The organism is Alphaproteobacteria bacterium, from assembly GCA_024244705.1.
Lineage (GTDB): Bacteria > Pseudomonadota > Alphaproteobacteria > JAAEOK01 > JAAEOK01 > JAAEOK01.
This window is the reverse complement of the sequence record JAAEOK010000073.1, coordinates 57,143-114,813: the sequence shown is the minus strand read 5'-3', so window position 1 is coordinate 114,813 and position 57,671 is coordinate 57,143. Positions and strand designations below refer to the sequence as shown.

At 64.9% G+C, this 57,671-nt stretch carries 50 protein-coding genes (2 of these 50 running past the window's edge); 28 read left to right on the top strand and 22 right to left on the bottom strand.

What is annotated here, in order from left to right:
- The 3 genes from GY791_12510 to GY791_12500 form a co-directional block, all read right to left on the bottom strand.
- On the bottom strand, positions 1-1,557 hold the 5' portion of the coding sequence (locus tag GY791_12510) for an ATP-binding cassette domain-containing protein (protein MCP4329248.1). The gene continues 984 nt to the left of window position 1, outside the view; only the first 1,557 of its 2,541 coding nucleotides appear in the window; it begins with the start codon at positions 1,555-1,557; its stop codon lies off the left edge, out of view.
- The gene (locus GY791_12505) at positions 1,554-2,429 is read right to left on the bottom strand and encodes a branched-chain amino acid ABC transporter permease (protein ID MCP4329247.1); all 876 of its coding nucleotides are present in this window, start codon (positions 2,427-2,429) and stop codon (positions 1,554-1,556) included. Before GY791_12505 ends, GY791_12510 begins: the two co-directional genes overlap by 4 nt.
- A gap of 125 nt (positions 2,430-2,554) precedes the next feature.
- On the bottom strand, positions 2,555-3,751 hold the full coding sequence (locus GY791_12500) for an ABC transporter substrate-binding protein (protein MCP4329246.1): 1,197 nt from the start codon (positions 3,749-3,751) through the stop codon (positions 2,555-2,557).
- A gap of 117 nt (positions 3,752-3,868) precedes the next feature.
- Between GY791_12500 and GY791_12495 the strand changes: the two genes are divergently transcribed.
- The 4 genes from GY791_12495 (at position 3,869) to GY791_12480 (ending at position 8,719) form a co-directional block, all read left to right on the top strand.
- On the top strand, positions 3,869-4,603 hold the full coding sequence (locus tag GY791_12495; GenBank protein MCP4329245.1) for a TetR/AcrR family transcriptional regulator: 735 nt from the start codon (positions 3,869-3,871) through the stop codon (positions 4,601-4,603).
- A gap of 166 nt (positions 4,604-4,769) precedes the next feature.
- The gene (locus tag GY791_12490; protein ID MCP4329244.1) at positions 4,770-5,876 is read left to right on the top strand and encodes a mandelate racemase/muconate lactonizing enzyme family protein; all 1,107 of its coding nucleotides are present in this window, start codon (positions 4,770-4,772) and stop codon (positions 5,874-5,876) included.
- A gap of 172 nt (positions 5,877-6,048) precedes the next feature.
- Positions 6,049-7,413 (top strand): hypothetical protein, encoded by a 1,365-nt coding sequence (locus tag GY791_12485; protein MCP4329243.1) that lies wholly within the window; start codon positions 6,049-6,051, stop codon positions 7,411-7,413.
- Between the two features lie 46 nt (positions 7,414-7,459).
- Entirely contained in the window at positions 7,460-8,719 is a 1,260-nt protein-coding gene (locus GY791_12480; GenBank protein MCP4329242.1) for a DUF1116 domain-containing protein, read from the top strand.
- Here the strand turns inward: GY791_12480 and GY791_12475 are convergent.
- A complete protein-coding gene (locus GY791_12475) occupies positions 8,713-8,985 on the bottom strand; it encodes a hypothetical protein (GenBank protein MCP4329241.1) in 273 nt (90 codons plus the stop codon). The genes GY791_12480 and GY791_12475 overlap by 7 nt on opposite strands.
- Between GY791_12475 and GY791_12470 the strand changes: the two genes are divergently transcribed.
- Both GY791_12470 and ansA read left to right on the top strand, forming a co-directional pair.
- Positions 8,978-9,172: a hypothetical protein gene (locus GY791_12470; protein MCP4329240.1), complete on the top strand. Its 195-nt coding sequence runs from the start codon at positions 8,978-8,980 to the stop codon at positions 9,170-9,172. The two genes, GY791_12475 and GY791_12470, sit on opposite strands and share 8 nt — an antisense overlap.
- An 81-nt stretch (positions 9,173-9,253) precedes the next feature.
- Entirely contained in the window at positions 9,254-10,312 is a 1,059-nt protein-coding gene (gene ansA, locus GY791_12465) for an asparaginase (protein ID MCP4329239.1), read from the top strand.
- A 26-nt stretch (positions 10,313-10,338) separates the two neighbouring features.
- Here the strand turns inward: ansA and GY791_12460 are convergent, their stop codons facing one another.
- From GY791_12460 to GY791_12445, 4 genes are all read right to left on the bottom strand, one after another.
- Positions 10,339-12,471 carry an ABC transporter ATP-binding protein gene (locus tag GY791_12460; GenBank protein MCP4329238.1) on the bottom strand — a complete coding sequence of 711 codons (2,133 nt, stop codon included), beginning with the start codon at positions 12,469-12,471 and terminating at the stop codon, positions 10,339-10,341.
- A gap of 9 nt (positions 12,472-12,480) precedes the next feature.
- A complete protein-coding gene (locus GY791_12455) occupies positions 12,481-13,368 on the bottom strand; it encodes an ABC transporter permease (protein ID MCP4329237.1) in 888 nt (295 codons plus the stop codon).
- Positions 13,369-13,379: 11 nt separating this feature from the next.
- On the bottom strand, positions 13,380-14,312 hold the full coding sequence (locus GY791_12450; protein ID MCP4329236.1) for an ABC transporter permease: 933 nt from the start codon (positions 14,310-14,312) through the stop codon (positions 13,380-13,382).
- A 99-nt stretch (positions 14,313-14,411) separates the two neighbouring features.
- A complete protein-coding gene (locus tag GY791_12445) occupies positions 14,412-16,100 on the bottom strand; it encodes an ABC transporter substrate-binding protein (GenBank protein ID MCP4329235.1) in 1,689 nt (562 codons plus the stop codon).
- A gap of 419 nt (positions 16,101-16,519) precedes the next feature.
- Between GY791_12445 and GY791_12440 the strand changes: the two genes are divergently transcribed.
- Positions 16,520-17,404: a VOC family protein gene (locus GY791_12440; GenBank protein ID MCP4329234.1), complete on the top strand. Its 885-nt coding sequence runs from the start codon at positions 16,520-16,522 to the stop codon at positions 17,402-17,404.
- Here GY791_12440 and GY791_12435 read toward each other — a convergent pair.
- The 4 genes from GY791_12435 to GY791_12420 all read right to left on the bottom strand — a co-directional run bounded on the left by GY791_12435 (position 17,401) and on the right by GY791_12420 (position 22,405).
- Complete coding sequence (locus tag GY791_12435) at positions 17,401-18,552, bottom strand: DUF2235 domain-containing protein (GenBank protein MCP4329233.1); 1,152 nt, start codon at positions 18,550-18,552, stop codon at positions 17,401-17,403. The two genes, GY791_12440 and GY791_12435, sit on opposite strands and share 4 nt — an antisense overlap.
- Positions 18,553-18,702: 150 nt before the next feature.
- Entirely contained in the window at positions 18,703-20,388 is a 1,686-nt protein-coding gene (locus tag GY791_12430; GenBank protein MCP4329232.1) for a urocanate hydratase, read from the bottom strand.
- A gap of 29 nt (positions 20,389-20,417) precedes the next feature.
- A complete protein-coding gene (hutC, locus tag GY791_12425; protein ID MCP4329231.1) occupies positions 20,418-21,179 on the bottom strand; it encodes a histidine utilization repressor in 762 nt (253 codons plus the stop codon).
- The gene (locus GY791_12420) at positions 21,170-22,405 is read right to left on the bottom strand and encodes an imidazolonepropionase (protein MCP4329230.1); all 1,236 of its coding nucleotides are present in this window, start codon (positions 22,403-22,405) and stop codon (positions 21,170-21,172) included. The genes hutC and GY791_12420 overlap by 10 nt, the downstream gene beginning before the upstream one ends.
- A 155-nt stretch (positions 22,406-22,560) precedes the next feature.
- Between GY791_12420 and GY791_12415 the strand changes: the two genes are divergently transcribed.
- The 3 genes from GY791_12415 (at position 22,561) to GY791_12405 (ending at position 26,709) form a co-directional block, all read left to right on the top strand.
- Positions 22,561-23,925 (top strand): formimidoylglutamate deiminase, encoded by a 1,365-nt coding sequence (locus GY791_12415; GenBank protein MCP4329229.1) that lies wholly within the window; start codon positions 22,561-22,563, stop codon positions 23,923-23,925.
- Between the two features lie 4 nt (positions 23,926-23,929).
- On the top strand, positions 23,930-25,465 hold the full coding sequence (gene hutH / locus GY791_12410; protein MCP4329228.1) for a histidine ammonia-lyase: 1,536 nt from the start codon (positions 23,930-23,932) through the stop codon (positions 25,463-25,465).
- A gap of 89 nt (positions 25,466-25,554) precedes the next feature.
- The gene (locus tag GY791_12405; protein ID MCP4329227.1) at positions 25,555-26,709 is read left to right on the top strand and encodes a 2Fe-2S iron-sulfur cluster binding domain-containing protein; all 1,155 of its coding nucleotides are present in this window, start codon (positions 25,555-25,557) and stop codon (positions 26,707-26,709) included.
- A gap of 40 nt (positions 26,710-26,749) precedes the next feature.
- On the opposite strand, the gene GY791_12400 is transcribed toward GY791_12405, so the two are convergent.
- The gene (locus tag GY791_12400; GenBank protein ID MCP4329226.1) at positions 26,750-27,013 is read right to left on the bottom strand and encodes a Usg family protein; all 264 of its coding nucleotides are present in this window, start codon (positions 27,011-27,013) and stop codon (positions 26,750-26,752) included.
- A 264-nt stretch (positions 27,014-27,277) separates the two neighbouring features.
- Here GY791_12400 and GY791_12395 point away from each other — a divergent pair, with 264 nt between their 5' ends.
- Positions 27,278-27,598 (top strand): co-chaperone GroES, encoded by a 321-nt coding sequence (locus GY791_12395; protein MCP4329225.1) that lies wholly within the window; start codon positions 27,278-27,280, stop codon positions 27,596-27,598.
- 17 nt (positions 27,599-27,615) lie between these two features.
- The gene (gene groL, locus GY791_12390) at positions 27,616-29,274 is read left to right on the top strand and encodes a chaperonin GroEL (GenBank protein ID MCP4329224.1); all 1,659 of its coding nucleotides are present in this window, start codon (positions 27,616-27,618) and stop codon (positions 29,272-29,274) included.
- Between the two features lie 102 nt (positions 29,275-29,376).
- Here groL and GY791_12385 read toward each other — a convergent pair whose 3' ends face one another.
- Both GY791_12385 and GY791_12380 read right to left on the bottom strand, forming a co-directional pair.
- Positions 29,377-29,874, bottom strand: coding sequence for a class I SAM-dependent methyltransferase (locus tag GY791_12385; GenBank protein ID MCP4329223.1), 498 nt, complete (start codon positions 29,872-29,874; stop codon positions 29,377-29,379).
- A gap of 3 nt (positions 29,875-29,877) precedes the next feature.
- Positions 29,878-30,963 carry a metal-dependent hydrolase gene (locus tag GY791_12380; protein ID MCP4329222.1) on the bottom strand — a complete coding sequence of 362 codons (1,086 nt, stop codon included), beginning with the start codon at positions 30,961-30,963 and terminating at the stop codon, positions 29,878-29,880.
- 100 nt (positions 30,964-31,063) lie between these two features.
- Between GY791_12380 and GY791_12375 the strand changes: the two genes are divergently transcribed.
- Positions 31,064-32,896 (top strand): bifunctional isocitrate dehydrogenase kinase/phosphatase, encoded by a 1,833-nt coding sequence (locus GY791_12375; protein ID MCP4329221.1) that lies wholly within the window; start codon positions 31,064-31,066, stop codon positions 32,894-32,896.
- A 57-nt stretch (positions 32,897-32,953) separates the two neighbouring features.
- Here the strand turns inward: GY791_12375 and GY791_12370 are convergent, their stop codons facing one another.
- From GY791_12370 to GY791_12360, 3 genes are all read right to left on the bottom strand, one after another.
- The gene (locus GY791_12370) at positions 32,954-33,145 is read right to left on the bottom strand and encodes a hypothetical protein (GenBank protein ID MCP4329220.1); all 192 of its coding nucleotides are present in this window, start codon (positions 33,143-33,145) and stop codon (positions 32,954-32,956) included.
- A 115-nt stretch (positions 33,146-33,260) separates the two neighbouring features.
- Positions 33,261-34,142, bottom strand: coding sequence for an NAD(P)-dependent oxidoreductase (locus GY791_12365; protein ID MCP4329219.1), 882 nt, complete (start codon positions 34,140-34,142; stop codon positions 33,261-33,263).
- 17 nt (positions 34,143-34,159) lie between these two features.
- Positions 34,160-34,567, bottom strand: a complete 408-nt coding sequence (locus GY791_12360; GenBank protein MCP4329218.1) for a tellurite resistance TerB family protein — start codon at positions 34,565-34,567, stop codon at positions 34,160-34,162.
- Positions 34,568-34,651: 84 nt separating this feature from the next.
- Here GY791_12360 and GY791_12355 point away from each other — a divergent pair, with 84 nt between their 5' ends.
- Positions 34,652-35,584 carry an AEC family transporter gene (locus GY791_12355; GenBank protein ID MCP4329217.1) on the top strand — a complete coding sequence of 311 codons (933 nt, stop codon included), beginning with the start codon at positions 34,652-34,654 and terminating at the stop codon, positions 35,582-35,584.
- On the opposite strand, the gene GY791_12350 is transcribed toward GY791_12355, so the two are convergent.
- Together GY791_12350 and GY791_12345 are read right to left on the bottom strand one after the other, a co-directional pair.
- The gene (locus tag GY791_12350; GenBank protein MCP4329216.1) at positions 35,574-38,327 is read right to left on the bottom strand and encodes an ATP-dependent DNA helicase; all 2,754 of its coding nucleotides are present in this window, start codon (positions 38,325-38,327) and stop codon (positions 35,574-35,576) included. The genes GY791_12355 and GY791_12350 overlap by 11 nt on opposite strands.
- A 45-nt stretch (positions 38,328-38,372) precedes the next feature.
- The gene (locus tag GY791_12345; GenBank protein MCP4329215.1) at positions 38,373-38,606 is read right to left on the bottom strand and encodes a hypothetical protein; all 234 of its coding nucleotides are present in this window, start codon (positions 38,604-38,606) and stop codon (positions 38,373-38,375) included.
- 488 nt (positions 38,607-39,094) lie between these two features.
- Here GY791_12345 and GY791_12340 point away from each other — a divergent pair, with 488 nt between their 5' ends.
- Complete coding sequence (locus tag GY791_12340) at positions 39,095-40,681, top strand: lysine--tRNA ligase (GenBank protein ID MCP4329214.1); 1,587 nt, start codon at positions 39,095-39,097, stop codon at positions 40,679-40,681.
- Positions 40,682-40,688: 7 nt separating this feature from the next.
- On the opposite strand, the gene GY791_12335 is transcribed toward GY791_12340, so the two are convergent.
- The gene (locus tag GY791_12335; protein MCP4329213.1) at positions 40,689-41,822 is read right to left on the bottom strand and encodes a multicopper oxidase domain-containing protein; all 1,134 of its coding nucleotides are present in this window, start codon (positions 41,820-41,822) and stop codon (positions 40,689-40,691) included.
- 297 nt (positions 41,823-42,119) lie between these two features.
- On the opposite strand from GY791_12335, the gene GY791_12330 reads away from it, so the two are divergent.
- Positions 42,120-42,650: a phasin family protein gene (locus GY791_12330; protein ID MCP4329212.1), complete on the top strand. Its 531-nt coding sequence runs from the start codon at positions 42,120-42,122 to the stop codon at positions 42,648-42,650.
- Positions 42,651-42,724: 74 nt separating this feature from the next.
- Here the strand turns inward: GY791_12330 and GY791_12325 are convergent, their stop codons facing one another.
- Positions 42,725-43,570 carry a branched-chain amino acid aminotransferase gene (locus tag GY791_12325; GenBank protein ID MCP4329211.1) on the bottom strand — a complete coding sequence of 282 codons (846 nt, stop codon included), beginning with the start codon at positions 43,568-43,570 and terminating at the stop codon, positions 42,725-42,727.
- A 236-nt stretch (positions 43,571-43,806) separates the two neighbouring features.
- Between GY791_12325 and GY791_12320 the strand changes: the two genes are divergently transcribed.
- The 12 genes from GY791_12320 to meaB form a co-directional block, all read left to right on the top strand.
- Positions 43,807-44,172 carry a DUF952 domain-containing protein gene (locus GY791_12320; protein ID MCP4329210.1) on the top strand — a complete coding sequence of 122 codons (366 nt, stop codon included), beginning with the start codon at positions 43,807-43,809 and terminating at the stop codon, positions 44,170-44,172.
- A complete protein-coding gene (locus GY791_12315; GenBank protein MCP4329209.1) occupies positions 44,169-45,218 on the top strand; it encodes a quinone-dependent dihydroorotate dehydrogenase in 1,050 nt (349 codons plus the stop codon). Before GY791_12320 ends, GY791_12315 begins: the two co-directional genes overlap by 4 nt.
- Before the next feature lie 19 nt (positions 45,219-45,237).
- Positions 45,238-46,119: a TIGR01459 family HAD-type hydrolase gene (locus tag GY791_12310; protein ID MCP4329208.1), complete on the top strand. Its 882-nt coding sequence runs from the start codon at positions 45,238-45,240 to the stop codon at positions 46,117-46,119.
- Between the two features lie 32 nt (positions 46,120-46,151).
- The gene (locus GY791_12305) at positions 46,152-47,951 is read left to right on the top strand and encodes a hypothetical protein (protein MCP4329207.1); all 1,800 of its coding nucleotides are present in this window, start codon (positions 46,152-46,154) and stop codon (positions 47,949-47,951) included.
- Positions 47,952-48,153: 202 nt separating this feature from the next.
- Entirely contained in the window at positions 48,154-50,304 is a 2,151-nt protein-coding gene (gene scpA / locus GY791_12300) for a methylmalonyl-CoA mutase (protein ID MCP4329206.1), read from the top strand.
- 35 nt (positions 50,305-50,339) lie between these two features.
- Positions 50,340-51,986: a hypothetical protein gene (locus GY791_12295; GenBank protein ID MCP4329205.1), complete on the top strand. Its 1,647-nt coding sequence runs from the start codon at positions 50,340-50,342 to the stop codon at positions 51,984-51,986.
- Between the two features lie 105 nt (positions 51,987-52,091).
- Positions 52,092-52,736 carry a GNAT family N-acetyltransferase gene (locus GY791_12290; GenBank protein MCP4329204.1) on the top strand — a complete coding sequence of 215 codons (645 nt, stop codon included), beginning with the start codon at positions 52,092-52,094 and terminating at the stop codon, positions 52,734-52,736.
- A gap of 140 nt (positions 52,737-52,876) precedes the next feature.
- Positions 52,877-54,712, top strand: a complete 1,836-nt coding sequence (locus GY791_12285; GenBank protein ID MCP4329203.1) for an ABC transporter ATP-binding protein/permease — start codon at positions 52,877-52,879, stop codon at positions 54,710-54,712.
- A 125-nt stretch (positions 54,713-54,837) separates the two neighbouring features.
- Positions 54,838-56,265, top strand: a complete 1,428-nt coding sequence (locus tag GY791_12280) for a tetratricopeptide repeat protein (protein MCP4329202.1) — start codon at positions 54,838-54,840, stop codon at positions 56,263-56,265.
- Between the two features lie 127 nt (positions 56,266-56,392).
- A complete protein-coding gene (locus GY791_12275; GenBank protein ID MCP4329201.1) occupies positions 56,393-56,812 on the top strand; it encodes a VOC family protein in 420 nt (139 codons plus the stop codon).
- Positions 56,809-57,417 (top strand): hypothetical protein, encoded by a 609-nt coding sequence (locus GY791_12270; GenBank protein ID MCP4329200.1) that lies wholly within the window; start codon positions 56,809-56,811, stop codon positions 57,415-57,417. Before GY791_12275 ends, GY791_12270 begins: the two co-directional genes overlap by 4 nt.
- A 78-nt stretch (positions 57,418-57,495) precedes the next feature.
- Positions 57,496-57,671, top strand: the start of a protein-coding gene (gene meaB / locus GY791_12265) for a methylmalonyl Co-A mutase-associated GTPase MeaB (protein ID MCP4329199.1). 817 nt of this gene lie beyond the right edge of the window; 176 of the gene's 993 nt are visible here — the first part of the coding sequence; it begins with the start codon at positions 57,496-57,498; its stop codon lies beyond the right edge, outside the window.

Genomic DNA, 57,671 nt, shown 5'->3' with positions numbered 1-57,671 from the left:
TAGGTGACCCAGACCCTCCGTGTCGTTGCGGCCGAGGCCGGCCGCCGGCTCGTCGAGCAGCAGGACCTGGGGGCGGATGGCAAGCGCGCGGGCGATTTCGACCAATCGCTTGTCGATATGGGGCAACGCGCCGGCGGTCTGCTCGACCGGCCCCGTATAGCCGACGAAGACCAGCAACGCTTCGGCCAATCCGCGTCCGCTGTCGTCGCCGCCGACGCCGCCGAAGAGTGCCCTGGTTATCGATCCGAGGTTGCCCCTACGGAGCGCGATCTCGAGATTTTCGAGGACGGAAATGTTCTCGAACAATTGCGTCGTCTGATAGGTGCGCGCGATACCGGCCCGGGCGATGATGTGCGACGCCTGCCCGGCGACGTTTCGGTCGCCGAGCCTGACAATTCCCGAATCGGGCTTGTAGAAGCCGCCGATCAGGTTGAGGACGGTGGTCTTGCCGGCACCGTTGGGTCCGATGATGCTGGTCACCTGTCCGGACCGAGCGGCGAAACTGACATCGTCGACGGCGGCGACACCGCCGAACGAAATGCACAGGTCGTCGACCAGGAGCGCATCGTCGCTGCGACCCTCGGACAGGAATGCGGCGATATCGATGTCACCGGCTTCGGCCGGCCTCGGATCGGTGCGCCTCAGGCGTCGCTCGATCTCGCCGACGATGCCACGCGGCGCGGCCAAAAGGACGACCAGCAGCAGGATGCCGACGAACAGCAAGCGGTACTCCGCCAGGAACGACAGGAACTCGGGCACCAGAACGACAACGAGCGCCCCGGCGACCGGCCCGAGAACGGTCCCGATGCCGCCGATGATGGCGACCAGCAGGAACAGGATCGATTGCAGGAAGGGAAACGATTCGGGGCTGATGAAGGCGGTGATCGACGCGAACACGGCGCCCGCGACGCCGGCGATGACCGCCGACAGGGTAAAGGCAACGGTGCGGATCGCGACCGGATTCAGGCCGAGTGACTGTCCCGCGGTCTCGGAATCGCGGACCGCCCGCATCGCCATTCCCCATGTGCTGGGGCGCAGGCGGGCAAACAGAAACACGCTGACGACCGTGAGCGCCAGCACCAGCAGCGCGATATCCCGTTCGACGAATTCGTGGCCGAAGGCGTCGGGCATGGGGATGAACATGATACCGTTCCAGCCGCCGGTGACGTCCTTCCATTCGGCCGCACCCTGTTCGACGACAAAGGCGAAGGCGATGGTGATCATCGCCAGATAAGGCCCCCGCACACGGAGCGCGGGGATCGCCAGCAATGTCCCGGCGGCGCCGGCGACGATACCGGCGAGCGGCAGAGCGAGCCAGAAGCTCCACGCGTAGGTGGTGGTCAGGATGGCGCCGGTATAGGCCCCGATCGCGTAAAAACCGACGTGGCCGAGGGAAATCTGTCCGGTCAGGCCGAGCAGGATATTGAGGCCGACGCCGACCATCGCGGTCAGGCCGACGAGCACGATGATGTAGACCTGGTAACCGTCGGCAGCGAATATCGCGGCCGCCGTGGCGGCGATCGCGACCAGCAGGCAAAGGCGGTAGAGCGCTTTCATACCTTCTTCACCGCGGCGCGGCCAAACAGGCCATGGGGGCGTAGCGCCAGCGCCACAATGATCAGCGCGAAGGTGACGATCTGGGTATAGGTTGAACCCAGCACGGCGGTGATCAACGCCTCGACCATGCCGTAGACGAGGCCGGCGACCATGACCCCCCAGGCGTTGGTGATGCCGCCCAGGATCGCCACTGCGAACGCCTTGATCCCGAACAGCGTGCCCATGGTCGAAGAAATGATGAACAGCGGCGCGATCAAGACTCCGGCGATGCCCGCGAACAGGCCGGAGAGCGCGAATGTCGTGATGACGGCGGCGGTGACATTGATGCCCATGAGGCGCGCCGCATCCGGATTCTGTACAACCGCGAGCAGTGCCTTGCCGTGCTTGGTCCGGTGCGAGAAAAAGTGAAGCGCGACCGCGATGCCAAGACCGACCACCGGGATCATGACTTGCAGCGGCTGTACCTTGAGGTCCGCGATGTAAAAATATTCCGTCGTCAGCGGCGACGGCGGCATGCCCCTCGGGTCCTTGCCGAAGGTAAACAGGACGACGTTCTCGAGGATAATGCCGATGGCGACCGTGGCCATCAACCAAGCGTCGGAGCCGCGCTTCACGAACGGGCGGACGCCGACCCGCTCGACGACAATGCCCCACATGGCGCACAGGATGAGCGCGAAGATGACGGCCAGCCACATCGGCCAGCCGAAGGTCACGGCGAAGCTGAAGGTCAGCACGGCGCCGAGCATCATCGCGCTGCCCTGGGCGAAATTCACCGTGTTGGAAACCGCGTAGGTGACGTAGAAACCGAGCGCCAGCAGCCCATACATGCTGCCGAGGCCGAATCCAGTGATGATGGCGGATGGTATCAGCATCGTTCGGGATCGCACGGCGCCATGGAACCGTGCCGCATTAGGCCGCTATCCGGCGCCGGCCGCAGCCGGCGACCGGGCGGCCCAAATCCCCTTTCAGGGGCCGAGCCGCCCGCTTCACCGCGGTACTACTCGACCGGCGTGATCGTGGTGCCCTCGAAACGAACCATGATGTAGTCGTTCTCGTTCAACGCATCATGATTGTCCTTGGAAAACGGCGGGTCGTACACTTTGATCAGACCGGCATACGAATCCATGTTTTCCAACGCCTCGCGGATGGCATCGCCGTCCGTGCTTCCGGCCTGGTTGATCGCCCGGGCGAGGATGTGCATGGCGTCGTAGGCGTTCGCGGTACCGACCGGCGAAAAAATATCGTCCGCTCCCTTGATCTCGGGAAACTTGTCGATCAAGGCCTGCAGCACGCGTTTGCCGGTGTCGCCCTGGTCACCGTAAAAGCTGTAGGTCTGGACGAAATGGGCATCGCCCGCGGTCGGGCCGGCAAGCTCGGGGAACCGACCGCCCGAGATGCCCCAGTGGGAGACCACCGGTACGTTCCAGCCCATGCGCTCGCGCGACTTCATCATTTGTGCGCCGGGCGGGGCATTGGTGACGAGAATGATCGCCTCGGCGCCCGCGTCCTTGAGGCGGGTCAGTTGGGGCACCATGTCGACGTCGTTGTTCTCGAACTTCTCGACGCCGACAATCTCGACGCTGTTGTTGCTCGCATCGGCGGCCTTCAGGCCTTTCTCGTTCGATTCGCCCCACGGATTGTTGATCAGCATGAGGCCGACCTTCTTGGCGCCGAATGTGGCGTCGGCATATTGCAGGAGCTTGATGTCGACGATGGCGTCGACGGCCGACACGCGGAAGACGTAGTTGGGGTCGGCGCCATTGCGGGTGATCGGTGTGGCGGCAGCCCAGTCGCCCATGAACGGCACCTTCGACTTATTGGCCAGCGGAACGATGGCCAGCGAAACCGGCGAATCGATGCCGCCGAAGAAGGCCGCGACCTTCTCCTTGAAGATCAGCTCGCGGGCGGCGATGACGCCCTTGGGCGGATTGGACTCGTCGTCGCGGCGGATCAGCTCGATCATGCGACCGCCCAAGATTCCGCCGGCGCCATTGATCTCGTCCATCGCGACCGTGAGGCCGCGGGTGATCGCTTCGCCCGATTGCGCCGATGGCCCGGACAAGGCGGCGACGAGTCCGATCTTGACCGGGTCGGCGGCAGTGGCCGGGTGGACGACGAATGCGCCCAATGCAAGACTTGCGGCGGCCAACATCAGGCGACGCCGTGATTCTCCTAAGACTTTTCGATACGGCATGATGTTCTCTCCCTGTGTGGAAATTTATTGTTCCTTGCGACCATGAAATTCGCTAAGTAATAATATTTTTACAAAAGGCGGCGAGTGTCAAGCGAACAGCACCGAGGCGAGGACAGTATGGCATCAAAGAGCGGCAATCCGGCGATGAAAACATCCAAGATGGTCGCGGCCAAACCCGCGGCGCACACCGTCCCGACCGGACGCCGCGTGTCCAAGTGCCGCATCGCCCCCAAGCGGAACGCGGCGGCGACGCGGGAGAATATCCTCGCTGCCGGTATCGCCGAGTTTTGCGCTCATGGCTACAACGGGGCACGTACCGAGCGTATCGCCAAACAGGCGGGCGCCAATATCCGCATGATCTATCACTACTTCGGCAACAAGGAGGATCTCTATCTCGCCGTCCTCGAGCGCGTCTATCAGCGTGTCCGCAGCCAGGAAGAGAAGCTCAGCCTGCGCGACCAGGCCCCGGTCGAGGGCATGGTTCGGCTGATCGATTTCACCTTTTGGCACCTCGCCGAGAACCCCGAGTTCATCGGATTGGTGTCGAACGAGAATTTGCTCGAGGGGCGATACTTGAAGAGATCGCAGGCGGTGCCGCAGATGACGCCGCCGCTGGTCGAGGCGATTCGCGATCTTCTCGTGCGCGGCGAGCATGCCGGCGTCTTCCGCGCCGGGGTCGACCCGGTACAGCTGTATATCACCGTGCTGTCCCTCTGCTACATCCACATCTCGAACCGGTTCACCCTGTCGGTCATGTTCCAGACCGATCTCACCGATACGGCCTGGCTCGACCGGCGGCGGCGCCACGCCCAGGATGTGATCATTGCCTATTTGCGACCCGTTTCCGAGTGATAGGCGGGCCGTCGAGCGGTTCTTGGCGCGGTGATTCACCTGAGTAGCTTTGCCATCTACTGTCCTCGTTTCGCCCGACGGCAGTTGGCATCCTACGTCGGGGCACCTAGGCTGCATTGCCGTGCGTTGCTCTCTCGGGGCGACGGAGCTTGAAGAAGGGGCTGCCATGAAGATTGCCGCGATCCGCGTCTATCGTGTCGAATTGCCGCTGAAGGAAGGGCGCTATTCCTGGGCCGACGGCAAGTATGTCGAGGTCTTCGACAGCACCGTGGTCGAAATCGAGACCAGCGACGGCCGCCGCGGCTACGGCGAGGTTTGTCCGCTCGGCCCGTTCTATCTGCCGGCCTTTGGACCCGGCGCGCGGGCGGCGATCGGCGAGATTGCTCCCCACCTCCTCGATCACGATCCGACCGAAATCGGACGCATCAACGGCATCATGGACACAGCGTTGCTCGGCCATCCCTATGCCAAGTCGCCGCTCGACATGGCGTGCTGGGACCTGCTCGGCCAGGATACGGGCAAGCCGATCTGCACCCTTCTCGGCGGGCGCTATGGCGAAGCGGTCGCGCTCTACCGGGCGATCAGCCAGGAATCGTCCGAGGACATGGCGCGCAAGGTGGCCGGCTACCGGGACGAAGGTTATCGCAAGTTCCAACTCAAGGTGGGCGCCGACCCGCTCGACGACATCGCGCGGATCCGCGCCGTGGCCGAAGTGCTCGCCGCCGGCGACACCTTGATCGCCGACGCCAATACCGGCTGGTTGGCGCCCGACGCCGTCCGCGTCGCCAATGCGGTGGCCGGGCTCGACGTCTATATCGAGCAGCCCTGCCGGTCCTATGAGAAGTGTCTCTCGGTGCGCGAACGTACGTCGTTGCCCTTCATCCTCGACGAATCGATCGACGGCCTCGACATCCTCCTGCGCGCCCACGCCGACCGGGCGATGGACGTGATCAACCTCAAGATCTCGAAAGTCGGCGGGCTGACCAAGGCCCGTCAAATTCGTGATCTCTGCGTCTCGCTCGGCATACCGATGACCATCGAGGACAGCTGGGGCGGCGACATCGTCACCGCGGCGATCGCCCATCTCGCCCATTCGACGCCCGAGCCGTTCCGGTTTTCCGCCACTGATTTCAACAGCTATGTGACGGTGCGCAATGCCCGCAACGCGCCGGAACGCGAAAACGGCCGCATGTCTGCCGGGTCTCTGCCGGGTCTCGGTATCGAACCCGAAATGGAGGTCCTGGGCGAGCCGGTCGCGGTTTACGGCGGATAACGGCAATTCACCGGTCGCGCTTGTCAGATCGGTGATAGCACAAAGAGGACAATCGACGATCATCGGCCGCCCGGCTTCGCTCTTGCGTAGCGCAATGGCCGCGTCGATGATCCACTACTATCGGCTACGGCGCGCCATCGATGGGACGCCTGTATTTGGGGGATAAGCGGGTATGACGGATATTCGGGAGCTTGAGCAAAAGCTGCGCACCGACGGCGTGCGGTACTTCTTTGGTGCCTATGTCGACGGACTAGGCGTGCCGAAGTCGAAATGCGTCCCACTCGCCCATTTCGCCGATGCCGCCGAAGGATCCGAGCTCTATACAGTGGGCGCGCTCGAGGCGATGGGCGAGCTCGGTCCGAACGAAGACGAGTGCGTCGGCGTTCCCGATCTCGATACGACGGTCATACTGCCCTGGGATCGCCGGTATGCGCTGGCGTTCGCCGACCTTCAGCTTCATGGCGAGCCCTATAGCCACTGCTCGCGTACCGTCCTCAAACGGCAGGTCGCCGCCGCCGCCGAGATGGGGTTCGACGTCAATCTCGGCGTCGAGCCGGAAGTCTATGTCTTGCGCGCCGACGAAGAGCGCGGCTGGCGCCCGTTCGTCGCCGAGGACGAGGTCAACCTGCCGACCCGCGGCTACGACCTCGAAACGACGATGATGGCGGACCCGTTCCTGGAGCCGATGATCGATCACATGACCAAGCTCGGCTGGGACGTCTATTCCTTCGATCATGAAGGCGGCGACGGCCAGTACGAGTTCGATTTCGACTACACCGATGTCGTGACCATGGCCGACCGTATGGTCCTGTTTCGCCTGATGGCCAAGCATGTCGCGCGCGAACTCGGCTGTATCGCGACCTTCATGCCGAAGCCGTGGTCCGAAGCCTTCGGCTCCGGCGCCCACTTCAATATGAGCCTGTTCGACCGCTCGGCCGGACGCAACGCGTTCGAGGCGCTCGACGCAGCCGGCAGCCCGGGCGGGCGCGGCTACAGCGACATCGCCTATCAATTCACCGCCGGCGTACTTCGCCACGTGCGAGCGATCACCGCGGTCGTCTGTCCGACGGTCAATTCCTACAAGCGTCTCAATCCGCGCGGGTTGATGAACGAGATGTCTTGGGCTCCGGTCTACGAGGCCTATGGCCACAACAACCGTACCTTGGTCTGCCGCCTGCCGATGAACCGTCGCTGCCTGGAACTGCGCCATGCCGACAGTGCGGTGAATTTCCATCTCGGTGCCGCGCTCACCCTCGCCGCCGGGCTCGAAGGGATTCGCGACGGGCTCGATGCCGGCGAGCCGGTCGACTACAACACCTACGCGTTCGGCGAAGACGAACTGGCCGACAAGGGTGTCCGGCGTTTGCCGCGTACGTTGGGTCAGGCGATCGAGGCTTTCGCCGCCGACGACTTGGCCCGCGCTGTACTTGGCGACGCCTTCCACAAGACCTTTGCCGCCTACAAGCGGGCGGAGTGGGAGGAATATTGCCTCATCGTCGGTGAGTGGGAACGCAAGCGCTACATGCAGATCTGGTAAGTCGACGGGAGTCGCCCTACGCGACGGAATGACGGGGAGGTGATCGATGGCGAACGCGGCGCAACGCCGAGACGATGCCAACGCCGAGAGCCTGCGCCGGATGAACGCATGCGATCCGGTACTGGTCGACGTCCGTCCGGCGGGCGAAGTCGTGCCGGACATGACGCCCAATCTGGTGCTGACCAGCGGCCGGCCGATGCCGTGGCGGCAATATCTCGGTGGCCAGCGGCGTTCGCTGATTTATGGCGCTATCTACGAAGGTCTCGCCAACAGCGATGAGGACGCCGCGGCCAAGTTCGAAAGCGGAGAGATCCGCGTCGGCGCGTGCCATGACCACGGCTGCGTCGGTTCCGTGGCGGGGATCTATACCGCATCGATGCCCGTCTTCGTGGTCGAGGATCCCGTCTTCGGCACCAAGGGATTCTGCAATTTCTACGAGGGCGCCTCGCCGCGGCGGCTCAATTACGGGGCCTACGACGATGAGGTTCGCAACGGCCTCAAATTGATCGAGGAGGTGATCGCGCCGGTGATCGGCGAAGCGGTGCGGTGCGCCGGCGGCGTTCCCCTGAAACCGATGATGCGGCGCGCCATCCACATGGGCGACGAGCTCCATAGCCGCAACACCGCTGCCACCGTGCTCTTCGCCCGCGCCCTTGTGCCCTCTCTGATGGAGCAATACGGCGCGGCGCCGGAGCGGGTGCGGCAGACCCACGAATTCCTGACCGAAAACGAATATTCGTTCCTGCGCCTGTCGATGGCCGCCGCCAAGGCCATCGCCGATGCCGCCCACGGCGTCGAGGGGTCGAGCGTGGTAACCGCAATGACGATCAGCTGCCGCGGCTTCGCCTTGCGCATCAGCGGCCTCGATGGAAGCTGGTTCGACGGCCCCCATGCGGTGGTCGAGGCCAAGCTGTTCGACGGCTACAGCGCGGACGATATTGAGTGGATCGGCGGCGAGAGCCTGATCGCCGAAACCGTCGGGCTTGGCGGGTTCGCGCAGGCCGCGGCTTTTGCGCTCCAGGCCTACCAGGGCGGCTCCGCCGAGGCTATGGTCGCCAACAATCTGCAGATGTACGACATCACCGTCGGCGAAAACGACTGCTTCCAGATCCCGTTTCTCGGCTATCGTGGCACGCCGACCGGCATCGACATCTTCAAGGTCGTCGACACCGGCATCACGCCGATGATCGACGGCGGCCTGGCGGGCAAGGACGGCGGCCAGATCGGGGCCGGGATCCTGCGCGCGCCGATCGCCTGTTTCGAGGCTGCCTGCGCTGCCTGGACGGATCGCTACGGCGATCAGTGATGGGCGGCGATCGTGCCGTAAGTTAGACCGAGATCCGCCAGCCATTTGCGGTACTGCAGCGACGTGCGGTCACAGCGCAAGTGGAATTCGGCGTCCGAGTCCAGGGGCAGGCTCTTGGGTCGCTGGGATTCGACGATACGGATGTCCTGGCCGATGATCAGTTCGGTGAACTCGGCCACTTCGGCCGCGCTGTAGACCTCGTCGTAGTTGGAGGCCAACAATATCCAGCCGATGCTCTGCTCTGGTTCGACCGGTGTGATGGTCAAGACGATCGCCTCCATTCGCGCCGCCCCGGCTTCGTTGCGCAAGCCGATGTCGATGGTCGTCGGCGTGATCGGCTACAGCGCCATCATCCTGCTGCTCGGCGCCGCCCTGATCGGCATCGGCAAGGTGATCGACCATGGCGCCGCGATCCGCGAGGCCTTGGCCGACGCCAAGACCAACACCGAATAGCGACCGGGCCCACTGTCCACGCTATGATCCTGAGCTAAGGCGTCTCGACGCTGGCGGCCGCCAAAATACCGGGAGTTGCCGATGGCAGAGATCGAAGACCAAGGATCGTCCACCGCGCGGCGCCGCGCGGCGTCGGTCTATGTCGCCCACACCGGCGGTACCATCGGCATGAAACGAACGCCGCAGGGATACGCGCCGGCACCCGGCTATCTCGAAGAGCTGATGGGCGAATTGCCGCAATTGCGCAGCGACGACGTTCCTGATTTTGTCATCCACGAATACGAGACCCTGCTCGACAGTTCCAATATGACGCCGTCGAGTTGGAATCTGATTGCCGGTGATATCGCGGCCAACTACGACCGCTATGACGGTTTTGTCGTGCTCCACGGCACCGACACCATGGCCTATACGGCCTCGGCGCTCAGTTTCATGATCGAAGGCTTGACCAAGCCCGTCGTCGTGACCGGTTCACAGATCCCGCTGTGCGAGGTGCGCAGCGATGCGCTCGACAACCTGATCACCTCGCTGATCATCGCGGGGACCTACGACATCGCCGAGGTTTGCCTCTATTTCCACGGCAAGCTGCTGCGCGGCAACCGCGCGATCAAGATGGATTCCGCCGGCTTCGGCGCCTTCGATTCGCCGAACCATCCGCCGCTGGGTGTGGTCGGGGTCGATATCGCCGTCGCCCGGGAATACTTGCGGACACCCGACGGACGGCCCTTCCGCGTGCAGGATTGCGGCGACGCCTCGGTCGCCGCCATGCGCCTCTTTCCGGGTATCACCGGCGATGTCGTGGCCAACATATTGCGGCCGCCGCTGAAGGGGTTGGTGCTGGGGTCCTACGGCAGGGGTACCGCGCCGTCGCTCGACGGCGGATTCCTCGACGCCCTTCGCGAGGCCTGCGCGCGCGGGGTCGTCGTCGTCGCCGTCACCCAATGCGTCAAGGGACGGGTCGACCTCGGCGGCTATGAGGCCGGTTCCGTTCTTGGCTCGACGGGTGTGGTCGGCGGCCATGATCTGACGGTGGAGGCCGCGCTGGCCAAGCTCTGCTACCTGTTCGCGCTTGGCCTCGATCCGCCCCGCATTCGAGCGGAGATACAGCGCGATCTCAGGGGCGAAATCACGCCGCCCCGATAACCACCAGCCATCGATGAGCCCGGGGACTACTCCGCGGGCGCCGGCGCTGGCGCCGCCGCGACCGGGATATCACGGTCCGGCACCTTGATCACCGGCTCGGCCTTGGCCAACTCCTCGATCGGGATATGGCAGGCGATGCTGTGGCCGGTCGCGGTCTTGTGCACCGGCGGCCGCTCGTTGTCGCAGATCTCGCCGATACGGTGCTGGCAGCGGGTGGTGAACGGGCAGCCCTTGGGCGGATTGAGCACGCTGGGTAGGGCGCCTTCGAGAACGATTTCACGCTTGGTCACCTCGGGGTCGGCGATCGGGACCGCCGACAACAGCGCCTCCGTATATGGGTGATAGGGCGGCGAGAAAATTTCATCGGTGGTGCCGCTCTCCATGATCTGGCCGAGATACATGACGACGACGCGGTCGGAAAGGTAGCGGACCACGGACAAGTCATGGCTGATGAACAGCAGCGTGGTCTGGTTGTCGCGTTGGATGTCCATCAGCAATTCGGTCACCGCGGCGGCCACCGAGACGTCGAGCGCGGAGACCGGTTCGTCGGCGATCACCATGTCGGGGTTGCCGGCGAAGGCGCGCGCGATGCCGATGCGCTGCTTCTGCCCGCCGGAAAGCTGGCGCGGACGGCGGATCGCGAAATCACGCGGCAGCTTCACCGTGTCGAGCAGCTTGAGCATGATGTTGTTGGCCTCGCCGCGGTCCTTGGTAACACCGAATTTGCGGATCACGCGGGTGATCTGGCCGCCGATGGTGTGGCTCGGATTGAGCGTGTCGTTGGGGTTCTGGAACACCATCTGCAGCGAGCCGAGCTGGTCCGGCGTTCGCTTTTCGACGCCGAGGTCGCCAATATCGTCGCCTTCGTATTTGATGTGGCCCTCGGTCACCTTTTCGAGCCCCATCAGGACCTTGGCAAAGGTCGATTTGCCGCATCCCGATTCGCCGACGATGGCGACGATCTCGCCGCGCTTGGCGGAAAAACTCAACGTCTCGTTGGCCTTCACGTATTTCACGCCTTGGCCCGAGATCATGGCACCGATCGAGCGGTCGTGGATCTCGTAGTATTTTTTCATGTCGTCGACTTCGAGAACCGTCTCGCCGACTTCCATCTTTTCGCGCACGATGCCGTGGGGGATCGCCGCCGTATGGTCGATGTCGCGATAGCGCATACAGCGGATGTTATGCGTGTGGTCGGCGGAATCGCTTTCGACGGCCTCGAACGGGACTTGTCCGACATCGCAGGTTCCGGCCTCGAAGAAGTCGCACCTCGGGCCGTAATTGCACCCCTTGGGGCGGAGATGGGGCAGCGGCAATTGACCCCGGATCGGCACCAGGGGCGACGCGTTCTTGTCGGCGTGGGGCAGCGGGATGCACCCGAACAAGCCATGGGTGTAGGGGTGCTTGGGCCAGGTGAAGACCGAATTGATGGTCCCTTCCTCGACCACCTCGCCGGAATACATGACGCAGACGCGGTCGCAGGTCTCGAGGATCAATCCGAGATTGTGCGAGATATAGAGCAGCGCGGTATTGAACTCGCTGGCCAATTCGGCGATCAGTTTGACGATCCCGGCTTCGACGGTGACATCGAGTGCCGTAGTCGGCTCGTCGAGCAGCAGCAGCGCGGGGCTGGACAGCAGCGCCATCGCGATAACCACACGCTGTTGCTGGCCGCCCGAGATCTGGTGCGGATAGGCCGCCATCACGCGTTCGGCGTCGGGCAGGCGCACGCTGCTCAGCATGTCGACCGCGCGCTGGTAGGCTTCCTGCCTGGATACGCCCTCGTGGACGATCGGGACTTCCATCAGCTGATTGCCGAGGGTCAGGCTCGGGTTCAGCGCCGCCATCGGCTCCTGGTAGACCATGGCGATCTCGGAGCCACGCAGCTTGCGCAGCTCTTCACCGCTGATGTCGGTCAACTCGCGGCCCTTGAAGTTCATGGTGCCGCCGACGATGCCGCCGTTCGATCCCATGTACTGCATGATCGCCATGGCCACGGTCGACTTGCCGCAACCCGATTCGCCGACCAGGCCGACGCTTTCGCCGGGCCACATCTTGAGTGAGAAATCGACGACGGCGGGGATTTCGCCGGCGCGCGTGTAGTAGGAGATACACAGGTCTTCGATATCGAGAATCGGGGGTCCGCTGCGATCGACCATGGAGTCCTCCTAGTCCCGGATCGAGATCTCGCGCAGGCCGTCGGCGAGCAGATTGAAGCCGAGAACCAGCGAAGAGATCGCGATGCATGGGAAAATGGTCATGAACGGAAAGGCCATCGCCATTTGCCGCGTTTCGTTGATCATGCCGCCCCAATCGGGCTGGGGTGGCGGCAGGCCGAGACCAAGAAAACCGAGCACGCCGATGGTAATGATCACGTAGCCCAGGCGCAGGCAGGCATCGACGATGAGCGGTCCGCGCGCATTGGGCAGGATCTCGATCAGCATGATATGCCACGGCGTCTCACCCCGCGTTTGCGCCGCCGCGACATATTCGCGGTTGCGCAAATCGAGGACCAGCCCGCGCACGATACGCATGATGCCGGGTCCGCTGGCGAAGGTGATGGCGATGATGATGTTGATTCCGGAGGCGCCGATGGTGGCGATGATGACGACGTAGAGCACCAGCACCGGGAACGACAGGATAATATCGGCGATGCGCGACAGCACGTCGTCGACCCATCCCCGCCGGTAACCCGCCATAAGGCCCATCAGGATGCCGACGACATAGGCGCAGATCGTCGCCAACGGACCATAGAACAGGACCGTGCGGGAGCCGTAGATCAGACGCGACAGAATGTCCCGCCCGAGCTGGTCGGTGCCGAGCCAGAACGTGCCCTCGCCCTTGGTGTATTCCGTCCCCGGCCAGGCGAAGGGCTGCAGGGTCGCGAGCGGATCGAAGGGCGCCAAAAGAGGTGCGAAAATGGCGACCAGGACCCAAAAGGCGACGATGCCGGCGCCGATCATGCCGACCCAGCTTTCGCGCAGCAGGGCGAAGGATTTGAGCGCCCGCAGCAGGGCGCCGCCGATTGTGGGGGTGGGGAGCGTGGTATCGGTCATCGCTAGCTCCCCTATTTGAACCGGATGCGCGGGTTCAGGTAGGTGTACCCGATATCCGCGATCAACTGGGTGGTGACGGCGACAAAGACGGCGACCATGGCGCAGGCTTCGATGACGAAGATGTCGGAATTCAGCGAGGCCTCGAGAAGCAGGGCGCCGAACCCCTTATAGGCGAAGAAGAATTCGACCACGATGACGCCCGACAGCAGCCAATTGATCTGCAGCATGATGACCGTGAACGGCGCGATCAGCGCGTTGCGCAAGGCGTGCTTCATGATCACTTCGCGATTGGGCAGGCCCTTGAGGCGCGCGGTACGGATGTAATGGGTCTGCATGACCTCGGCCATCGATGCCCGGGTCATGCGCGCGACATAGCCGAACCCATAGACCGTGAGCACGAGCACCGGCAGGACCATCTGCTTCCAATCCCATCCGCCGACCATGCCGCTGGTTCCCGGCAGCCAGCCGAGGTAGAACACGAACAGCGCGGAAAACAGCACCGCACTGGCGAATTCGGGGACCGAGGTGGTGACGATACTGGCGACCGAGATCGTCCGGTCGAGTGCCGAGCCTTCTTTCATGCCGGCCAGGATGCCGAGGATGAGCGCCAACGGGATCATGAACAAATAGGTTAGGCCGCCGAGCACCGCCGTGTTACGCAGCCGCGGCCACATCACTTCGGCGACCGGAACCTTGAAGCGGATCGATTCGCCGAAATCGCCCGACAGGAAATCACCCAACCAGGTGAAATAACGGACGTAGAAGGGTTCGAGGAATCCGTTCTTCTCAAGCCAGAGATTGAGCTGTTCCGGCGCCGTATAGGGTCCCAGGACCTTCCGGGCAATGCTCGTGACGTCGACCTCGAGGAGCAAGAAAACCAGGATCGACACGACGATCATGGTCAGGATCATCAGGGCGATGCGCTTGGCTATGAATATCAACATGGTTCAATCGCCGTATGGTGGTGGGGCGGCTCGGCACCAATCCTATCGAAGGCGGGACGGGCGGCGCGGCCGGTGAAGGCCGCGCCGGTCCCTTCGGCGCTAGGCGCCTTCGATCCACACGTCGTTGAACTGATGGTACAGGGTCGGATGGGTCTGGTAGTTCTTGACCTTGTCCGACGCCGCCGTGAGCACCGCTCGGAAGAACGGCTGCACCATGATGGCGTCGTCCTGGAGTGTCTTTTCGACAGCTTCCATCGCCGCCCGCCGCTCCTCGACGTCGAGCTTGGACTCGGCATTGGCGAGCGCCGCGTCGAACGCCGGACTGCTGTAGCTGCATTCGTTCCACGGCACGCCCGAACGGTATGCCAGCGCCAGCACCATCGTGCCCAACGGGCGATGGGTCCACGAGGTCAGGCTGAAAGGTGCGCTGTCCCATTGCTCCCAATACTGGGCCGACGGCATGACGTTGATGTTCACGGTGATGCCGGCGTCGGCGAGGTTCTGCTTCAAGACCGCAACCGAATCCTGTTCCCAGGTGCCCTGGGTGTTGCCGACATTGCAATCGACCTCGAGACCTTCCTTGCCCGCTTCCTTCAGCAGTTTCTTGGATTCTTCGACGTTGCGTTCGAATGCGCCGAGGTTGAAGTACTCGGGATGGATGTCGGCGACATGGAAGTTGGCCGCGACGGAACCCAGCCCACGGTGCGCTTGCTCGAAGTTTTGCTGATTGTCGGAAGCAAGCTGGATGGCGCGACGCACGCGAACGTCGTCGAACGGCGGCTCGGTGACCTTCATGCGGATGACGCCGGTCTGGGCCGTCTTCGCCGGGTACACGTTGACCCCCGGAAGCGTCTCGGCCACTTCGATGGTGGTCAGGTCGAGGCGGTAGACCGCGTCGACTTGTTGCGCCGCCAAGGCCGCGATCGATGCGCCCGGGTCCTCGCCGACATCGATGTATTGAAGCTGATCGATATAAGGCGTTTCGCCCGGCACGTCGGCAAACCAATAGGGTTCCTCTCGGCGGCGCAGGACGGCGATCTCGCCGACCTTGTGCTCGACCAAATCGTAGGGACCGGTTCCGACCGGGTTTTTCGTGAGGTTGCCGCCGTCCTTGGTGAAGTTGCGGTTCACGATCGCGGTCGGATAGTTGTAGAGGTTCTCCGGGATCGACAGTACCGGCGCGCCAAGATTCACCTGCACCGTATGATCGTCGATTTTTTTGACGCCGTCGGGGCGCAGCCGTTTGATCGGGTTGCCCTTGTCGTCCTTTTCGCCGCTGTCTTCGAGCAAGGCATCGAACAACCCATAATTCGACGATCCAACCGCCGGATCCATCCACCGGGTGACGTTGAACACCACGTCGTCGGCGTTGAAGTCGTCGCCGTTCGACCATTTGACGCCCTGACGCAGCTTGAAGGTCCACGAGGTCAGGTCGTCCGACGCGGTCCAGCTATCGGCCAAATAGGGCCGGGTGATATTGTCGGGGCCGGTGATCGTCAGATGCTCGACCACATGGCGCGCGATATTCGACTTTTCGACCCAGTCGAAGGTCGCCGGATCGGTCATTTCCTGCACCTGCATGGCGATGCGGAATGTCCCACCCTTTTTGCCCTGGGCGAGGGCGGGCTTGGGTTCGACCAGCCCGGCCAAGCCGTAGGCGGTCGATGAGGCCAAGCCGAGCATGGTGGCCGTCCAAATGAATTCGCGGCGGCTGCAAACGCCGTCCTGCAACTGTTCGAGAAGCTTTGGCAGGTACGAATGGACCCTGCCGAGGTCTTTGCTGTCCATGAAAATCTCCCTGTTTTAGGTCCCACGCATGTTCGAAGCCGTCATGCGCGTTATTCTGGTCACATGATGAGTGAGCCACCGCAGGCTGTCAAACTAATCGGGCCGAAATAAGACCATTCGGAAAGCCGGCACGGTCAATCGCAACATCGATGTTTCGCGACCGAATATGGCGTGCCCGTGACCGTTGAAATTGTCCGTAACGGCCCCATTCTTGTTCTCATAGGACAGAATCTGGTCAAAATGCGTCAGCCGCCTCATCGGGTCCTGAAACGAAGGACCGAGGGTCCGATCCGGCGGCGAGCGCTCTATCGCGCTTGATGGCGGGGTCGCTCCACGATGGCTTAAGTTCGAAATCTCGGGCCAACGGTTGACCGACACCCACTGCCCGGCCCTATCCTTGGCGAATAAAGGAGTCCGCGATGACCGAGCAACGGGGCCGAGGTATCGACCACATCGTCCTTGCCGTACGTGACCTGGAAACGGCGCGGGCGCGATTCGCCTCGTTTGGTTTCACGGTAACGCCGCCGGCCGTCCATCCCTTCGGTACCGGTAACAGCCTGGTCCAACTGTCGAGCTCGTTCGTCGAGCTGTTGACCGTCGTCGCGCCGGAGAACATCGTTCCGATGGCCGCCGATCACTTCAGTTTCAGCCGCTACAGCGCCGATTTCCTCGAGCGGCGGGAAGGCATGGTCATGCTCGTGCTGATCAGCGGTGACGCGCGTGCCGACAACGATGCCTGGCGCGAGCGCGGCCTGCGGACCTACGAGCCGGTCGATTTTTCCAGGCTGGCGACCCGCGCCGACGGCACCAAGGCCGAGGTCGCGTTCACCCTCGCCTTCGCGATCGACCCCACCATGCCCGAGGCCGGGTTCTTCGTCTGCCAGCAACACCGGCCGGAAAACTTCTGGCAGCCTGTCTACCAAGACCACCGCAACGGCGCCAACCAGATCGTCGGCGTCACCATGACCGCGCCGGAGCCCGCCCGGCATGCCGACTTTTTCCGCGCCTTCGTGCCCGAGGCCGAGCTGTCGCAAACCGCAGGGCGGCTCATCGTGGAATTGCCACGCGGCCGGATCGAAGTTTTGGATCGACCGCGTCTTGCGGAGCGATTTCCGGCCGCTATCGTGCCGCGCGAATCGGCGACGCCGTCCTTCGTGGCATCGACCATCGCGGTCGCCGATCCGGCCGCCGTCGCGACCTGCCTGGCGGCGGCGGGCGTTCCCTACCAGGATTGGGGCGACGGCATCGTGATTGCGGCCAGCCATTGTTTCGAAATGGCGCTGGAATTCGTCCCGCTGGGCTAGAGCGCTCCGGGGACCGACACGATCTCGCCATCCGCGTCGACCACCGGCAAGCCGGCCTTGGCCGCGGCCAGGTTCGCCGGCTGGTAGATTTGGTCCGATTTCGATTTACCGTCGTCGACTGTCGCGGACCGACCGAAGCGGTCTATCGCGCTGTGGTGGATGCTCTCGTTGACCGCCGCTCCCGGTATCTTGGTATCGACGATCCGGTCGAGGATGCCGCGCGGCCAGTCGCGGATCCCGCCGACGATTCGATGTTTTGGGCTCAGCCGATTGATACGAAACAGGCCATTGCGCGATTCATGCATGATACCGAGCGCGTCACCGGCGACGTCGTCACCGATCCGTGGCGCGTCGAAGGCGAGGTCGGTCAGCGCATCGACCCGTTTGATCATCCAGTCCAGGGCGAGGTCGGACAGGTCCTTCGCCGGGTAGCCGCCGCCGACATCGGAATGGACGCCGGGGAACCAAACCTGCTCGACCGTCTGGTCGCTCTCCGCCGGTTTCCGGGTCCACAGGGTGGGCGCGAAGGGCCCCCGCTTCTCGTCGATGGAGACGGCATGGAGCGCGACGTCGACATTGCCGCCCAACTCGGCGTCATGAAACTCGAACTCGCTGCGGCGGATGCGATTGAGGCCGCGGACCGGGATGCCGAGCGCGCCCACCGTGTCCCAGACCCCGACGCAACGGATTTGCGCCGTCCGCCGATCCTCGGCAGGCATGTCGCTCAGCGCCGCCGGGTCGCGCTCCCGCGGGGGCGTGCGGTAATGGTTCCAGGCATCGCTGATTCGGCCCATCGAGCGCTTTGACAACAGCCCGCAGGCGCCGATGAACCCGGCCAGGCTGCGCGCGGTGAAGGCGCCGCGGGAGAAGCCGAAAATATAGATCTCGTCTCTGGGCTCGTAATTGTTGGCCAGGAAGCGGTAGCCGTCGCGCACGTTCTCGCCGAGGCCGCGGCCGAAGGCGCCGCCGCGGATCCGGTCGAGCGGACCGCCGGTGCCGACGCCCTTGTCGTAGAACGTGATCTGGCGGGTACCGGCGTCATCGGCGTGGCGGATGGCGCGCATGATGCGGACGACGTTGGTCGACCGCTGGTGGTCGTCGGCATTGTTCCAGGTGCCGTCGAGGCAGATCACGAGTCGTTTGGTCATGGCGTTTTCCTTCGCGGTTCACGCTCTCGCGCGGCGAAGTCGAACACCCGTCGACAACCGGCAATCGCCGGGGAACACCCACGCCAATAGTGCGTAGGTTGCGCGCCGTTGACAAGCGGCGTCGGCCGCAACGCCGGCCGCTGTAACGAGCTATAGGGCAATACCCGGCAAATCGAGCCCCTGCTCGCGGGCGCACTCCTTGGCGATGTCGTAACCGGCGTCGGCGTGGCGCATGACCCCCGTCGCCGGGTCGTTCCACAACACGCGTTCGAGGCGGCGGTCGGCATCCTCGCTGCCGTCGCAGACGATGACCACGCCGGCGTGTATCGAATAGCCCATGCCGACGCCGCCGCCATGATGGATCGACACCCAGGTCGCCCCGCCCGCGGTGTTCAAGAGGGCGTTCAGAAGCGGCCAATCGGCGACCGCGTCGGAGCCGTCGCGCATCGCTTCGGTCTCGCGGTTGGGGCTGGCGACCGAGCCCGAATCGAGATGGTCGCGGCCGATCACCACCGGCGCCGCGAGCTCGCCGTTGCGCACCATTTCGTTGAAGGCGAGGCCGAGACGGTGGCGCTGGCCCAATCCGACCCAGCAGATCCGCGCCGGCAGGCCCTGGAAGGCGATGCGCTCGCGCGCCATGTCGAGCCAGGTGTGGAGGTGCGGGTCGTCGGGGATCATCTCCTTGACCTTGGCGTCGGTCTTATAGATGTCCTCCGGATCGCCGGACAATGCGACCCAGCGGAACGGCCCCTTGCCGCGGCAGAACAGGGGGCGGATGCAGGCCGGCACGAAGCCGGGGAAGTCGAAGGCGTTCTCGACCCCCATGTCCTTGGCTTCCTGGCGGATATTGTTGCCGTAGTCGATGGTCGGGATCCCCTGGTGGTGAAAATCGAGCATGGCGCGGACATGCACGGCCATCGATTCGCGGGCCGCCTGGGCGACCTTGTCGGGGTGGGTCTCGGCCTCTTCGCGCCACTGGGCGACGGTCCAGCCGATCGGCAGGTAGCCGTTGACCGGGTCGTGAGCCGAGGTCTGGTCGGTAACCACGTCCGGCTTGACGCCGCGGCGCACCAGCTCGGGCAGGATTTCGGCGGCGTTGCCGAGCAGGCCGACCGAGATCGCCGCGCCGCGCCCATGCGCCTCGTCGATCATCTGTAGCGCCTCCTCGATGGTCGTCGCCTTGGTGTCGATGTAGCGGGTGCGCAGGCGGAAATCGATCCGCGTCTCATCGCATTCGACCGCGATCATGCTGAAGCCAGCCATGGTCGCCGCCAGCGGCTGCGCGCCGCCCATGCCGCCGAGGCCGGCGGTCAGAATCCAGCGTCCCTTGGGATCGCCGTCATAGTGCTGGCGCGCCAGCTCGACAAAGGTCTCATAGGTGCCCTGGACGATGCCCTGGCTGCCGATATAGATCCACGACCCGGCGGTCATCTGGCCGTACATCATCAGTCCCTTGCGGTCCAATTCATTGAAGTGTTCCCAGGTCGCCCATTTCGGCACCAGGTTCGAATTGGCGATCAGCACCCGCGGCGCGTCCTTGTGGGTGCGGAACACACCGACCGGCTTGCCCGATTGGACGAGCAGGCTCTGATCGTCTTCGAGGTCCTTGAGCGCCCGGCACAAGGCGTCGAAGGCCTCCCAATTGCGCGCCGCGCGGCCGATACCGCCATAGACGACCAATTCCTCGGGGCGCTCGGCGACGTCGGGATCGAGATTGTTGTGCAGCATCCGATAGGGGGCCTCGGTGAGCCAGCTCTTGCAGCTCAGTTCGGTGCCGTGGGGCGACCGGATGATGCGGCTGTTGTCGTAGCGCGACGGGGCATGGGTGTCGGTCATGACGGGTTCCTTCGGGTCATTCCATTAATCTATCTGTAGCGGTCGGCGGCATAGCGCGCGCCGAGGTCGTAGCGGCTGCCGGGATAAAGCAGGGTCGCCGCAGTCACCACGTGGCCGTCGCTCCAGGTCCGGCGCCGCAGGCGCAGGCACGGCTCATCGGGGCCGATGGCGAGACGGTCGCAGGCATCGGCATCGGGCATGATCGCGCGCACGATATGTTCGAGTTCGTCCGGGTGGACGCGATCGAGCAGAAACCGTGTCGGCGTCATTGCGGTGAAATCCTGGTGCAGGAAATCCCGCCCGACCTCCGGATTGACGATACGGTCTTCGAGCTGAACCGGCATATCGTCCTGATGGTGGATCAGCGCGACGTGGAAGACCGGGCAACCCGGCGCGATTTCCATGGCCGCCGCGATCTCCCCCTTCGCCGGTTCCTCTCTTTGCAGATGAACGACGGCGCTGTGCCGCCGGCCGCGCGCGGCGATCTCGTCGGCGATGTCCTGGACTTCGATCAAGCTGGCATGGAGCGGCTGCTCGGCGACGAACGTGCCGACGCCGTGAACGCGGGTCAGATGGCCGTCTTGGGTCAGCTCCCGGAGCGCCCGATGCGCCGTCATCCGGCTGATCCCGAGGTCCTCCGACAGGGCGTTTTCCGACGGTACCCGGGTGCCCGGCCCCCATTCGCCGGAGCGAATCTTGGCGACGACGGTATCCTTGAGGCGTTGATATATCGGCGCCGCGGCGTTTTGCGGCAAGGCGCCGATCGAGGTCGGGGCGGCCTTCACGACAATCTCGCCTCGACACCGCCGCGCACCACCGCCGCGACCGGATTGTCGCCGATGCGGTAGGCAAGTTCGGCCGGATCCTGCAGGCGCCACAACACCAAATCCGCCCGCTTGCCCCGTTCGATGGTGCCGACCTGGTCGTCGATGCCGAGCGCCGCCGCGGCGTTGCGGGTAACGCCGGCGAGGGCTTCCTCCGGCGTCATGCCGAACAGGGTGCAGCCCATGTTGAGCATCAGCAGCAGCGACACCACGGGCGAACTGCCCGGGTTGCTGTCGCTGGCGAGCGCGAGGCGCACACCCTGATCGCGCAACATCTCGATCGGCGGCAATTGAGTCTCGCGGAGGAAATAGAACGCGCCGGGCAGCAGGACCGCCACCGTCGCCGCCTCGGCCATGGCGCGGGCGCCGGTCTCGTCGAGATATTCCAGGTGATCGGCGGAGAGGGCGCCGAAGCTGGCGGCGAGTTCGGCGCCGCCCTGGTTGCTCAGTTGCTCGGCATGGATCTTGACCGGCAAGCCGAGCGCCGTCGCCGCTTCGAAGACCCGGCGTACCTGGTCCGTCGAAAAAGCGATGTTTTCACAGAACGCGTCGACCGCATCGGCCAGGTCGGCCTCGGCGACGGCCGGCAGCATGTCCTGACAAACGAGGTCGATATAGGCGTCGGCGCGGTCCTCGAACTCGGGCGGCAAGGCGTGGGCGCCGAGGAACGTCGCGTGGACCGACACGTTGGCTTGCTCGCCGAGGCGGCGGGCCACGGCGAGCATCTTCATTTCGTTCTGGCGGTCGAGGCCATAGCCCGATTTTATCTCGATCGTCGTCACACCCTCCGCCATCAGCCGCTGCAACCGGGTCCGGGCGGTGGCGAAGAGCGCGTTTTCGTCGGCGGCCCGGGTCTCGCGGACGGTCGAATTGATGCCGCCGCCGGCGCGCGCGATGTCAGCGTAGGTCGCGCCTTCCAGGCGCATTTCGAATTCGCGCGCCCGGTTGCCGCCATAGACGAGATGGGTGTGGCAGTCGATCATGCCGGGGGTCACGAGGTCGCCGCGGCAATCGATGACGTGCTGGGCGTTCTGCCTCTGCTCGACCGGGACGTCGGCGACCGGTCCGACCCAAACGATGGCGCCACGCGACACCCCGACGGCGCCATCCGCGATCAATCCGTAGGCCGGTGCGCCCGCTTTCATCGTCGCGACCCGCGCGTTCAGCCAAAGAATGTCCCAGCTTTCGGTCATGTGGTATCTCGGGTTCGGGTTGGCGCGGTATCGGGCAAGCTCAATGAATAGCGCACTGGTTCCGACTTGTCTATACATGTAATGAGGTGTAAACAGGGCGCACTTTTGCTGACTTTCGGTCGCGGCCGCCCGGCCGCCACCGGGTGGGAGGGAATGTGACCACGATCCTCTGCGCGCGCGCGTTGTTGCCCGACGGCTGGGCTGACGATGTCGCCGTGACCTTCGACGACGACGGCGATATTGCGACGGTGCAGCCCGGCGCGAGTGGCGGCGAACGGATCGCCGGCGCGGCCCTGCCCGGCGTCCCCAATCTTCACTCCCACGCCCACCAGCGCGCGATGGCCGGTCTGGCCGAGCGCTCGGGCGACAGCGCCGACAGTTTTTGGACCTGGCGCGAGGTCATGTACGGCATGCTCGAACGGCTCACGCCCGATCAGCTCGAAGCGATCGCGGCCCAGCTCTACCTCGAGATGTTGAAATCCGGATATACCAGCGTCGCCGAGTTCCAGTATTTGCACCACGGTCCGGACGGCGAGCCCTATGACGACGTGGCGGAGATGTCGCTGCGGACGTTGAGCGCGGCACGCATGGTGGGGATCGGCTTTACCGCACTTCCGGTGCTCTATCAGTACGGCGGTTTCGGCGCGGCGGCGGCGCAGCCCGGTCAGCGGCGGTTCCTCAACGACGCGTCGCGGTTCCTCGACATTGTCAGGCGGCTGCGCGCGGCAAGCGCGGACGACGCGAATACGGCGGTCGGCATCGCGCTCCATTCGCTCCGCGCCATCACCGCTGAGCTGCTCGACGATGTCCTGGCCGGGTTCGACGCCGACGGCAGCGGCCCGGTCCATATCCACATCGCCGAACAGAAGAAGGAAGTCGCCGATTGTCTCGACTGGTCGGGACAATGGCCGGTCGACTGGCTGCTCAATCATTTCGCGATCGACCGGCGGTGGTGCCTGGTCCACGCCACCCACATGACCGATGATGAGACCAGGGGTCTCGCGCAGAGCGGCGCCGTCGCCGGCCTCTGCCCGACCACCGAAGCCAATCTCGGCGACGGCTTTTTCAACGCGCGCCCGTTCTTGGAATCAGGCGGTCGCTTTGGCATCGGCTCCGACAGCCAGATCTCGGTCAGCCCGGTCGAGGAGCTGCGATGGCTCGAATATGGCCAGCGGCTCGCTCTCCATGCCCGCAATGTGCTCGCCGGAGGGCCGCGTCGGAGTACCGGATCCACGATCTTTACCGGCGCCATAGCGGGCGGCGCACAGGCCTGCGGCCGCAAGGTCGGCGCCATCGCTTCCGGCTATCGCGCCGATTTGATCGTCGTCGATAGCGGCGACCCGCTGCTCTATGGCCGCACCGACAATGCGCTGCTCGACAGCTGGATATTTTCCGGCAATCGCAATTTGGTGCGCGATGTCTTTGTCGGCGGCAAACAGGTCATCCGTGACGGATGCCACCACGACGAAGCGAAGATAGCGGACCGCTTTCGGCGGACGCTCGATCAATTGGCAGGATAACGACATGGCGAAACCCACTCTTTACCTCGCGCCCGGAGACCTCACCCTGGCCCAACTTCGCGCAGTCTACGATGGCCCGCATGCGATCGATTTGGCCGAAACCGCCTGGGACGCGATCCGGGCAGCGCGGGCGATCGTCACCGGCGTCATCGAGAGCGGCGGCGTCGCCTACGGCGTCAACACCGGTTTCGGCCGCCTCGCCAAGACGCGGATCGACACCAGCCAGCTCCGTGAATTGCAGCGCAACCTCCTATTGTCCCATGCGACCGGAGTGGGACCGCTGTTGGATGACGCCGTTGTCCGTCTGATCATGGTGCTCAAGGTCAATTCGCTTGCCCGTGGCTATTCCGGCATGCGCCCGGAAATCGTCGCGCTGCTGATGGCGATGGTCGAGAGGGGCATTTATCCGGCGGTGCCGGCCAAGGGCTCGGTCGGCGCCTCGGGCGATCTCGCGCCGCTGGCCCACCTCTCCCTGCCGTTGATCGGCGAGGGCCGGGTCCGCGTCGACGGCGCTCTGTTGGACAGCCGGCCGGCGCTGGAAGCGGCCGGATTGTCGCCGCTCGTCCTCGAGGCCAAGGAAGGCCTCGCGCTGATCAACGGCACCCAGGTCTCGACCGCGCTGGCGCTCAAGGCTTTGTTCGATGCCACGCGCAATCTGGACGCCGCCTTCGTTGCCGGTAGCATGACCGTCGAGGCCGCCCTCGGCAGCCGCGTCCCGTTCGATGCGGAGATCCACCTCATCCGTGGGCAGAAGGGCCAGATCGAGGCCGCCCGAATCTACCGCGAGCTTCTCGGCGACAGCGAGATCCACAAGTCGCATGCCGATTGCGACCGCGTCCAGGATCCCTACTCGCTGCGCTGCCAGCCCCAGGTCATGGGCGCCTGTTTCGACCAGATGCGCCGGGTCGCCGCCGGCCTCGAAATCGAGGCCAACGCGGTGTCCGACAATCCGCTCGTCTTCGCCGACCGCGATCTGATTCTATCGGCTGGAAATTTTCATGCCGAACCGGTGGCGATGGCGGCCGACAATTTGGCCCTGGCGATCGCCGAGATCGGTGCTCTGTCCGAACGGCGGATGGCGCTGCTCATCGATTCGAGCCTCAGCGAGTTGCCCGCCTTCTTGGTCGAGGATGCCGGATTGAACTCCGGCTTCATGATCGCCCAGGTCACGGCGGCCGCGCTCGCCAGCGAGAACAAGTCGCTCGCCCATCCGGCCAGCGTCGATAGCCTGCCGACCTCGGCCAATCAGGAGGACCATGTCAGCATGGCGACTTTCGCCGCCCGCCGCCTGACCGAGATGAACGACAACACGCGATATGTGCTGGCGGTGGAAATGCTGGCCGCCGCCCAGGGCATCGATCTGCGCCGCCCGATGCGGTCGAACGCGGTCCTGGAGGAAGCCCACGCCACCATTCGCAAGGCGGTCTCGATGTGGGACCGCGACCGCTACTTCCAGCCCGACCTCGAAGCGGTCGCCGCGCTGATCGCCGCCGGCGCCTTCGGCGCGCGCGTGGCCGCCTATATCGAGGGCGCCGCATAGAACCTCTTGCAGTGCGCCGCGCGGGCTCATAAAAGCACATTCCGCGGGACCGCGGCGGTGACCAGCCGCCGGGTGGCGGGAGGAGGCAAATGAGCGCACGGCGATACAGGGTCGTCCGAAAGGTTCAGGAGAGCGAGGTTATCGCCTCGTTTTACCTCGAAGCCGAAGACGGCGGGCCACTTGATCCGTTCAAGGCCGGACAGTTCCTCACTTTCGAAGTCGTGTTCGACGGTCGCGACGACGCAGAGATTCGCCAATACAGCCTGTCCAACGCGCCCGATGAGCGCGACCACTATCGCATCACCGTCAAGCGCGAGGACGCGCCGCTCGATCGGGCGCACTTTCCGCCGGGGCTCGTTTCCCACCACCTCCATGGTGCGATCGATGCCGGCGCCGGCCTCGTCGCCCATGCGCCGCGCGGCCAGTTCGTCCTTGAAGAGAACAGCACGCGGCCGGTGGTCCTGTTGAGCGGTGGTGTCGGTTTGACGCCGACCGTGAGCATGCTCCATGCGCTAGCCGATGAGGGCGAGCGCGATGTCTGGTTCGTCCATGCCTGCGACAACGGCCGCGTCCATGCCATGGCCGATGAAGTCCGCGCCGTCGCCGCGCGCTCGCCACGGATCCATACCCATTTCTGCTATCGCTTTCCCGACCAGGCCGACGTCGCGGAAGGCCGCTTCGACAGCGAAGGCATCGTCACCCGCGACCTGCTCCAGAAATTGCTGCCGCTCGACGATTACGAGTTCTATATCTGCGGCCCGTCTCCGTTCATGAAAGCGATCTACGAGATCCTGCGATCGCTGGGCGTTCACAACGATCGCGTCCGGTTCGAGTTCTTCGGCCCGGCGACACTGATAATCGAGCGCGACGAGCGGTCCGACGCGGCACCGGCGGTGGTCGATGGTCATGACCGAGTGGCGCCGGGCGAAGAACAGCCGACACCGGTCGCCGCCGCGGTCGCCGCGGCGGCGGTCGAGCCCCCGGCGTCCGGCCCCCTGGTGACCTTCCTCAGGGCCGGAATTACGGTGTCGTGGAAGGACTCCGCCGGAACGTTGCTCGAATTGGCCGAATCCCATTCCTTGGAGCCGGAGTTCAGCTGTCGCGCCGGGGTTTGCAACACCTGTCAATGCCGGCTGGTGTCGGGCGAGGTCGAGTATGTCGAGGAGCCTCTGGACGAGCCCAAGGCGGGCGAGGTTCTGATCTGTTGTTCGCGCCCCAGGACCCACGTCGAACTCGACATCTAACCTGGGGTCGTCGCGCGGTCGGCGAATCGCCTGGTCGCGTTCAATGCAATCGAAATTCGCCGTCGAGGAAGCGCATTTCCGCCGGGGTTATGAGATCCGCGCTGGCCACTCGAACCGAATGCAGGGGTCCGTCGAGGTTTTCGGTCCAGTAGGTGAGGAAGCGGCTGAGCACCGGGAAGCGCGGCGCCAGGTCGTAGTGCTGCCAAACGAAGGTTTGCAACACGGTCGGGAAATCGGGCATGTGATAAAGGATCTCGGCGGTGGTCAGGCGATAATCGCGCAACTGGCGTTCGAGATCGGCCATCGAGAAACCTCCTCTGTTCCCTATCGATGCTCAGAGTTTGCCTCGACCCGATCGCTGCGCGCAATAAAAAATTGTTATGATTCAAGGTATTAGCAGCGATCTACTGGCGCTGCTGCCAAATTCGGTCGGGCCCGGCCACTTTTTTTCCGACCGCTGCGCTTGACATAGACTGGTGGTCTGCCTACATGCCTGGCACTCATGTTGCTAGAGTGCTAGCACATTCCTGAAATTTGCGACAATCCAAGTCGTTACGGAGGTTAAAACATGGCATTTCGACCCCTGCACGACCGCGTTCTCGTTCGTCGCCTGGAAGGCGATGAGAAGACGGCGGGCGGAATTATCATCCCCGACACGGTGAAGGAAAAGCCGATGGAGGGCGCAGTCGTCGCCATCGGGCCCGGTGCGCGTGGTGAGGACGGCAAGCTCGTGGCGCTCGACGTCAAACCCGGCGACCGCATCCTGTTCGGTAAGTGGTCCGGGACCGAGGTCAAGATCGATGGTGAAGACCTCATCATCATGAAGGAGTCCGACATTCTCGGCATCATCGAGGGCATTGTCGGCGCCAAGAAGAAGAAAGCCGCTTAGGGCGAGGAGCAAGAGATATGGCAGCAAAACAAGTCAAATTTTCCGCCGATGCCCGCACGCGCATGCTACGCGGCATCGAGACCCTGGCCGACGCCGTCAGGGTGACGCTGGGCCCGAAGGGCCGGAACGTGGTTCTGGACAAGTCCTTTGGCGCCCCCCGTATCACCAAGGATGGCGTGACGGTCGCGAAAGAGATCGAGCTTGAAGACAAGTTCGAGAACATGGGCGCGCAGATGGTGCGCGAGGTCGCCTCGAAGACCAACGACGCCGCCGGCGACGGCACCACCACGGCGACAATCCTGGCCCATGCGATCGTTCGCGAAGGCTCCAAGGCAGTGGCCGCCGGCATGAACCCGATGGACCTCAAGCGCGGCATCGACACTGCAGTCGCCGCCGCCGTCAGCGACATCGTGAAGCGCTCGCGCAAGGTTTCGACCTCGGAAGAGATCGAGCAGGTCGGCACCATTTCGGCCAATGGCGAATTTGAAATCGGTTCGATGATCGCCACCGCGATGCAGAAGGTCGGCAACGAAGGCGTCATCACGGTCGAAGAGGCCAAGAGCCTCGACACCGAGGTCGAGGTCGTCGAAGGCATGCAGTTCGACCGCGGCTATCTGTCGCCGTACTTCATCACCAACGCCGACAAGATGGTGTGCGAGTTCGACGAGCCCTACATCCTTCTCCACGAGAAAAAGCTGTCCGGCCTGCAAGCGATGCTGCCGGTGCTCGAGGCGGTGGTGCAGTCGGGTCGTCCGCTGCTGATCGTCGCCGAGGATGTCGAAGGCGAAGCGCTGGCGACACTCGTCGTCAACCGTCTGCGCGGCGGCCTCAAGGTCGCGGCCGTCAAGGCGCCGGGCTTCGGCGATCGTCGCAAGGCGATGCTCGAGGACATGGCGATCCTGGCCGGCGGGCAGGTCATCAGCGAGGACCTCGGCATCAAGCTCGAGAACGTCACGCTCGACATGCTCGGCAGCGCCAAGCGCGTGATCATCACCAAGGAAGAGACCACGCTCATCGACGGCGCCGGCAAGAAGAAGGAGATCGAGGGCCGTTGCGGACAGATCCGTAAGCAGGTCGAGGACACGACCTCGGACTACGACCGCGAGAAGTTGCAGGAGCGGCTGGCCAAGCTGGCCGGCGGCGTCGCGGTGGTTCGTGTCGGTGGCGCCACCGAGATCGAGGTCAGGGAGCGCAAGGATCGGGTCGAGGACGCGATGAACGCGACCCGCGCCGCTGTCGAAGAGGGCATCGTGCCCGGCGGTGGCGTTGCACTCCTGCACGCGGCCAAGGTGCTCGCCAAGCTGGACGTTGCCAACGACGATCAGCGGGTTGGCGTCGACATCGTCCGTCGTTCGCTGGCCTCGCCGGCGCGGCAGATCGCGTCGAACGCCGGTGCGGACGCCTCGATCGTGGTCGGCAAGATCCTCGAGAGCAAGGACAAGAACTTCGGCTTCGACGCTCAGAGCGGCAAGTACGTCGATCTCGTCAAGTCCGGCATCATCGACCCGACCAAGGTCGTGCGTACGGCGTTGCAGGATGCGGCCTCGGTTGCCGCGCTCTTGATCACGACCGAAGCCATGGTCGCCGAGAAGCCGGAAGAAAAGAAAGACATGCCGGCCATGCCCCCGGGCGGCGGCATGGGTGGAATGGGCGGCATGGGTGACATGGGCTTCTAAGTCCAAGCCATCCGGCGCCTACGGAAATCGGGGCCGTCCTTCGGGGCGGCCCCTTTTTTGTCTGAGTTCGGCCGGCTGGAGCGAAATCGGCAGCGCGGTGGGTCAATACATCCGCGCGTAGGCGCGGACGACGCTGTGACCCGCAGGGTCCTGACCGCGTACTTCGACGTCGGCGAACCCGGCTTGTTCCAACTGGCTGACGATTGACGACGGGTCGGTCGTGCCACGGCATCCGAATCCGGCCACAATGCCGCCGGGCCTGAGGACGCGCCGCATTTCGGCCAGCGATACCGCGGCTTCGCCGGCACCGATCGGGCGATCCCTGACCAGAATGGCATCGAAGGAAAGCGCGGCGAACGGCAACCCGCCGCCTTCGAGAAGTCGGAACGACAGCCGTGCTTCGAGCCCGCTTTCGGCGGCACGCGCGAGGGCGCGGTCGATCAGTTCCCGTCGTTCGTCGACCCCGGCGACGCGGCCGGCGCCGTGATCGCGGATCAGGGCGGGCGCGAACTCACCGCTACCGCAACCGATATCCAGCAGATCGAGGCCCCTGAGTTCGAGCCCGGCGACGATCGCGTTGAATTGGGCCGGGCGGCTCAAGGCCTAACAACTCGAGGTGAATTCGACCTCGGTGCTGGCCACCCGCATGCCCCTCGCGACAATGGCCGCACTCTCCGCAGGCCGCTCTATGCTGTTCCCGGCGAGCCCCGCCAGAAGCCATTCGATATCGCCGTCGGCCTGACGCGCGTCGTCGACGCGCTGGGGCGGTACCGATCGCATGACGCCGCCGCGGATTTCCGCGACCATGAAGCGGAACGCGTAATTCGGCGTAAGCCCCATGCGCAAGTCCGACACGACGACGGCGCCGTCGACGATATCCGCCCGATAGAATCCCTTGCTGAAGCGGGCCAGACGAGTCGCGCCGTCGTTGGCGTCGAGGCAGGGCGTGCCGACGTCCAGGCGCCGATGGGCATAGATCGCAATGTCATCGCTATCGGCCAGGATCGGGACATAGAGATTGAAATAGCGGCCCTCGTCGACGGCAATCACGCGCCACAAGAGCGAATTGAAGGGCGTTGCCGTCGCCAGCAGACGTTCGGTGCTGATCCCCGCCTCGTGCAGTTCGGCCGCGGCGCGATCGGCGGAAATCCGTTGGGCGGCGAGGCCCCAGGCGAGATATCCGGTCGACACGACGAGCGCCGCCACCAGGACGCGGCCGAAACGCGCTGTCCACGCGCCCAGGCAGAGGGCCCAGACGACGGCGACCAGAAGCGGGATGGTATATAGCGGGTCGATGATGAAAACCGAGCCGGTTCCGATCGGCTCGTTCCACAGAGGCCAAAAGAGGCGCGTCCCATAAACGGTCAGCGCGTCGAGCAGGGCGTGGGTGGCGAGGCACAGATAGACCGCGGCATAGGTCACCAGCCGCCCATCGCGGAGGCCGCGAAACAGTCGCACCAGGGCCTCGCCGAGCAGCGGGGTCGCCGCCGCCTGGACGACCAGCGAATGTGTCGGGCCACGGTGAAGGACGAAGGCGTCGATCGGACCGTCGAACGGATAGAACACGTCGAGATCGGGCAGTGAGCCGAGTATGCCGCCGACCACCACCGCCTTGCGCGGTCCGAGGCGGCGCCCCAGCACCGCCGCGCCGACCGCGGCGCCGAGCGCGAATTGGGTGACCGTGTCCATGGTGCGCGGGTCTTACGGCAAGCGGCGGGTGCTGACAAGCGGCCATCCCCTGACCCATACTGCGTTCCGACCACGTGCGAACTCCAATGGTGTCGCGCCGATGAACCTAGCCCCGCCGCCCAATGCCGCCGCACCCACCGACGAGGAGGCCGACCTGTGGGATGTCGGCGTCGATCCGGAACGGCTGCGGGCGCTCGAGCAGGCGCGATCGGAACCCGAGAAGGTGGCGCTGATCGCGGCCCTCATCTTCGATGTCTTCGGCGATTACTACGCCCGCTCGCGGGCCATGCCGGCGGCCGCCAAGGCGGCATTCGAAAACATGGACTGGACGCGCTCCATCGATATCAGCCGCGAGCGGCTGATCATCTATACCCGCAGCATCTCGCGCCTGGCGCCGCTGCTCAAACTGTTCTGCCGCGAGGTCGAAAGCCGCGACGCGTTCTGGGAGGAGGTCGAGCGCGCCTACCTGGCGCTGATCGCCGGCCACTACCAGGCCGACGTCGCCTTTGCCTTCCTCAGTTCGGTGCGGCGAAAGATCTATCAGGATCAATGGAAGGCGGTGGAATACACCTATGGCGCGGCGGGCGACGCGGCGCTCCCGCCAACCGAGATTCTGCGTGAGTTTCCCGGCGGCCCTTCGGTGTTGCCCGAAACCGTGGCCGCCATTCTACAAGTGCCCGATTTCACCGTCCCCTACGGCGATCTCGCCGGCGACGCCGCGCGTATCGCCGAGCGTATCGACGCGACCCTCGGCCTGCCGGCGGCGGACGGGGTCGGGATCGTGGCAATTCGCATCATCGACGCGGGGTTTTACCGCAACCGGGGCGCCTATATCGTCGGCCGCATCGACCGTCAGAATGCCGACCCGGTGCCGTTGGCGATCGCCCTGCTCAACGAGGGCGAGGGCATCTTCGTCGATGCCGTCATCCTCGACGGCGATCATCTGCAATACCTGTTCAGTTCGACGTTGGCCAACTTCCATGTCACCTGCAACGCCTATCACGAATTGTCGCGGTTCCTGCATGGGCTGATGCCGAAGCGTCCGCTTGGGCTTCACTATTCGACAATCGGCTTCAACCATGTCGGCAAGGTGACGGTGATGCGCGAGATCGAAAGCCAGATCGTCGGCGCGGACGAACGCATGGACCGCGCCGTCGGCTTTCCCGGCACGGTCGCCATCGGTTTCTCGGCGCCGTCGTCGGAGTTCGTGCTCAAAGTGATCCGCAACAAACCGACCGCCAACTACAAGTGGGGTACATTCCCCGGGATCGATGCCGTGCTTGGTCAATACCGGCGGGTGCACGACATAAACCGCACCGGCAGCATGCTCGACAACATCGTCTATTACAACGTCACCCTGCCGCGCGCCTTCTTCGCCGACGCCCTGCTCGAAGAGCTGCTGGTAGCGGCCAGCGAAAATGTGTCGCTCTATCTCGGCAACGTCGTGTTTCGCCATCTTATCGTCCAGATGAAGATGTCGCCGCTGCCGGTATTCCTCGAAACCGCGCCCCCGACCGACGCTGAAACCGCTGTCCGCAACCTCGGCCAGTGCATCAAGAACAACGCGGCGGCGAATATTTTCAACCGCGACCTCGACGGCCGCAATTACGGGGTCAGCAAGATCCTCAAAGTCTATCTTTACGATTACGACGCGATCGAGCCGCTGACCGAGGTCAAGATTCGCTCCAACCTTGACCGCATCGACGGCGAGGAGGACGTGCCCGATTGGTTCTTCGAGGAGGGCTTCGTCTTTCTGCCGGAGGAGATGGAGGTCGGTCTCCGCATCGACGACCGCAACCTGCGGCGGCTGTTTCGGGAGGTCCACGGCGACCTCATGACGTCGGCCTATTGGACCCGCATTCAGGAGCGCCTGCGCGACGGCCGCGTGCCGCGGATCCACACTTATCCGGCCGAATGTCGGCTACGGGTTTGAAGACCGCCCAAGCCCGGCGCTCCGCATTGCGACCGGCGCGTGTCGCCGCCCGCAGGGCTAAAGCGTGATTTCGGCCCAAACCTTCTCGAGCGTGTCGGCCGCCTGGCCATAATCCTCGACCACACCCAGCGAACGCCGCTCGCGCTTGCCATCGGCCTTGACGAGGTAGGCGGCGATGCTCCAACTGCCCGATTTGTTTTGCTCGATCACGATCGCGATCCGCTGAGCGGTGTTCGATTGAATTTGCATGTCCTTATTCTCGCTTTGTCGAGGGACCTCTTAGATGGCGTTCGCCGCGCCGACTGCAATGGAGATTATGACGACGGCGTCGCGACGGCGGCGCTGGCGAGCGCCCCTATCGCGACTATCGCGCGCCGTAGATGCGGATCAGCGCGCTGTGGTCGAGGTCGCCGTCGCCCTGCGCGATGAGGCGCTCGTAAAGCTCGCGGTTGAGCGCCGTCGCCGGCAATTCGATGCCGAGGGCGGCGGCCAGATCGAGCGCCTGGGCCATGTCCTTGCATTGGATCGCGGCGCGGCCACCGGGGGTGAAATCGCCCTCGGTCATGCGTTTGCCATGAAGCTCGAGGACGCGTGATTCGGCGAAGCCGCCGGCAAGCGCCTGGCGGACCTTCTCGGGATCGACGCCGGCCGCGCGGGCAAGCGCAAACGCCTCCGCGACGGCGCCGATGGAGAGGCCGACGATGACCTGATTGACGGCCTTGGCGATCTGACCGGCGCCGATCGCCCCGACATGGGTGACGTGGCGGCCGAGAACGGCGAACAGTGGCGCCGCGCGCGCGAAATCCTCGTCGCTGCCGCCGGCCATGATGGTCAGGGTGGCGGCCTCGGCGCCGACCTGGCCGCCCGAGACCGGGGCGTCGACATAGGCGGCGCCGGTGGCCCCGATGCGGGCCGCGTAGTCGCGGGTCGCCATCACCGCCGTGGTGCCCATGTCGATGACCAGGCAACCCGCGCCAATGCTGGCGGCGACGCCGTCGGCGCCGAACAATTGATCGTCGACCGTCTCCGTATCGGGCAGCATGAGGATCACGATGTCCGACCGCGCGGCCACCTCACGGCTGCTGTCGGCCGGCGCCATGCCGGCTTCCGCCAGGGCCTCGACCACCGCGCGGCTGCGATTGTGGATGACCAGGTCGGCGCCCGCGGCAGCCAGGTGTTCCGCCACCGGCCGCCCCATCAGGCCGAGCCCGATGACGCCGATGCGGTATCCGGCTAGATCGGGCATGGCGAAATGAGCCGGCGCTAGGCGGTCTGGTGGCGGGCCCGCGCGCCGCGTTCGATGGCGGCGGCGATCAGGCGGTCGACCTCGAGCTTGTCGCGCAGCAATTGGAGCAGCCGGACCTCCTCGTTGACGACGCGGCCGTCGGCGGCGGCGACATCGCAGGCGATCGCATAGGCGGTCTCGCGCAGATGCTCGGGCAGCGAGACCAGGATCGTGTCCAGGGTGCGATCGAGGCCGTCGTCGCGACTCAGCAGCTTGGCGCAATCCTGGGCGACCAGCGGCAAGGTGTCGGCGTCGAAATCGCGGAAAACCGGCAGATGGTTGACGACCCGGCCGATGGCCTGTAGTTCGGCATCCGACATGTTGCGGTCGGCGGCCGAGACCATAACCATCGTGTAGATGAGCGCGTCGTGGGGTTTGATCATGATGACATCCATTCTGTTCAGGGTCGTCGGCGCCGGAATCGGCCGCGGTGCGCCCCATAGGTAAGGGGCCGGGCGGGGAATCTCAAGTTGCAGTCTGTCGTCGACATCGTTCTACCGGTTTTCGCCATCATATTGACCGGATACCTGGCTGGGCGGTTCCGCCTGTTGGGCCCGGCCAGCGCCGAGGCGCTCAACCGCTTCGTATTCTATTTCGCCCTGCCGCCGCTGCTTTTTCTGTCGATGGCGCGGGTACCGATCGGCAACCTTTTTCACGGGCCCTTCCTTACCGTCTACATCGGCGGGCTGGTGTTCACGGTGCTGTTGGGGCTGGTCGGCGCGCGCTTCCTGTTCGGCCACCGAAACCTCGACATGATCGTCCTCCATGCGACGACCGCGGTGTTCGGCAACACCGGGTATCTCGGCATTCCCTTGTTTCTCGCTGCCTTCGGTCCCGACCGCCTGCTGCCGGCGGTGCTCGCCACGGTGGTGGTTTCGACGGTCCTCATCGGCGCGGCGACGGCGGCGATCGAAATCGGCCGCCACCGCGAATCCGGAATCCTGGTCGCCCTCGGCCGCGCCTTCCTTGCCGTCGTCCGCAGCCCGCTGGTCTTCGCGCCGGTGGCCGGAATCGCGGCCTCGGCGATCGGCTTCTTCCCGCCCCAGCCGGTGGTCAACTTCTTCGAGCTTCTCGGCGCTACCGCCGGCCCCGGGGCGCTGTTCGCCCTCGGCCTCTCGCTGGTTGGTCGCTGGCGCCAGGTCGACGTCAAGGAACTCGGCTGGCTGGTTGCGCTCAAGCTAGTGGTGCACCCGCTGGCGACCCTCGGTTTGATCAGCTACGTGGTCGCCGTCGAGCCCTTCTGGGCCAAATCGGCCGTGCTCCTGGCCGCCATGCCGACCGGCGCCTTGGTTTTCGTTCTCGCCCAGACCTATGATTCCTACGTCCAGCGCGCATCGGCCGCGATCGTCGCGACGACGGTGTTGTCGGTGTTGTCGCTGTCGTGGCTGCTGGTCAGCCTGTAACGGGTCCGTCGCCCTCCAGAAAGATGCGGGTCTCGGCCGCCGCCGCGGCAAGGCCGACGCGGTGGACCTCGACGCCCTCGGGGAACGCACCGTAGAGCCGCGACGGCATCATCGGATCGAGCAAGACGAAAACGCCGCGGTCCTGGTTGCGGCGGATCAGTCTGCCGTAAGCTTGTTTCAGACGCAGCCGCGTCGTCATGTCGTCATAGCCGCGGCCGCCGAAGGCGGTGCGCCGCACTCGGTGCAGAATCGTCGGCCGCGGCCACGGAACCCGGTCGAAGACGATCAAGCGCAGCGCCTCGCCGGGGACATCGACGCCGTCGCGCACGGCATCGGTGCCGAGCAGCGAGGCGTCGGGTTCGGCGCGGAACATCTCGACCAGGGTCGCCGTGTTCAGCGGATCGACATGCTGGGCCAGCAGGGTGAGCCCCGCTTCGTCGAGCGGATCGGCGATGCGTTTGTGGACCGCGCGCAGCCGGGTAATCGCGGTGAACAGGCCGAGGGCGCCGCCGCGGGCGGCCTCGATCAGGGTGCGGTAGGCGGCGGCGACCTGGTCCATGTCGTCCTTGCGCACGTCGGTGACGACGAAGATCCGGGTGTGGGCAATATAGTTGAAAGGCGAGGGGACGGCGATCCGGGTCGCCGTCGGCGCGCCGAGGTGGGCGGCCCCGCTGCGCAGATCGGCGGCCTGCCAATCGGCGTCGGCATCGCCGGTGCCGTCGCGCAAGGTCGCCGAGGTGACGACGATGCCGTGCGCCGGCCGGGCGACGAATTCGGCGAAGGGCGCCATCGGATCGACCCAATGGCGATGCATGCCGACATCGAAATCGCGGCCTTCGTAACGGTCGACGGCGAGCCAATCGACGACCGTATCCGCCGGTTCCTCGGCCAGTTCCGCCAGCATCCGTCGCCACGCCTCGATCTGCAGGATGCCGCGCTGCTTGAGGCCGCGGACCACCGCCTCGATGCGCATCCGGGTCGCCGAATCGAGACGCGCCGCATCGCCGTCGAGGCGGTCGGCGAGCGACTGGGCGAGCGCCTTGACCGGGGTCAGCAAGTGCGCCAGCGCGTCATCGAGGGCGGCCGCGGCGGCGAGCAGCGGCGCGTCGGCCGGGCGCGCGTCGGCCTCGAGCCCATAGGGCGAGGAATCGTTTGGCACGCGGGCATAGACCAGGCGCCTGACCTCGGCCAGGAAGGCCTCGGCCGGGCCGACCGCGCGGCCGTCGATCAGGCGCTGCCGCCAGCTTTCGGCGGGTAAGGCGCGCGCCCCGCGGACCACTTTTTCGAGTGCCTCGCGGCCATCGTCGTCGGCGGCGACGATATCGCCGATACGGCGTTCGAGGCCGCGCGCGCGGGAGCGCCGCCGGGTTTCGCCGCCGACCAGCCAGCGCCGCAATTCCGCGGTCTCGGAGGCCGACAAATGGGCCGAGAATGCGCTGTCGGCGGCGTCGAACAAATGGTGCCCCTCGTCGAACACGAAGCGCGTCGTGCGCCGCATGTCCTCGCCGCCGCCGAGCGCGGCCTGGATCATCACCAGGGCGTGGTTGGCGACCACGATGTCGGCGCGGCGGGCGCGGCGGACGGTATGCTCGATGAAGCATTTGCCGTAATGGGAGCAGGCCGAATAGATGCATTCGCCGCGGCGGTCGGCGAGCCCGGTGGTCAGGCCCGGGCCGAGGAGGTCGCCGAGCCAGGCCGGGAAGTCGCCGCCGGTCATGTCGCCGTCATGGCTCGCCGCCGCCCACCGCGCCATCAGTCCGAGCGCGACGGCGTCGCCAGGCCGCGCCGCCAGGCTGCGCACGCGATCTTCCATGTTGAGCAGGCAGAAATAGTTCTCCCGGCCTTTGCGCAGGACGATACGCCGCGCCTTGTCCTCCGGATCGGCGCACAGGCGGTCGAGCTCGCGGTCGATCTGGTGCTGGAGGTTGCGGGTGTAGGTGCTGAACCACACGGTGCCGCCGTTGCGCTCCGCCCACAAGCTGGCCGGGGCGACATAGCCGAGCGTCTTGCCGACGCCGGTGCCGGCCTCGGCGAGGACGAAATTGGGCGCGTCGGCCTCGGCCCGCGGCTGGAAGGCGTCGCTCACCGCCATCGCGTAATCGACCTGCTGCGGTCGCGCCTCGGCATCCCCGCCGAGCAGGTCGCCGAGGCGCGCGCGGGCGGCATCCGGCGATACCGGATAGTCCTCGGGCGGTGCTGGCGGGGCCTGTTCCTCCCATGCCGGCAGCCGTTCCCACACCGCCAGCGAGCGGGTCTCCGCCCTGCCGCCGGCGGGCGCCGCCAGGGCCTCCAGGACCGGCGCTCCCCACGGCCAGCCGCCGGCCGCCATCACCCGGGCGATACCGGCCGCCGGTTCGGCCGCCGCCTCCGGAGTGGCGGCGAGTTCGGCGAGCAGGCGTTCGGCGGCGGTGGCGAGTGTCGTCGGCTCGTCGTCCAGGCTGAGCGGCAGCGGCAGGCCGAGGGCGGCGGCGAGCCCGCGCCCGGTGGGCAGGCAGAACGTTGCCGGCCGGGCAAAGGCGAACAGCTCGAGCAGGTCGAAGGCGGGAAAGGGGTCGATGCCGAGCCGTCGCGCGGTCGCCATCCGGTGGCAGATCAGGACCGGCCCGGCACGAACCAGCGCCCGGGCGTCGTCGTGGCCGATGTCGCGGAGCTCGCCATCGGTGGTGAACAGTTTCGCGACGCGGCGGCCGACCACGAGAGCATCGGCTTCGAGACGGGGCGCGGGCGGCGGGGCGGACGACATGGGCGGGAGTATAGAAATAAACCAGCTCCGCCGCGGACGGCAATATCAGGGTCTTGATCTCTCCAGCAACCGAAGGTCTTCGTCTGCCTCGTCCAAATAGAGCAACCCGCCTTTTTCTGTTTCGATCAAAACTCCGGTTTTGAGGTAGGACCAATCGGCTTCGGGGTATTCTTTGGTGTAGTTGGATAAATCGATATCGCACACGACGACACCCCGGTTTCCGTGCCAAACCTCGACACGGTCACCCAATCTAATTTCCTCGCCGTCAGAATACTTCATGCTCGGATTCCTACTTGGGCGCCGCAGAGTTTGTGTTGGTTTGTTCCGTCTAGGAGAGTGGATACAGTCGGGACTATCCCAAAGGAAGGGCTGTGAAATGCTAGGTCAATGTTCCGAGTTGGGGAACATTGTTACTCGTTGCATCCCGCGTCGGCCATCGAGCGACTTTCGAAACCATGTGCCGCACGAAATCCTCCCCTCCCCTGGAGGGAGGGGATCGAGGGGAGGGGGAACTCATCGACAGAATTCGATATGTCACGCCGGTGATTGCGGGACCACCCCCACCCCGACCCTCCCCCTTCGAGGGGGAGGGTGCTCAACGTACGATATGATGTTGCCGGCCCGCGCCGGCGGGTCGGTGTCGTCGCCGGCATGGCGCGAGTATATGGACCGCCCGGCGCACCCGCTAGCGCGCTGCGTCGCGGTTGACCTTGCTTTTGGTAGCGCCTAGCTTCGCGCCGCATTCACGGCAAGGTGTGATCGGGAACATGTCCAGCGAACGCGAACTCGCGCTCGTGGCCAAGGCGTGGCCGTTCGAAGAGGCGCGGCATGTGGTCAAACGGGTCGGCGACGCCGCGCCGGAGAAGGGTTACGTGCTGTTCGAGACCGGCTACGGGCCCTCGGGCCTGCCCCATATCGGCACCTTCGGCGAGGTCGCCCGGACGACCATGGTGCGCCACGCCTTCGAGACCATGACCGGGTTGCCGACCCGGCTGTACGCGTTCTCCGACGACATGGACGGGTTGCGCAAGGTGCCCGGCAACATTCCCAACCAAGACATGGTCGCCGAACACCTCGGCAAGCCGTTGACCGAGATCCCGGATCCGTTCGGCACTCACGAGAGCTTTGGCCACCATAACAATGCGCGGCTGCGCAGTTTTCTCGATTCGTTCGGTTTCGACTACACATTCGTCAGCTCAACCGGGTGCTACCGCGACGGCCGCTTCGACGCCGCCCTGCTGCAGGTGTTGCGCCTTTACGATGCGGTCATGGCGGTCATGCTGCCGTCGCTCGGCGCCGAGCGGCAGGCGACCTATAGCCCGTTCCTGCCGCTTTGTCCGCGGACCGGACGGGTGCTCCAAGTCCCGATCGTCGCCCACGATGCCGATGCCGGGACGGTGACCTACGAGGACGAGGACGGCGCCCGGGTCGAGGTTCCGGTGACCGGCGGCGCCTGCAAGCTGCAATGGAAAGTCGACTGGGCGATGCGCTGGTACGCGCTCGGCGTCGATTACGAGATGTCGGGCAAGGACCTGATCGACTCGGTGCGGCTGTCGAGCAAGATCTGCCGCATCCTCGGCGGCACTCCCCCCGACGGCTTCAATTACGAGCTGTTTCTCGACGAGAACGCCGAGAAGATCTCGAAATCCAAGGGCAACGGGCTGAGCGTCGAGGAATGGCTGGCCTATGCGCCGCCGGAGAGCCTGGCGCTGTTCATGTACCAGCAGCCGCGGCGGGCCAAACGACTCTATTTCGACGTCATCCCGAAGGCGGTCGACGAGTATTACACCTTCGTCCGCAAATACGCCGACGAAGCGCCGCCGGCGCGGCTCGAAAACCCGGCCTGGCACATCCATAGCGGCGCCCCGCCCGACGAGGTGCCGCCGATCCCGTTCGCGCTCCTACTCAATCTAGTCAGCGCCTGCCATTCCGAGGACAAGGCCGTCATCTGGGGATTCCTGTCGCGCCACGAGAAAGTCCATAGTGCCGCCGAGTCGCCGCAGCTCGACGCCCTGGTCGAGTACGCCATCCGCTACTACAGGGATTTCGTCAAGCCGACGATTCGCCACCGCCCGCCGAGCGAGGTCGAGCGGGGCGCGCTCGAAGACCTGCTTGCGGTGCTTGCGGCGCTGCCCGACGATGCCGACGGCGAGGCGATCCAGACCGAAATCTACGAGGTCGGCAAGCGCCACGATTTCGAGAACCTGCGCGACTGGTTCCGTGCCCTCTACGAGGTTCTGCTCGGTCGAAGCCAGGGCCCGCGGATGGGCTCGTTCGTCGCCCTCTACGGGCTCGTGGAAACGCGCGAACTCGTCGCCCGGGTGCTCGCCGGCGACGACCTCGACGCCGCCTGATCGGCGATCAGTCGGCCGGTTCGGCGCTGTCTCCGGCGCCGACCTCGTAGAGCGCCGTCATCCCGGCCGCGATATGATCGTTGACGTGACAGTGGAACATCCAGACGCCCTGGCTGTCCGGGGTCACGTCGACGACCCGGCTCGAGGCCGGCAGCAGATCGACGACATCGACCCGCCTGCCGTCGGATAGGCCGGTGTTGCCGTGCCAGTGCGGCGTGTGCAAATCGACCTCGGTGCCGAGCGCGAGGGTGTACCAGCGCGTCCGCTCGCCGGCGTTCATCTTCAGCCCCGGCAGATTGCCGTAAATGTAGCCGTTGATGCCGTGCATCAGGTTGCTTTCCTGGAATGCTTCGTCGTTCGGGTCGACGTGGGCCGGGTCGGCGAACGTCTCGATGTTGCGGTCCAGGTACCAGCTCTGGTTTTCGTCGGTGACGGTAAACAGGGTGACGAATTCGCGGTCGATATCGCGCGGCGCACCATCGGCCGTGGCCTGGCCTTGGGCGGTGACGACGATGGCACCGACCAGGCCGGCATTGGAATCGCGGACCGCATCGACGTGGGAATGGTAGAGCCAGGCGATCGAGCTCGGGTCGTTGGGGCCGGGGCCGGCGCGCTCCGGGACCTCCCAGACATAGGTATGGGTCGCGCCGGGCGGCACCGCGTCGTCGGCTTTGTCGGCGCCGGCGGTGCCGTCTGCATAGGGTGCGCCCTCCGACGCCTTGTCGTAGAACACCCCGTGCGGGTGCATGGTAAAGGGCCGGCTCGCGTTGTTCTTGAAATGCACCCGGATCGTGTCGCCGACTTCGGCATGCAGAACGGGACCGAGAAAGCCAAGATGCGCCCACGCCTCGGGGCGGGGCAGGGGCGTCGTGAAGTCGGCGTCGGCGTATTGCCGATAGAGCGCCTTGACGTAGGTGCCGCCGACTGTCGCCGGAGTTCGTTCCACGAATACGCTTTCGTCGTCGTCGAACGGCCGGCCCATCATCACGTTTCGCCCTGCCGGTGCATAGTCCCAAGCTGTCTCTTCGGCGGCGACGTAGTAGACCCGTTCGGCGGCGGTCGCCGGTCCCGGGATTGTAAAGAGCGCCAGCGTGATCCCGGCGGCCGCGAAGGCCAGGCGCCGACCGATTGCAGTCCTCATGTTCTGCCTACCCTCATTGACTTCGCTAGACGGGAACAAATACCGCGATTAAGAATGATTTGCATTCCTAATATTAACCGGGGACAATTTGACGCAGTGCCCGGAGACCATGCCGGGTCGGCCCATTCGGAGGCCCGAGACTCGGTCAGTAGGATTTTTGCTGCAACGCACAATTTCTCATTGACAACGGGCGGGGATTTCCTAAATTAACGGAGTGTTGCAGTGCAACATAATCATTCACAGCAATGCTCAACCGGCCGGGATTCGCGCGGCCCAGGGCAGACAGGAGAAACTCCCATGGCTACTCGCAAGACCAAAGTGACGAAGCCGCGCGCGACGCAAGTCGAAGCGGCTGTCAAGAACGGCGCCGCCGCCGTCGAGACCGCGGTCAAGGCCGGCACCGATGCCGCCGCCCAGAACGTCGAAAAGGCGGTCAAGATGACCCAGGATCAGGCCGAAAAGGCCAACGCCCAGGCGCTCAAGGCGTTCGACGAGGTCTATGCCTTCAACAAGCAGAACCTCGACGCGTTCGTCGCCGCCGGCGACGTCTATTTGAGGGGTGTCGAGGCGATCAACGCCGCCTTCATCTCGACCGCCCGGCGCACCGTCGAAGCCGGCCTGTCGAACACCAAGGCCGTGCTGTCGGCCAAGACCTTCAACGAGGTGGTCGATCTGCAGAACGATTTCGCGCGTAAGACCTTTGACGAGGTTGTCGCCGAAACCACCAAGCTGTCGGAGCTGACGAGCCAGGTCGCCAACGAAGCGGCGAAGCCGATTTCGGTGCGCGTCCAGAAGACTTTCGAAACTTTCGCCAAGACTGCTGCCTAATCTAACAGTCTTGCACTATGACAGGGCCCAGCGTCAGCGACGCTGGGCCTTTTTCGTTCGCGGGTAGGCGTCAATCAATCGACAGGTTGCGAACGGGAGAACTCGAAATAGAGCTCGCGCGCCTTCTTGGCGGTCGGACCCGGCTGCAGCGGGCGGTCTTCGATCTGCTTGCAGGCGGTGACCTTGGCGTAGTTGCCGGTGCTGAACAATTCGTCGGCGTCGAGGATCTCGGGCCAGGTGATCGTCCGTTCGACGACCTCGGTTCCGCTATCCTGAAGCAGGCGGATGATCCGCTGACGGGTTATCCCGTTGAGGAAAGTCCCGTTCGCACTCGGCGTGTGGGCGACGCCGTCCTTGACCATGAATAGGTTGGCGGTGGCGAATTCCGCCACATTGCCGGTCATGTCCAACTTGACCGCATTGTCGAAGCCGCGTCCGGTCGCTTCGCGCAACGCACGCGCGACGTTTGGGTACAAACACGACGCCTTGGCGTCGGTCGGCGCCGATTCCGCGGCCGGCCGGCGAAACGAAGACAAGCACGCCGTGAAGCCCTTATCCTCCGGCAATGGCCGCTCGGTCAGGACGAGCGCGAATTTCGTGCTGTCGGGGTCGGGAACGACGAAGCCCTCCTGGCCGAAGAACATCGGTCGGATGTAAAGCTCGGCGCCTGGGCTAAACCGCCTCACCCCTTCCTTTGACAGCGCGTGGATCTCCTCCGCCTTATGGGTCGGTTTCAGGCCCATGGTCTCGGCGGAACGAATGGTCCGCTCGGAGTGACGGTCGAGATCGGGCACCAGTCCGTCGAATGCGCGGGCGCCGTCGAACACGACCGAGGACAGCCACACCGCGTGGGTCAGCGATCCGAACAAGGGCACATTGCCCTCCTGCCATTCACCGTCAACATAGGTCCACGATGTCATTACCTACTCCACTGATGGTCGCACCGCGCGATGCGGGTTTCGTCAAGCCTTAAACCAGCGCCCCGACCGGATCAAGCGAATGCCGGAAAAAGGCCATCGTTGTTTGGTGTCTTGTCGGTTTCACGCCCGACTTGCGGCGGTCAACAATTCCCATTCGGGCCCGCAACCTTTATATGGGTTCGGCCGCCGTCAATGCAGCCCGCCGCGCGTCCGCGGGCTCGGAGGAAAGTTGCCGAATGGCCGAGTCCCTGATCTACCACATGTGCCGGCGCGATGAGTGGGACGCCGCGTGCGGGACCGGGGTCTATCGCGGATCGTCTCAGGACGAGGCCGACGGGTTCATCCATTTCTCGACCGCCGACCAGATCGCCGCCAGCGCCGCCAAGCACCGCGCCGGCCAATCCGGCTTGGTTCTGATCGAGGTCGATGCCAGCCGGCTCGGCGACGCCCTCAGGTGGGAGCCGGCGCGCGACGGTGCCCTGTTCCCCCATCTATACGGCGTGCTGGCCGTCGACTCGGTCACCGCCGTTCGCGATCTGCCCGTCGACCGCGAAGGGCGGCACCTGTTCCCGGCCTTGCCGCTTCCCGACGCCCCGACATGAAATCATTCGCGCTGATCGGACGTCTGCTTCGCGCGCTGCCACCGGAAGCCGCGCATCGCCTGACCATTCGGGCGCTCGCCGCGGGCCTGGGCCCTCGCCGGCGACGAATCACGACGAGCCTATCCGCAACGGTCTTCGGTCTCGAGTTTCCCAATCCGCTGGGTCTGGCGGCGGGGTTCGACAAGGACGCGGAGGTTGTCGGGCCGGCCCTCGACCTCGGCTTCGGCTTCGTCGAGACCGGCTCGATAACGCCGCGACCTCAGCCCGGGAACCCGAAGCCGCGGATGTTCCGCCTCACCGCGGATCAGGCCGTGATCAATCGGCTCGGATTCGGCGGCCGGGGCATGGAAGCGGCGGCCGAACGGTTGGCGGCCTTTCGCCGCCGCGACGCGACCGCGCTGGTCGGCATCAATATCGGCAAGAACCGGGAGACCGAAGATGCGGCCGCCGATTACGCCGCCGTCGCCCGCCGGTTGGCGCCCTATGCATCCTATCTGGTGATCAACGTATCGTCGCCCAACACGCCGGGGCTGCGCGCGCTTCAAGGCAAGGACGAACTCGCACGCCTGGTCGACGCGGTGCGCGACGCGGTCGGCGATCCGGCGCCACCGGTCGTGGTCAAGATCGCCCCCGATCTCGAAGCGGACGATCGGGCCGCCGTCGCGGCGGTAACCCAAGAGGCGGAGATCGATGGCCTCATCATCGGCAATACGACGGTCTCGCGCCCGCCCGGCCTGACCGATCCGGCGCGCGGTGAAGAAGGCGGATTGAGTGGCCGGCCGCTGATGCCCTTGTCGACGGCGGTGCTGTCCGACATGTATGTCCGCACCGCGGGCCGGATTCCCTTGATCGGCCTCGGCGGGGTCGCCAGCGGCGGCGACGCCTATGTCAAGATTCGCGCCGGCGCTTCGCTGGTCCAACTCTATACCGCCCTCGTCTATCAGGGTCCCGATTTGGTCCCGGCGATCTTGGAGGCTCTCGCGGAACGGCTCGCCGCCGACGGCTTTTCGACGATCTATGAGGCGATCGGCGCCGACCACCGATGATAGCGCTCCCGACGCGGCCGTGAATACGACATCGCCCCGAAAGCTCGCCGGCATGAGCGAGATCGCCGATCGCTACGACGGCTACTTGCTCGATTTGTGGGGCACGATCCACGACGGGCTGCAGCCGCTGCCCGGCGTTCTGGCGGCGCTGACCGAACTCAAGGCGCGCGGCAAGCGGCTGCTCGTCATATCGAATGCGCCGCGACGCAACACCGCGGTCATCGAGCGTATGCGAACCATGGGGATCGCCGACCATCTCTACGACGCGGTCTTGTCGTCCGGCGAATCGGCTCATGTCTCGATCCGCGATCGCGGCGACCGGCATCACGCCGCCCTCGGGCGGGCGTGCTACCACCTTGGCCCGTCCCGCGACAGCAGCGTCTATGCCGAGCTCGATCTCGACATCGTGCAGGACCTGGAAAGCGCTGAATTTGTCCTCAATACGGGGCTCGACAAGCCGGAGGAAACGGTGGCCGACTATGCGCCGGTCCTCGACGCGGCGGCCGCAAGGGGCTTGCCGATGATCTGCGCCAATCCGGATCTGGTCGTGTTGCGCGGCCCGCTCCGCGAGCTCTGTGCGGGCGCGCTGGCGGCGCGCTACGAAGCGCAGGGTGGCACCGTCATCTACCATGGCAAGCCGCACGCACCGATCTATGACATCGCGCTCCAAATGCTCGACATCGAAGACCGCTCGCGCCTTATCGCGGTCGGCGATTCGTTGCGCACGGATATCGCCGGCGCCAATCGGATCGGAATCGATTCGGTGTTGATCCTGGGCGGTATTCACGCCGAGGCGCTCAGCATCTCGCCCGGTCAGGACGCCGATACGGCGCGCCTGCGCGGCCTTTATGGCGAGCTCGGCGCCGCGCCCAGCTACACGCTGCCGGCCTTCATTTGGTAGTCTGGCCGCCGGCCCGCCGCCTATAATGGGCCATGGCGCGCGCCCTCAAGCAAACCTGGACCTGGCATTTCGATACCCCGCCCGAAACCGTGTGGCCGATTCTGGCCGACACCGCACGGTTCAACGAGGCCGCCGGCTTGCCCAATCACGAGATCGAAGAAACGCCGCGCGCCGACGGCTCGGTCGAATACGTGGCGCGGGCGCGCAAGGGTCCCTTCAATTTGGTGTGGGAGGAGAAACCGGTCAATTGGGTGTGGGAGCGCTGGTTCGAGCACTGCCGCTCGTTCCGCCAAGGCCCGCTCGACTATCTGTGCGCCACCTTCACGCTCTATCCCGATGGCGCCGGCAGCCGCGGCGAATATACCGTCGAGGCGGCGCCCGCCAACCTGTTGGGCATGCTGATATTACGCACCGGTTTCTTTATCGCCGCGGGCAAGAATTTCGGCGCCCTGGCTGCCGCCGCGCGGGATTTCGCCAAGGGCGCGCGCGGGACCGCCTTCGACTACCAGGCGCCACGCCTGGATGCGGCGCGGCGCGCCCGGCTGGCCCAGATCGTCGCGCGTATCGAGGACACGCCCTACGGTCACGGCCTGGCTGCGCGGATCGCCGATTTGATCGAAACCGCACAGGAGGTCGACCTTATCCGCCTGCGGCCCCGCGCTCTGGCGCGGGAATGGGAAACGCCGGAACGGGAGGCAATCGAAGCCTGCCTGCGGGCGACGCGCGACGGACTGCTCGATCTCAGGTGGGACGTGCTGTGTCCGCGTTGTCGCATCGCCAAGGCGACGACCCATGCGCTCGATCAGCTGCCGACCGGCGCCCACTGCGACACCTGCAACATCGATTACGACCGGGACTTCGCCAAGAACGTCGAATTGAGCTTTCGGCCGGCGCCGGCCATTCGGCCCCTGGCCACCGGCGAGTATTGTCTGTTCGGGCCGATGAGTACGCCGCATATCAAGGTCCATGTCACGGTCGAGCCGGGCGCGTCGCGGGTCGTGGATGCGTCCTTGCCGGCCGGACCGTATCGGCTGCGAACGCTCGAGCCCGGCCCCGAGGCCGACTACGATCACGACGGTAGCGCCTTTCCCGAAATCGTGATCGACGCCGATGGGGTCGCTGCCGGCGAACCGTCGTCGCCGGGCACGGTTTTCCTGCGCAACGACGATATCCGGCCGCGGACCTTCGTCATCGAAGACCGGGCCTGGGCGGGGGACGCGTTTACCGCCGATCGCGTTGCGAGCTTTCAGGGCTTTCGCGATCTGTTCTCCGACCAGGTGTTGCGGCCGGGCGACGAGGTGGCGATCGCCCGGGTCGCGCTGATGTTCACCGACCTTCGGGGTTCGACGGCGCTCTACGGCGCGGTCGGCGACGCGCCGGCCTATCAATTGGTGCGCGATCATTTCGCGTTCCTCGCCGAAGTCGTCCGCAATCACGACGGCGCCCTGGTCAAGACCATCGGCGACGCGGTCATGGCGGCGTTCGTCGAGCCCGCCGATGCGGTCGCCGCCGCGCTCGATATTCAACGCAAGGTCACCGCTTTCAACGCCGCGACGACGACCGGCGCCGGGCCGATCGCGATCAAGATCGGGCTCCACGAGGGACCCTGCATCGCCGTCACTTTGAATGGCCGGCTCGACTATTTCGGCACCACCGTCAACATGGCGGCCCGGTTGCAGGACTGCAGCCGAGGCGGCGACATCGTTCTATCGACTGAGATCGCCGAGGATTCCGGTGTCGCGGCCCTGCTCGCCGGCTTCGAGCCGGTGCGCGAGGCGGCCGATCTCAAAGGATTCGACGCGCCGGTACCGTTTCTGCGGCTCGTGCTTTGAGAATTCAGGCGCGATCGTCGTCACCGTATCGGCGCATCGAAAGCCGCCGGACCGGAACCAATGGCCGCGCTGGCAACCGAATTTTGGCCCGTCATTTTGTATCCTGAACTCCGGATTCGTGCCTTTCTCCGGCCCCTTTTTGTCACATAGACGGGCGGTTGCCAGCTTGGCTATAATTGGCGCGGGAGAGTGGAAGAAGCAAATGGTTGATTTCGCAAAGCGAACCCTCGCCGATTGGTCCGAGCTGGTTGGTCGCGAACTGAAGGGATCGTCGCCCGACGGTCTGGTCTGGGACACGCCCGAGGGTATCGCGGTCAAACCACTCTACACCGCCGACGACCTGGCCGAGCTCGAGCATGTCGCGACTCTCCCGGGCTTCGCGCCATTCGTCCGCGGCCCGCGCGCCACCATGTATGCCAATCGTCCGTGGACGATTCGCCAATATGCGGGTTTTTCGACCGCCGAGGAGTCAAACGAGTTTTACCGGCGCAACCTGGCGGCCGGTCAGATGGGATTGTCGGTGGCCTTCGACCTGGCCACCCACCGCGGTTACGATTCGGATCATCCGCGCGTCATCGGCGATGTCGGCAAGGCGGGTGTCGCGATCGATTCCATCGAAGACATGAAAATCCTGTTCGATGGCATTCCGCTCGACAAGATGAGCGTGTCGATGACGATGAACGGCGCCGTGCTGCCGGTGATGGCGGGCTACATCGCCGCCGCCGAAGAGCAGGGGGTGCACCAGGCTCAGCTCTCGGGGACCATCCAGAACGACATCCTCAAGGAGTTCATGGTCCGCAACACCTATATCTATCCGCCCGAACCGTCGATGCGGATCGTCGCCGACATTATCGAATACACCGCCCACAACATGCCGCGCTTCAATTCGATCTCGATCTCCGGCTACCACATGCAGGAGGCGGGAGCGACGGCGGTGCAGGAGCTCGCCTTCACCTTGGCGGATGGGCTCGAATATGTGCGCGTGGCGCTGGACCGCGGGTTGGAGATCGATAAGTTCGCCCCGCGGCTGTCCTTCTTCTTCGGCATCGGCATGAACTTCTTCATGGAGATCGCCAAGCTGCGCGCGGCCCGTCTGCTGTGGGCCGAGATGATGAGCGAGTTCGAACCCAAGGATCCGCGCAGCTTGAGCTTGCGCACGCACTGCCAGACCTCGGGGGTCAGCCTTACCGAACAGGATCCCTACAACAATGTCGTTCGTACTACGATCGAGGCGTTGGCTGCAGTGCTCGGCGGGACCCAATCGCTGCACACCAATGCGCTCGACGAGGCGGTGGCGCTGCCGACCCCATCCTCCGCCCGCATTGCCCGCAACACCCAACTGATCATTGCCGAGGAGAGCGGCATCCCCCATGTCATCGATCCCTTGGGCGGCAGCTATTACGTCGAGAGCCTGACCGCCAGCTTGGTCGCCGAGGCGCGCAAGTTGATCGGCGAGGTCGATGAGTTGGGCGGCATGACCAGCGCGGTGGAAAGCGGCATGCCGAAACTGGCGATCGAGGAATCGGCGGCCCTGCGACAGGCGCGGGTCGACCGCGGCGAGGAGACCGTCGTCGGCGTCAACAAATACCGACCGGAGGAAGACGATCAGGTCGAGATCCTCAATATCGACAACGCCAAAGTCCGGGAACAGCAGATCAAGCGCCTCGAGGCGGTCCGCGCTGGGCGCGACGGCGCTGCCTGCGACGCGGCGCTTGCCGCCTTGTCCGCCGCGGCCAAGAGCGGCGAGGGCAATCTTCTCGAGTTATCGATCGATGCCATGCGGGCGCGCGCGACGGTCGGCGAGGTCTCCGACGCGCTGGAGAAGGTTTTCACACGGCATCGGGCGGTAATTCGCAGCGTGTCCGGTGTCTATGGTTCGGTCTATTCGGCCGATGACGGGTTCAAGCGGATCCAGGCCGAGGTCGAATCGTTTGCCGCCGACAACGGCCGCCGTCCGCGTATGCTGGTGGTCAAGATGGGCCAAGACGGTCACGACCGTGGCGCCAAGGTGATCGCCACTGCCTTTGCCGATATCGGTTTCGACGTCGATGTCGGTGCGTTGTTCCAGACCCCGGAAGAGGCGGCCCGCCAAGCGGTAGAGAACGATGTCCACGTCGTCGGCGTTTCCAGCCAGGCGGCGGGCCACAAGACCCTGGTCCCGGCGATGATCGATGCGCTCCGGGCCGAGGGCGGCGGCGACATCGTCGTCATTTGCGGCGGCGTCATTCCGCCACAGGATTACAAATTTCTACTCGATTCCGGCGCCCATGCGATATATGGACCGGGAACGAACATTCCACATGCCGCGAGCGAAATACTAAGCCTGATCGAAAGGCATAGAAAAGCGGCATAGGTGCCAAGCCGTCAGCGGAAAGGGAGGTGTTCCGCATGATCCGTCGATCCTATCTGATCGGTGCCGTTCTCACGGCGCTGTGGTTATTCCTGGTCTGGTTCTACGTCGAATCGGAAGTTGGCTGGACAAACATGTCCTACATGCTTCCGTGGGAGAACCTGGTCTTTGGCGCCGCCGTGCTCGTGCCCGTCGGGCTGATTTGGCTGATTGTCGCCTTTGTCGAGTTGGCCGAGCGCAGCCGAATCAATCGCGATGCCTTGTTCGAGTTGGCCCAGCAGATGGCCGATGCGACCCCCGAGGCGCGGCAAGAGGCCAAGATGCTGTCGGCAGAAATTGCCAAGCAGGTCTCCAACCTCGCCAACCTCGCCAAGACATCCGAGTCGACGCGCCGGGATATCGCGAAATTGGGCGCCGAGGCGGAAAAGGCGCTGAACGCGGCGACCGAACGGACGTCGGCCGATGCCGCGGAAATTCGCCGCACTTACGAGGGCTATGTCGGCAACGTGTCGAAGATGGCGGAAGACGCCGCCGGTCGCATTCGCAAGACGATCGAAACGTCGATCGAGTCGACGTTTACCGACGACCTCAAGACGACCGTGGCCAAGCTCGAGGGTGAATCGACGACGATCACGACGGCGTCCCGCGATTTCGCCAAGAGAATCGAGGATGTCGAAACGCTGTTCGACGGCCACCGCGTGAAATTGGCCGAGGCGACCGCGCGGGCGACCGCCCAGGCCGGCGAGATCCGCAGTGCATTCGGCGCGCAGTCGCAGCAACTGGGTGAAACCGCCGAGCTGATGTCGACGCGAATCACCCAGGTTCAGGAGGCCCTGGAGAAGCAGATATCGTTGCTGAAGCGTTCGGGCGACAGCGTCGTGACCCAGATCGAAACGCTGGATAAGAAGAGTATTGCCGCCGGCCGAACGGTCGAATCGATCGGCACCGAGTTGCGCAAGCTGGTCGACAAGACGATCGACAACGAGCTGTCTCGGGTCGGCGCCGCCACCGATGAGGCCGGCAAGCAGATCAAGAACGTGGCCGATGAGATCGCCCGCACGCTCGATGTGGCGCTCAAGGAGCAGCTACAGAAAATGGAGCGGACGGCGGCCAAGCTCAATGACGACATCGGAACCCTCAACGAAACCATGAGCCACTCGACGGATCACCTCGAATCGGTGGTCAAGACCACGGCCGAGGAAGCGCAACAAACGGTCAATCTGTTCCGCAATCAGGTCGAGGAATTGTCTGAGGCGACGCGCGAGGCGGCGGAGCAGACCGACGCCGTGCGCGAAGCCGTCGCGCAGGGCCGGCGCGACGGATTTCTGCGTGCGTCCGCCACCGTCATCCGGGAACTCAACGAGCTTGCGGTGGACATCGACCAGGTGTTCGAGCCGTCGCTGCCCGACAACATCATGAAGCTCTACAAGGACGGCGACCACGGCATCTTCGTACGAAGGCTCGCGCGCGCCAACGACGAACATTCGGTGCCGTTGATTCGGGAAACCATGCGGAAGAATTCGGATTTCCGGCATAGCGTTTCAACCTTCATGAAGCGCTACGAGGCCTTGTTGGCGCAAACCGCCGACTGCGACCCCGACCGCATCCTGACGGCGACGCTGCTGAGCGCCGACGTGGGCAAGGTTTATATGTTGTTGGCGCGGGCCGACCAACGCGACCACTGAGCGTTGGCGGACGACGATCGGGGCGGTTCGACAAACGCCCTCGGCCAACCAATCGGCGCGGCGGTGCCCAATTGGGCACCGGTGCCGCCGCCGCCGCGCACGGCAATGACCGGCCGGCTGTGCGCGGTCGAGCCGATCGATCCCGCACGTCACGCTGAGACGCTCCATGCCGCCAACGCCGAGGATTCGGAAGGCCGGATGTGGACCTACATGCCTTACGGGCCGTTCGGTTCGGTGGCCGATTTCCGGTCATGGATGGAGGCCAGCTGCCTCGGCGACGATCCGCTGTTCCACGCCATCGTCGACCGCCGCTCCGGTGGCGCCGTGGGCGCCGCCAGTTACTTACGCATAACGCCCGCGATCGGCGTCATCGAGGTCGGGCATATCCACTATGCGCCGCGGCTGCAGCGCACCGTGATGGCGACCGAGGCGATGTATTTGATGATGCGGCGGGTTTTCGACGAGCTCGGCTACAGACGCTACGAATGGAAGTGCGACGCCCTCAACGCCGGCTCCCGACGCGCCGCAGAACGCCTCGGCTTCACCTTCGAGGGCGTGTTTCGCCAGGCGACCATGTACAAAGGACGGAACCGGGATACCGCGTGGTACGCCATCATCGACAGGCAGTGGCCGGCACTCAGGACCGCTTTTGAGACGTGGCTGGCGCCGGACAATTTCGATGACAGCGGCCGCCAGCGGACAAGCCTCGGCGCCATGACCAAGGCATTGCGCCGGCCGGCGGCGGTCTAACGCCGCGAGCGCGACCTGGTCGACCCAAACATTCAAACCGTTCGAGGTTTCGCCGGCGCCCGGTCGGGGCGTATTGTCAAATCCGTCCGAGGCACAAGATCTACCTAATCGCCGCTCTACCGCGAAAGAACGACCGCCCCATGCCGCCGAACCGATTTGATCCCACCGCACCGGTCACGCCACGAAGCGAATGGTCGACGATCCGGACGCTGCTGCCATACCTGTGGCCGACGGGGCAGGCCGAAATGCGGGCCCGCGTGGTGGTGGCGATGCTCCTTTTGGCGGCGGCCAAGGTGGCCAACGTCTATGTCCCGATCCTCTACAAGCAGGCCGTCGATATCCTGTCGGTTCAGAACATCAATCTGATCGTCGTCCCGGTCGGCCTGGTCGTCGGCTATGGCATCGTCAGGCTGATGTCGACCGCGTTCGCCGAGCTTCGCGATGCGGTCTTCGCGAAAGTTGCACAGCGCGCCATCCGGATGGTCGCCTTGACCACCTTCCGACACCTCCATGCGCTGTCGCTGCGATTCCACCTCGACCGCCAGACCGGTGGCCTCAGCCGGGTGATCGAACGCGGTACCAAGGGCATCGAATTCCTGCTCAGCTTCATGCTGTTCAATGTCCTGCCGACCCTGCTCGAGATCGTTCTCGTCTGCGGCATCCTTTGGGGGCTCTACGATTTTTGGTTCGCCATCGTCACCTTCGTGACCATCGTCGGCTATATCGTGTTCACCATGATGGTAACCGAGTGGCGGCTCAAATACCGCCGCGAGATGAACCGCACCGACACCGAGGCGAATACCAAGGCCATCGACTCGCTGCTCAATTTCGAAACCGTCAAGTATTTCGGCAACGAAGCCTACGAGGCGCGCCGCTACGACGAATCGCTCAAGCGCTACGAAGGCGCCTCGGTGCGCAGCAAGACCTCGCTGTCGGTGCTCAATATCGGCCAGGGGCTGATCATATCGATCGGCCTGATCGTGGTCATGCTGATGGCGGCGAATGGGGTCAAGAACGGGTCGATGACCGTGGGCGATTTCGTCCTCGTCAACACCTACCTCATCCAGCTCTACCTGCCGCTCAATTTCCTCGGTTTCGTCTATCGCGAAATCAAGCAATCCCTGGCCGACATGGAGGCGATGTTCGACCTGCTCGATGTCGGCCGCGAGGTCGAGGACAAGCCGGACGCCGCGCCGTTGCAACGCGGCGGCAGCGAGCTCGAATTCGACCATGTCGATTTCGGCTACGATCCCCGCCGCGCGATCCTGCGCGACGTGTCCTTCACCGTGCCGGCCGGTCATACGGTGGCCATCGTCGGCCCGAGCGGTGCCGGAAAATCGACCATCTCGCGCATCCTGTTCCGCTTTTACGACATCGACGCCGGCCGGGTCCTGATCGACGGCCAGGACATCCGCGACATCACCCAGGACAGCCTGCGGGCGGCGATCGGCATCGTTCCCCAGGATACGGTGCTGTTCAACGACACCATCCACTACAACATCGCCTACGGCCGGCCCGAGGCGAGCCGCGCGGAGGTCGAGGCGGCGGCGCGGCTGGCACGCATCCACGATTTCGTCACCAGCCTGCCCGACGGCTACCAGAGCATGGTCGGGGAACGCGGGCTGAAGCTCTCCGGCGGCGAGAAGCAGCGCGTGGCGATCGCCCGCACCATCCTCAAACAGCCCGAAATACTGCTCTTCGACGAGGCCACCTCGGCGCTCGACACCCACACCGAGAAGGAGATCCAGGCCAGCCTGAAAGAAGTCTCGGCGGACCGCACGACGCTGGTCATCGCCCACCGCCTGTCGACGGTCGTCGATGCCGACGAGATCATCGTTCTCGACAAGGGCCGCATCTGCGAGCGTGGCCGCCATGCGGAGTTGTTGGCGGCGGGCGGCCCCTATGCGGCGATGTGGCGGCGCCAGCAGGAGGGCAAGGACGAAGCCAGTGGAGCCGCGGTACCGGAGCCGGCATGAGGCGAAGCGCGGAGTTGGCCGATCCCACGGTTTCCGTCTATATGGGACCGTGACCCGGGGAGTGGTGGCGTTGGTTTTTTTTGGCCCGGCGACCGAATTGTTCCGCGACCCGTCAGGCGATGAGAGTGGCCATTAACAAGACCCAATCCTTGTCGATCGCGGATGCCTACCGGTTGGGCGTAACTCTTCATCGCCAAGGCAAATTGGGGCAGGCCGAGAATCTTTGCCGCCAGATCGTCGAGGCCAAGCCGGATCATGCCGACGCGCTTCACTTACTCGGTGTGATCAGCACCCAACGCGACCGGCTTCCGGAGGCGGTCGAACAGCTGAACGTGGTGTTGGCCATGGCACCCGATCATGCAGACGCCCACGGCAGTTTGGCCAACGTGCTGCAGATGCTGGATCGCCCCGGTGAGGCCATCGAGAGCTACCGCAGGGCGCTGGCATTGGCGCCCGACAACGCGGACATTCACTACAATCTGGGCAGTACGCTACAGGCCTGGACCCGCCATGAGGAAGCGATCGCCAGCTTCCGGCAAGCGATAGCGATCAGGCCGGATTTTGCCGAGGCGCACCACAATCATGCCCACTCCTTGCTGGCGATGGGCGATTTCGCTGCCGGCTGGGCCGAGTACGAATGGCGCTGGCGGGTGCCCGACCTGCCGACCCACAAGCCGGGTTTCACGGTGCCGCAATGGGACGGTGGGCCACTCGGCGAGCGGACCATATTGCTGCATGCGGAACAGGGCATCGGCGACGCCATCCAGTTCTGCCGCTATGTCCCGCTTATCGCCCGCGCCCATCCCAAGGCCAGGATCGTGCTCGCGCTTTACGGGCGCTTGATCGATATCGCCCGCGCGTCGTTCGGCGACGCAATCGAATTCCTCCCCTATCGCGACCTGGCCGAAGGCCAATTGCCGCCCTTCGATGTCCAGGCACCGTTGATGAGCCTGCCCCGCATTCTGGGCACCACCCCGCACACGGTGCCGTCGGAGACTCCTTATCTGCGGCCGGTGGCTCCGTCGCCAAGGCCGACCGACGACCGGCTCGTGGTCGGACTCTCGTGGTACACCAACAACGCGCGGACCGGTGCGCGGCGACGCATACCGCTGACCGACTTTTCGCCGCTTGGGGCGGTGCCGGACGTGCATTTCGTGTCCTTGCAATACGGCGACACCGCGGTCGAACGACGGGCGGCGGTCGATGTCGGCCTGGTCGTCGAGGCCGAAGCGGGGCTCGACTTCATGACCGATCTGACCGCCTTCGCCGGCTGTGTCGCCGCCTGCGACCTGGTGATCTCGATCGACAATTCGACCGTCCATATGGCCGGGGCCCTGGGCCGGCCGGTCTGGACATTGCTGCCGGCGGCGGCCGACTGGCGGTGGATGCTGGACCGTGACGACACGCCTTGGTACCCGACGATGCGCCTGTTTCGGCAGTCGCGCGCGGGCGACTGGGGCGACGTCATTCACCGTGTGCGCGACGCGCTGGCCGGTGCCGCGGCGCTGCATGTCGAAACCCGTCGCGCCCGCCCGCATGATTCGACGATTTGAACGAACTCGGCGGTAAATTACTGCACCCGAACCGCCGGGTTCGCGTATCGGAGCGAACGGTGTGCCAAGGGGCCGATGGCGCGGGGCACCCGTTTCCCGGCGACGGAATTCGCGCTAGGCTGATGCGATGGTGCCGGTACTGACCCATATCGCCCTTCACGTCCGCGACCTCGAGGCCTGCGTCGATTTCTACCGGACATTCTGCGGCATGACGATCGTCCACGAACGCGCCGACGCGGCGGGCCGCATCGCGTGGCTCGCCGAGCCGGGGAAAGAGAGAGATTTCATCTTCGTCGTGCTGCCGGGCGGCCCCGGACGGGACCAACCCGACAGCAATTTCAGCCATTTCGGCTTCGCCCTCGACAGCCGCGCCGCGATCGACGACATCGCCGCGCGCGCGGCGGCGGCCGGCTGCCTGGTTTGGCCGCCACGGGAGGAGCCTTATCCGGTCGGCTATTATTGCGGCGTCCGCGACCCCGACGGAAACTTCGTCGAATTTAGTTATGGTCAGCCGCTCGGCCCCGGGGCCGAGGAGGACAAGCGATGAATTTCGGGTGCCTGCCGGCATGGCTGATGCTGGTGGCATCGTTTACCGCTTGGAGCTTCGACATCGGCGCCGAGACGTCGACCGGCGTGGTCACCGGCAAGTTGCTGGTGGCCACCGAACGGATGCCCGATCCGCGCTTCGCCGAGACCGTGATCTACATGGTCCAACATGGCCCCGAAGGCGCCATCGGGGTCGTCCTCAACCGGCCGATTCAGGTCGTGCCGGTCGCCGAAATCTTGCGCGGCTTCGGCGATGAGGATGTATCGGCCAGCGGCAGTATTCGACTTCTCGCCGGCGGTCCGGTCCACGCCAATGCCGGTTATGTGCTCCACTCGGCGGACTACGCTGCCGAACACACGCTGGTCGTCGATGGCGATATTGCCTTTACCGTGGGGGTCCAGGCGCTGCGTGACAAGGTCGCCGGCAAGGGTCCGGCCCGGGCACTGTTGTTCCTGGGTATGTCGAGCTGGGCGCCGGGACAGCTCGAAGCCGAACTCGGAACGCCGGGGTGGGTGATCGTGCCGGCCGACCCCGAATTCGTCTTCGACGACGATCTTGGCAGCAAGTGGCAGCGGGCGATGGACCGGTTCGGCGTTGAGCTTTGAACCTCCGAGCGGCTCTCGCCAGTTGACGGTCTGCCCAGTATAGTCGTGCCTCCGAAAGCCATCGAACCGGTCTCTCCTTTGACAGCATCTCCCGATATTGCGGCATTGGCGGATAGCGTGACGTCGGGCGATCGACGGGCGTTGGCACGCGCGATCACGCGCGCCGAGTCGACACGTCCCGATCACCGTGCGGAGGTCGCCGCTCTGCTCGAGATGCTGCTGCCGAAGACCGGCAACTCGGTCCGGCTCGGTAT

Bases quoted from the DNA above. Each gene is read 5' to 3' on its own strand.
- GY791_12435 (MCP4329233.1), bottom strand. From the start codon at position 18,552: ATGACCAAACGACTCGTGATCTGCCTCGACGGCACCTGGAACAATGCC.
- GY791_12375 (MCP4329221.1), top strand. From the start codon at position 31,064: ATGAACCTAGCCCCGCCGCCCAATGCCGCCGCACCCACCGACGAGGAG.
- GY791_12490 (MCP4329244.1), top strand. From the start codon at position 4,770: ATGAAGATTGCCGCGATCCGCGTCTATCGTGTCGAATTGCCGCTGAAG.
- GY791_12460 (MCP4329238.1), bottom strand. From the start codon at position 12,471: ATGGTCGATCGCAGCGGACCCCCGATTCTCGATATCGAAGACCTGTGT.
- GY791_12270 (MCP4329200.1), top strand. From the start codon at position 56,809: ATGAATTTCGGGTGCCTGCCGGCATGGCTGATGCTGGTGGCATCGTTT.
- GY791_12440 (MCP4329234.1), top strand. From the start codon at position 16,520: ATGACCGAGCAACGGGGCCGAGGTATCGACCACATCGTCCTTGCCGTA.
- GY791_12480 (MCP4329242.1), top strand. From the start codon at position 7,460: ATGGCGAACGCGGCGCAACGCCGAGACGATGCCAACGCCGAGAGCCTG.
- GY791_12505 (MCP4329247.1), bottom strand. From the start codon at position 2,429: ATGCTGATACCATCCGCCATCATCACTGGATTCGGCCTCGGCAGCATG.
- GY791_12290 (MCP4329204.1), top strand. From the start codon at position 52,092: ATGACCGGCCGGCTGTGCGCGGTCGAGCCGATCGATCCCGCACGTCAC.
- GY791_12305 (MCP4329207.1), top strand. From the start codon at position 46,152: ATGGCGCGCGCCCTCAAGCAAACCTGGACCTGGCATTTCGATACCCCG.
- GY791_12455 (MCP4329237.1), bottom strand. From the start codon at position 13,368: ATGACCGATACCACGCTCCCCACCCCCACAATCGGCGGCGCCCTGCTG.
- GY791_12345 (MCP4329215.1), bottom strand. From the start codon at position 38,606: ATGAAGTATTCTGACGGCGAGGAAATTAGATTGGGTGACCGTGTCGAG.
- GY791_12275 (MCP4329201.1), top strand. From the start codon at position 56,393: ATGGTGCCGGTACTGACCCATATCGCCCTTCACGTCCGCGACCTCGAG.
- GY791_12395 (MCP4329225.1), top strand. From the start codon at position 27,278: ATGGCATTTCGACCCCTGCACGACCGCGTTCTCGTTCGTCGCCTGGAA.
- GY791_12325 (MCP4329211.1), bottom strand. From the start codon at position 43,570: ATGACATCGTGGACCTATGTTGACGGTGAATGGCAGGAGGGCAATGTG.
- GY791_12315 (MCP4329209.1), top strand. From the start codon at position 44,169: ATGAAATCATTCGCGCTGATCGGACGTCTGCTTCGCGCGCTGCCACCG.
- GY791_12340 (MCP4329214.1), top strand. From the start codon at position 39,095: ATGTCCAGCGAACGCGAACTCGCGCTCGTGGCCAAGGCGTGGCCGTTC.
- groL (MCP4329224.1), top strand. From the start codon at position 27,616: ATGGCAGCAAAACAAGTCAAATTTTCCGCCGATGCCCGCACGCGCATG.
- GY791_12370 (MCP4329220.1), bottom strand. From the start codon at position 33,145: ATGCAAATTCAATCGAACACCGCTCAGCGGATCGCGATCGTGATCGAG.
- GY791_12330 (MCP4329212.1), top strand. From the start codon at position 42,120: ATGGCTACTCGCAAGACCAAAGTGACGAAGCCGCGCGCGACGCAAGTC.
- GY791_12295 (MCP4329205.1), top strand. From the start codon at position 50,340: ATGATCCGTCGATCCTATCTGATCGGTGCCGTTCTCACGGCGCTGTGG.
- GY791_12445 (MCP4329235.1), bottom strand. From the start codon at position 16,100: ATGGACAGCAAAGACCTCGGCAGGGTCCATTCGTACCTGCCAAAGCTT.
- GY791_12500 (MCP4329246.1), bottom strand. From the start codon at position 3,751: ATGCCGTATCGAAAAGTCTTAGGAGAATCACGGCGTCGCCTGATGTTG.
- GY791_12470 (MCP4329240.1), top strand. From the start codon at position 8,978: ATGGTCAAGACGATCGCCTCCATTCGCGCCGCCCCGGCTTCGTTGCGC.
- GY791_12405 (MCP4329227.1), top strand. From the start codon at position 25,555: ATGAGCGCACGGCGATACAGGGTCGTCCGAAAGGTTCAGGAGAGCGAG.
- GY791_12335 (MCP4329213.1), bottom strand. From the start codon at position 41,822: ATGAGGACTGCAATCGGTCGGCGCCTGGCCTTCGCGGCCGCCGGGATC.
- GY791_12380 (MCP4329222.1), bottom strand. From the start codon at position 30,963: ATGGACACGGTCACCCAATTCGCGCTCGGCGCCGCGGTCGGCGCGGCG.
- GY791_12285 (MCP4329203.1), top strand. From the start codon at position 52,877: ATGCCGCCGAACCGATTTGATCCCACCGCACCGGTCACGCCACGAAGC.
- GY791_12430 (MCP4329232.1), bottom strand. From the start codon at position 20,388: ATGACCGACACCCATGCCCCGTCGCGCTACGACAACAGCCGCATCATC.
- GY791_12320 (MCP4329210.1), top strand. From the start codon at position 43,807: ATGGCCGAGTCCCTGATCTACCACATGTGCCGGCGCGATGAGTGGGAC.
- GY791_12485 (MCP4329243.1), top strand. From the start codon at position 6,049: ATGACGGATATTCGGGAGCTTGAGCAAAAGCTGCGCACCGACGGCGTG.
- GY791_12400 (MCP4329226.1), bottom strand. From the start codon at position 27,013: ATGGCCGATCTCGAACGCCAGTTGCGCGATTATCGCCTGACCACCGCC.
- GY791_12420 (MCP4329230.1), bottom strand. From the start codon at position 22,405: ATGACCGAAAGCTGGGACATTCTTTGGCTGAACGCGCGGGTCGCGACG.
- scpA (MCP4329206.1), top strand. From the start codon at position 48,154: ATGGTTGATTTCGCAAAGCGAACCCTCGCCGATTGGTCCGAGCTGGTT.
- hutH (MCP4329228.1), top strand. From the start codon at position 23,930: ATGGCGAAACCCACTCTTTACCTCGCGCCCGGAGACCTCACCCTGGCC.
- GY791_12450 (MCP4329236.1), bottom strand. From the start codon at position 14,312: ATGTTGATATTCATAGCCAAGCGCATCGCCCTGATGATCCTGACCATG.
- GY791_12350 (MCP4329216.1), bottom strand. From the start codon at position 38,327: ATGTCGTCCGCCCCGCCGCCCGCGCCCCGTCTCGAAGCCGATGCTCTC.
- GY791_12365 (MCP4329219.1), bottom strand. From the start codon at position 34,142: ATGCCCGATCTAGCCGGATACCGCATCGGCGTCATCGGGCTCGGCCTG.
- ansA (MCP4329239.1), top strand. From the start codon at position 9,254: ATGGCAGAGATCGAAGACCAAGGATCGTCCACCGCGCGGCGCCGCGCG.
- GY791_12495 (MCP4329245.1), top strand. From the start codon at position 3,869: ATGGCATCAAAGAGCGGCAATCCGGCGATGAAAACATCCAAGATGGTC.